This window comes from Burkholderia singularis (assembly GCF_900176645.1).
In the GTDB taxonomy this organism is placed as follows: Bacteria; Pseudomonadota; Gammaproteobacteria; order Burkholderiales; family Burkholderiaceae; genus Burkholderia; species Burkholderia singularis.
Genome location: NZ_FXAN01000044.1, coordinates 1 through 57,671 on the forward strand (window position 1 = coordinate 1; position 57,671 = coordinate 57,671).

The 57,671-nt window shown below is 63.1% G+C and carries 44 protein-coding genes and 2 pseudogenes (1 of these 46 running past the window's edge); 27 read left to right on the forward strand and 19 right to left on the reverse strand.

The features are described from left to right. Positions 1 to 87, reverse strand: a pseudogene (locus BSIN_RS25240) (transposase); the annotation flags it as partial. Positions 88 to 117: 30 nt separating this feature from the next. Next, positions 118 to 312: a DUF3164 family protein gene (locus BSIN_RS26450; protein ID WP_256583702.1), complete on the reverse strand. Its 195-nt coding sequence runs from the start codon at positions 310 to 312 to the stop codon at positions 118 to 120. Positions 313 to 619: 307 nt separating this feature from the next. Here BSIN_RS26450 and uvrA point away from each other — a divergent pair, with 307 nt between their 5' ends. Beyond that, a complete protein-coding gene (uvrA, locus tag BSIN_RS08525) occupies positions 620 to 6,490 on the forward strand; it encodes an excinuclease ABC subunit UvrA (RefSeq protein WP_089340161.1) in 5,871 nt (1,956 codons plus the stop codon). A gap of 220 nt (positions 6,491 to 6,710) precedes the next feature. Here the strand turns inward: uvrA and BSIN_RS08530 are convergent, their stop codons facing one another. From BSIN_RS08530 to BSIN_RS08580, 11 genes are all read right to left on the reverse strand, one after another. After that, entirely contained in the window at positions 6,711 to 7,973 is a 1,263-nt protein-coding gene (locus BSIN_RS08530) for an APC family permease (protein WP_089340162.1), read from the reverse strand. 37 nt (positions 7,974 to 8,010) lie between these two features. Continuing rightward, positions 8,011 to 9,033, reverse strand: a complete 1,023-nt coding sequence (locus BSIN_RS08535) for a zinc-dependent alcohol dehydrogenase (protein WP_089340163.1) — start codon at positions 9,031 to 9,033, stop codon at positions 8,011 to 8,013. Then, the gene (locus BSIN_RS08540) at positions 9,030 to 9,890 is read right to left on the reverse strand and encodes a thioesterase II family protein (protein ID WP_059570158.1); all 861 of its coding nucleotides are present in this window, start codon (positions 9,888 to 9,890) and stop codon (positions 9,030 to 9,032) included. Before BSIN_RS08540 ends, BSIN_RS08535 begins: the two co-directional genes overlap by 4 nt. 39 nt (positions 9,891 to 9,929) lie before the next feature. Further along, the gene (locus BSIN_RS08545; protein ID WP_089340164.1) at positions 9,930 to 10,865 is read right to left on the reverse strand and encodes an SAM-dependent methyltransferase; all 936 of its coding nucleotides are present in this window, start codon (positions 10,863 to 10,865) and stop codon (positions 9,930 to 9,932) included. Position 10,866: 1 nt separating this feature from the next. Then, entirely contained in the window at positions 10,867 to 11,139 is a 273-nt protein-coding gene (locus BSIN_RS08550; RefSeq protein ID WP_059513762.1) for an acyl carrier protein, read from the reverse strand. A gap of 62 nt (positions 11,140 to 11,201) precedes the next feature. Next, on the reverse strand, positions 11,202 to 11,984 hold the full coding sequence (locus BSIN_RS08555; RefSeq protein WP_218192404.1) for an acyl-CoA desaturase: 783 nt from the start codon (positions 11,982 to 11,984) through the stop codon (positions 11,202 to 11,204). A 287-nt stretch (positions 11,985 to 12,271) separates the two neighbouring features. Next, positions 12,272 to 13,240 carry a LysR substrate-binding domain-containing protein gene (locus BSIN_RS08560; protein ID WP_089340166.1) on the reverse strand — a complete coding sequence of 323 codons (969 nt, stop codon included), beginning with the start codon at positions 13,238 to 13,240 and terminating at the stop codon, positions 12,272 to 12,274. 207 nt (positions 13,241 to 13,447) lie between these two features. Next, entirely contained in the window at positions 13,448 to 14,575 is a 1,128-nt protein-coding gene (locus tag BSIN_RS08565) for an aminotransferase class I/II-fold pyridoxal phosphate-dependent enzyme (protein ID WP_089340167.1), read from the reverse strand. Positions 14,576 to 14,620: 45 nt separating this feature from the next. Next, a complete protein-coding gene (locus tag BSIN_RS08570; RefSeq protein ID WP_089340168.1) occupies positions 14,621 to 15,580 on the reverse strand; it encodes a C-terminal binding protein in 960 nt (319 codons plus the stop codon). Positions 15,581 to 15,636: 56 nt separating this feature from the next. Beyond that, positions 15,637 to 16,626: a TauD/TfdA family dioxygenase gene (locus tag BSIN_RS08575; protein WP_159935901.1), complete on the reverse strand. Its 990-nt coding sequence runs from the start codon at positions 16,624 to 16,626 to the stop codon at positions 15,637 to 15,639. 115 nt (positions 16,627 to 16,741) lie between these two features. After that, positions 16,742 to 17,254 (reverse strand): GNAT family N-acetyltransferase, encoded by a 513-nt coding sequence (locus BSIN_RS08580; RefSeq protein ID WP_089340170.1) that lies wholly within the window; start codon positions 17,252 to 17,254, stop codon positions 16,742 to 16,744. Positions 17,255 to 17,535: 281 nt separating this feature from the next. Here BSIN_RS08580 and BSIN_RS08585 point away from each other — a divergent pair, with 281 nt between their 5' ends. The 12 genes from BSIN_RS08585 to BSIN_RS08640 all read left to right on the forward strand — a co-directional run bounded on the left by BSIN_RS08585 (position 17,536) and on the right by BSIN_RS08640 (position 32,689). Beyond that, positions 17,536 to 18,591, forward strand: coding sequence for an acyl-CoA desaturase (locus tag BSIN_RS08585; RefSeq protein ID WP_218192405.1), 1,056 nt, complete (start codon positions 17,536 to 17,538; stop codon positions 18,589 to 18,591). A 6-nt stretch (positions 18,592 to 18,597) separates the two neighbouring features. Next, positions 18,598 to 20,361: a fatty acyl-AMP ligase gene (locus tag BSIN_RS08590; RefSeq protein WP_089340171.1), complete on the forward strand. Its 1,764-nt coding sequence runs from the start codon at positions 18,598 to 18,600 to the stop codon at positions 20,359 to 20,361. Between the two features lie 71 nt (positions 20,362 to 20,432). After that, positions 20,433 to 21,731, forward strand: coding sequence for an MFS transporter (locus BSIN_RS08595; protein WP_143757384.1), 1,299 nt, complete (start codon positions 20,433 to 20,435; stop codon positions 21,729 to 21,731). Positions 21,732 to 21,906: 175 nt separating this feature from the next. Further along, a complete protein-coding gene (argC, locus tag BSIN_RS08600) occupies positions 21,907 to 22,857 on the forward strand; it encodes an N-acetyl-gamma-glutamyl-phosphate reductase (RefSeq protein WP_059513718.1) in 951 nt (316 codons plus the stop codon). A gap of 942 nt (positions 22,858 to 23,799) precedes the next feature. Then, positions 23,800 to 24,345, forward strand: coding sequence for a Csu type fimbrial protein (locus BSIN_RS08605; protein WP_089340173.1), 546 nt, complete (start codon positions 23,800 to 23,802; stop codon positions 24,343 to 24,345). A 62-nt stretch (positions 24,346 to 24,407) separates the two neighbouring features. Beyond that, positions 24,408 to 24,968: a Csu type fimbrial protein gene (locus BSIN_RS08610; protein ID WP_089340174.1), complete on the forward strand. Its 561-nt coding sequence runs from the start codon at positions 24,408 to 24,410 to the stop codon at positions 24,966 to 24,968. 89 nt (positions 24,969 to 25,057) lie between these two features. Further along, complete coding sequence (locus tag BSIN_RS08615; protein WP_069234644.1) at positions 25,058 to 25,582, forward strand: Csu type fimbrial protein; 525 nt, start codon at positions 25,058 to 25,060, stop codon at positions 25,580 to 25,582. Positions 25,583 to 25,598: 16 nt separating this feature from the next. Further along, positions 25,599 to 26,435, forward strand: a complete 837-nt coding sequence (locus BSIN_RS08620; protein WP_089340175.1) for a fimbrial biogenesis chaperone — start codon at positions 25,599 to 25,601, stop codon at positions 26,433 to 26,435. Positions 26,436 to 26,500: 65 nt separating this feature from the next. Next, positions 26,501 to 28,894 (forward strand): fimbria/pilus outer membrane usher protein, encoded by a 2,394-nt coding sequence (locus BSIN_RS08625; protein WP_089340176.1) that lies wholly within the window; start codon positions 26,501 to 26,503, stop codon positions 28,892 to 28,894. Positions 28,895 to 28,907: 13 nt separating this feature from the next. Further along, positions 28,908 to 29,873, forward strand: a complete 966-nt coding sequence (locus BSIN_RS08630) for a Csu type fimbrial protein (RefSeq protein WP_089340177.1) — start codon at positions 28,908 to 28,910, stop codon at positions 29,871 to 29,873. Between the two features lie 86 nt (positions 29,874 to 29,959). Continuing rightward, complete coding sequence (locus tag BSIN_RS08635) at positions 29,960 to 32,056, forward strand: ATP-binding protein (RefSeq protein ID WP_089340178.1); 2,097 nt, start codon at positions 29,960 to 29,962, stop codon at positions 32,054 to 32,056. Continuing rightward, positions 32,057 to 32,689, forward strand: a complete 633-nt coding sequence (locus BSIN_RS08640; RefSeq protein ID WP_089340179.1) for a response regulator — start codon at positions 32,057 to 32,059, stop codon at positions 32,687 to 32,689. It begins immediately after the preceding gene. Between the two features lie 95 nt (positions 32,690 to 32,784). Here BSIN_RS08640 and BSIN_RS08645 read toward each other — a convergent pair whose 3' ends face one another. Continuing rightward, positions 32,785 to 34,362 carry an acid phosphatase gene (locus BSIN_RS08645; protein ID WP_069234641.1) on the reverse strand — a complete coding sequence of 526 codons (1,578 nt, stop codon included), beginning with the start codon at positions 34,360 to 34,362 and terminating at the stop codon, positions 32,785 to 32,787. Between the two features lie 245 nt (positions 34,363 to 34,607). Here BSIN_RS08645 and BSIN_RS08650 point away from each other — a divergent pair, with 245 nt between their 5' ends. The 3 genes from BSIN_RS08650 (at position 34,608) to BSIN_RS08660 (ending at position 37,109) form a co-directional block, all read left to right on the forward strand. After that, on the forward strand, positions 34,608 to 35,996 hold the full coding sequence (locus BSIN_RS08650) for a cytochrome-c peroxidase (RefSeq protein WP_369828161.1): 1,389 nt from the start codon (positions 34,608 to 34,610) through the stop codon (positions 35,994 to 35,996). 245 nt (positions 35,997 to 36,241) lie between these two features. After that, positions 36,242 to 36,628, forward strand: a complete 387-nt coding sequence (locus BSIN_RS08655; protein WP_059514160.1) for a hypothetical protein — start codon at positions 36,242 to 36,244, stop codon at positions 36,626 to 36,628. Between the two features lie 13 nt (positions 36,629 to 36,641). Continuing rightward, entirely contained in the window at positions 36,642 to 37,109 is a 468-nt protein-coding gene (locus tag BSIN_RS08660; protein WP_089340180.1) for an NUDIX hydrolase, read from the forward strand. Between the two features lie 167 nt (positions 37,110 to 37,276). Here the strand turns inward: BSIN_RS08660 and BSIN_RS08665 are convergent, their stop codons facing one another. After that, complete coding sequence (locus tag BSIN_RS08665) at positions 37,277 to 38,986, reverse strand: glutamine--tRNA ligase/YqeY domain fusion protein (protein ID WP_069234638.1); 1,710 nt, start codon at positions 38,984 to 38,986, stop codon at positions 37,277 to 37,279. Positions 38,987 to 39,239: 253 nt separating this feature from the next. On the opposite strand from BSIN_RS08665, the gene BSIN_RS08670 reads away from it, so the two are divergent. After that, complete coding sequence (locus BSIN_RS08670) at positions 39,240 to 39,452, forward strand: YMGG-like glycine zipper-containing protein (RefSeq protein WP_082709859.1); 213 nt, start codon at positions 39,240 to 39,242, stop codon at positions 39,450 to 39,452. Positions 39,453 to 39,870: 418 nt separating this feature from the next. On the opposite strand, the gene BSIN_RS08675 is transcribed toward BSIN_RS08670, so the two are convergent. From BSIN_RS08675 to BSIN_RS08685, 3 genes are all read right to left on the reverse strand, one after another. Beyond that, complete coding sequence (locus BSIN_RS08675) at positions 39,871 to 40,680, reverse strand: hypothetical protein (protein ID WP_059513677.1); 810 nt, start codon at positions 40,678 to 40,680, stop codon at positions 39,871 to 39,873. 94 nt (positions 40,681 to 40,774) lie between these two features. After that, positions 40,775 to 41,995, reverse strand: a complete 1,221-nt coding sequence (locus BSIN_RS08680) for a CaiB/BaiF CoA transferase family protein (RefSeq protein WP_059513675.1) — start codon at positions 41,993 to 41,995, stop codon at positions 40,775 to 40,777. Positions 41,996 to 42,189: 194 nt separating this feature from the next. Further along, positions 42,190 to 43,665 carry a hypothetical protein gene (locus BSIN_RS08685; RefSeq protein ID WP_143757385.1) on the reverse strand — a complete coding sequence of 492 codons (1,476 nt, stop codon included), beginning with the start codon at positions 43,663 to 43,665 and terminating at the stop codon, positions 42,190 to 42,192. A gap of 676 nt (positions 43,666 to 44,341) precedes the next feature. On the opposite strand from BSIN_RS08685, the gene alaS reads away from it, so the two are divergent. Further along, complete coding sequence (alaS, locus tag BSIN_RS08695) at positions 44,342 to 46,966, forward strand: alanine--tRNA ligase (protein ID WP_089340201.1); 2,625 nt, start codon at positions 44,342 to 44,344, stop codon at positions 46,964 to 46,966. Between the two features lie 398 nt (positions 46,967 to 47,364). Here alaS and BSIN_RS08700 read toward each other — a convergent pair whose 3' ends face one another. After that, positions 47,365 to 48,312: a LysR substrate-binding domain-containing protein gene (locus tag BSIN_RS08700; protein ID WP_059513666.1), complete on the reverse strand. Its 948-nt coding sequence runs from the start codon at positions 48,310 to 48,312 to the stop codon at positions 47,365 to 47,367. A gap of 149 nt (positions 48,313 to 48,461) precedes the next feature. Between BSIN_RS08700 and BSIN_RS08705 the strand changes: the two genes are divergently transcribed. The 9 genes and pseudogenes from BSIN_RS08705 to BSIN_RS08745 all read left to right on the forward strand — a co-directional run. Continuing rightward, positions 48,462 to 49,772, forward strand: coding sequence for a YbfB/YjiJ family MFS transporter (locus tag BSIN_RS08705; protein ID WP_089340202.1), 1,311 nt, complete (start codon positions 48,462 to 48,464; stop codon positions 49,770 to 49,772). 337 nt (positions 49,773 to 50,109) lie between these two features. Next, a complete protein-coding gene (locus BSIN_RS08710; protein ID WP_089340183.1) occupies positions 50,110 to 51,921 on the forward strand; it encodes a fatty acyl-AMP ligase in 1,812 nt (603 codons plus the stop codon). Between the two features lie 58 nt (positions 51,922 to 51,979). Further along, positions 51,980 to 52,942 (forward strand): acyl-CoA desaturase, encoded by a 963-nt coding sequence (locus BSIN_RS08715; protein WP_089340184.1) that lies wholly within the window; start codon positions 51,980 to 51,982, stop codon positions 52,940 to 52,942. Positions 52,943 to 52,994: 52 nt separating this feature from the next. Next, positions 52,995 to 53,993: an acyl-CoA desaturase gene (locus tag BSIN_RS08720; RefSeq protein WP_089340185.1), complete on the forward strand. Its 999-nt coding sequence runs from the start codon at positions 52,995 to 52,997 to the stop codon at positions 53,991 to 53,993. A gap of 64 nt (positions 53,994 to 54,057) precedes the next feature. Further along, complete coding sequence (locus BSIN_RS08725; RefSeq protein WP_059513655.1) at positions 54,058 to 54,378, forward strand: acyl carrier protein; 321 nt, start codon at positions 54,058 to 54,060, stop codon at positions 54,376 to 54,378. Between the two features lie 13 nt (positions 54,379 to 54,391). Next, positions 54,392 to 55,510, forward strand: coding sequence for a fatty acid desaturase (locus BSIN_RS08730; protein WP_059513653.1), 1,119 nt, complete (start codon positions 54,392 to 54,394; stop codon positions 55,508 to 55,510). Further along, positions 55,507 to 56,424: an alpha/beta fold hydrolase gene (locus tag BSIN_RS08735; protein ID WP_089340186.1), complete on the forward strand. Its 918-nt coding sequence runs from the start codon at positions 55,507 to 55,509 to the stop codon at positions 56,422 to 56,424. The genes BSIN_RS08730 and BSIN_RS08735 overlap by 4 nt, the downstream gene beginning before the upstream one ends. Beyond that, positions 56,421 to 56,606 carry a rubredoxin gene (locus tag BSIN_RS08740; protein WP_082709858.1) on the forward strand — a complete coding sequence of 62 codons (186 nt, stop codon included), beginning with the start codon at positions 56,421 to 56,423 and terminating at the stop codon, positions 56,604 to 56,606. Before BSIN_RS08735 ends, BSIN_RS08740 begins: the two co-directional genes overlap by 4 nt. A gap of 59 nt (positions 56,607 to 56,665) precedes the next feature. Beyond that, positions 56,666 to 57,671 (forward strand): annotated as a pseudogene (locus BSIN_RS08745) (aromatic ring-hydroxylating dioxygenase subunit alpha) (it continues 8 nt past the right edge of the window).

The following is a 57,671-nucleotide window of genomic DNA, read 5'->3' on the forward strand; positions in this document are numbered from 1 at the left end:
CGGGCGTAGCGCGGTGGCCAGTGCCTTGCGATCCTTGTAGCTGGCGTACTCCAGACTGTTGCGGATCAGATGCACGATGCAGGTCTGAAAAGGGACTTTGCTAGAAGCCCATTGGCCCTATTGAAGGGGGCAGGTCACGTCGAACGTGATCAGCGAAATGTTTTCCTTCGCGCCACCGACCTTGACGCCGTATTGTTCGTGGCTCGTCTCGACGAATGCCGCGATGTCGCCGAATGCACGTGCCTTGAACTCAGACATTTCCGATTGGAGACGCTTCACCGAGCAGATCTTCGATCTGGTTGCTTTCGTCAATCGTCAGTTCGCGTTGTTTGTTCATGGAAGGACTCGAAACGGAATTCCATTCCCGATTGTGTTGCCGTTGTTGGGTATGGGGTGCGCCAGCGGCGCGCGCCGCTGGCGCGGCAACCGGATACGAAATAGCGCCGTACCGGCTCAGTGTCTGAGTGCCGGGATGGAAGGCTGTATGAATGTACAGTATAGTGTGCGTCGAAATTGACCGCGCCGGTGTTCCATTTCGGCGCGCACGCTATTCCTTCAGGCGTCTCGCGGCGTTCCGGCGCGGTGGACGCCGATCAACTCATTCAGACGGGCAGGCAAATTGTCAGCTAATAATCTGATTCGCATTCGTGGAGCGCGTCAGCACAACCTCAAGAATATCGATCTCGACCTGCGCACCGGCGAGATGACGGTTGTCACCGGCCCGTCGGGTTCGGGCAAATCGAGTCTGGTGTTCGATACCTTGTACGCGGAAGGTCAGCGGCGCTATGTCGAGACTTTTAGCGCGTATGCGCGACAGTTTCTCGACCGGATGGATCGGCCGCAGGTGGACCGTGTTGACGGCGTGCCGCCCGCGATTGCGATCGATCAGACCAATCCGGTGCGCAGCTCGCGTTCGACCGTCGGCACGATGACCGAACTCAACGATCACTTGAAGCTCCTTTACGCCCGCGCTGCCGAATTGTTCGACCGCAAGACCGCGCAGCCGGTGCGGCACGATACGCCGCAGACTATCTATGCGGACCTCGTCGCGCGCACGGCGGATCGGGACCCGCGGCTGGTGGTCACGTTTCCGGTCGAATTGCCGGAAACGGTGACTGCCGACGAAGTCGAGCAATGGCTGTCGGCAAGCGGCTATACGCGGGTGCAGGCGCAGCGTGAAGTTGCGTCGCCCACCGGCCCGCGCAAGGTGCTCGACGTGGTGGCCGATCGCTTCCGTCTGCATCAGGTGGACAAGGTGCGTGCCATCGAGGCGATCGAAGCGTCGCTGAAGCGCGGTGGCGGGCGGGTGAACGTCTATGTGCTCGCGCAGCCGTCTGACAATCCGGACGATGCGGTGCCTGTGCCCGAGGTGTGGCGCTTTTCCACCGGCCTCCATCATCCGGACAGCGACTTGCGCTATGCGGACCCGCAGCCGGCACTGTTCTCGTTCAACTCGGCCTACGGCGCGTGCGAAGCGTGCCGCGGCTTTGGCCGCGTGATCGGCGTCGATCTCGGTCTGGTAATTCCCGACGGGCGCAAAACGTTGCGCGGCGGCGCGATCAAGCCGATGCAGACGCCCGCCTGGAAGGAATGCCAGGACGATTTGATGCGCTATGCGGCGAAGGCGAACATCCGGCGCGATACGCCGTGGGCCGAGCTGACGCCTGCCGAGCGCGATTGGGTGATCAACGGGTCACCCGACTGGAGCGGCAAGTGGCAGAGCCAGTGGTATGGCGTCAAGCGCTTCTTCGGCTATCTCGAATCGAAAGCGTACAAGATGCATATCCGCGTGCTGCTGTCGAAATATCGCAGCTACACGCCATGCGAAGTATGCGGCGGCGCGCGCCTGAAGACAGAGTCGCTGCTCTGGCGGCTCGGCACGAAGGAGAACGCCGACGCGGTGCTCGCGGGCGCGAAGCGTTTCATGCCGCGCGGTGTCGACTGGACCCGCGCGCAACTCGAAGCGCTGCCGGGCCTGACGGTGCACGATCTGATGCTGTTGCCGATCGAGCGCATCCGCCGTTTCTTCGATGCCATCACCTTGCCGAGCACGCTGCTCGACGATGCGTTGAAGCTGCTGCTCGCCGAAGTGCGCACACGGCTGAAGTATTTGTGCGATGTGGGGCTGGGTTATTTGACGCTCGATAGGCAGAGCCGCACGCTGTCGGGCGGCGAGGTGCAGCGGATCAATCTGACGACGGCGCTCGGCACCTCGCTCACGAAGACGCTGTTCGTGCTTGACGAGCCGAGCATCGGGCTGCATCCGCGCGATCTGAACCGGATTGTCGAGGCGATGCAGCGCTTGCGCGATGCGGGCAATACGCTCGTCGTCGTTGAACATGACCCGTCGGTGATGCTCGCGGCCGACCGCTTGATCGACATGGGGCCGGGGCCGGGCGAGCGCGGCGGCACGATCGTCTACGACGGTGCGCCCAGCGCGATCCGCTCGGCCCGCACGCTGACGGGCGAGTATCTCGGCGGCCGCAAGCACGTGGCCGATACGTCAAGCTGGTTGCGCCGCGTGGTGGATGCGAACACGCCGCGCATCGTGCTCGAAGGCGCGAGCGAGCATAATCTGCGCGACGTCACGCTCGAGATTCCGTTGCAGCGCTTTGTTTGCGTGACGGGCGTGTCGGGTTCCGGCAAATCGACGCTGTTGCAGGACGTGCTCTATCCGGCGATGGCGCGGCATTTGGGCCGCGCGACCGAGTCGCCGGGCGCGTACCGCCGCTTGACGGGCGCGGAGCAGGTAAGCGATGCCGTGTTTGTCGATCAATCGCCGATCGGCAAGACCACGCGCTCGAACCCGGCAAGCTATGTCGGCGCGTTCGACGAGATTCGCAAGCTGTTCGCGAAGGCGCCGCTCGCGTTGCAGCGCGGCTATGGCGCCGGCACGTTCAGCTTCAACTCGGGCGGCGGCCGCTGCCCGACCTGCGGCGGCAGCGGCTTCGAGCACATCGAAATGCAGTTCCTGAGCGACGTCTATGTGCGTTGCCCGGACTGCGACGGCCGGCGCTACCGGGCCGAGATTCTCGAGGTGCGCATCGAGCGCGGCGGCCGCGCGCTCAGTATTGCCGACGTGCTCGATCTGACCGTCAGCGAGGCTGCGGTGTGCTTTGCCGCCGACGCGGAAGTATTGCGCGTGCTGCAACCGATCGTCGACGTCGGGCTCGAATACGTGAAGCTCGGCCAGCCGGTGCCGACTTTGTCGGGCGGCGAAGCGCAACGGTTGAAGCTCGCGGGCTTTCTCGCGGAATCCGCGAAGGCCGGAAGCGCCCGCGGTGCCGCGGTGAAGCAGGCGCGCGACGCCCGTCTGTTCATGTTCGACGAACCGACCACGGGGCTGCATTTCGACGATATCGCGAAGCTGATGCAGGCGTTCGGCAAGCTGCTTGCGCTGGGTCATTCGCTGATCGTGATCGAACACAATCTCGATGTGATCCGCGCGGCCGACTGGCTGATCGATCTCGGCCCGGAGGGCGGCGATGGCGGCGGCCTCGTGCTGTGCGCGGGCACGCCCGATGAAGTCAAAGCATGCGCTATCTCGCATACCGGCGCGGCGCTGTTGCAGTACGAGCGCGCGATCGGCGCTCAAGCGCAGTCCGCCGACGCGGGCGTGCCGCTGCAGGCTGCGTGGCGTGCGGCGCGTGCGCGGCGCGCGGTCGAAGGCGAGGACGTCGTGCGGATCGTCAACGCGCGCGAGCACAATCTGAAGGCGCTCGACGTCGATATTCCACACGGCAGGTTCAACGTGATCACCGGCGTATCTGGTTCGGGCAAATCGACGCTCGCATTCGACATTCTTTTTCATGAAGGCCAGCGCCGCTACCTCGAATCGTTGAACGCTTACGCGCGTTCGATCGTGCAGCCGGCGGGGCGTCCGGAAGTCGATGCGGTGTACGGCATTGCGCCGACCGTCGCGATCGAGCAGCGGCTGTCGCGCGGCGGCCGCAAGAGTACGGTCGCGACGACGTCCGAGGTGTGGCACTTCCTGCGGCTGTTGTATGTGAAGCTCGGCCTTCAGCACTGCGTTCATGACGGCACGCCGGTGACGTCGCAAAGCGTCGAATCGATCGCCGCGCAATTGTTGCGCGATCATCGCGGCGAGCATGTCGGGTTGCTCGCGCCGCTCGTCGTCAACCGCAAGGGCGTTTATACGGATCTCGCGAAGTGGGCGAAGGCGCGCGGCAACACGCATCTGCGCGTCGACGGCGAGTTCGTGAGCGTCGATTCCTGGCCGAAGCTCGATCGTTTCCGCGAGCATACGATCGAGTTGCCGGTGGCCGACCTCGTCGTGTCGCCGGATCGCGAGGATGAGCTGAGGCAGCGTTTGAACGAGACGCTCGAACTGGGCAAGGGCGTGATGCACTTGCTTGCGCCGCTCGACGGCCTGCAACAGGCGTTGGCTCATGGTCAGTCGAGTGCGCGGATCGGCACGCTCGAAGTGCTGTCGATCAAACGTGCGTGCCCGGTGTGCGGCACGAGCTATCCGGAGCTGGACCCGCGGATGTTCTCGTACAACAGCAAGCATGGCTGGTGTACGACCTGCGTGGGCACGGGCCTCGCACTCACGCGCGAGCAGCGCGCCGCCTATGACGACACGGTGTTTGCCGAGGACGGTCGAGGCCGCGAGCAGACGCTGCCTTCGGACGAGCAGGAACCGGAAGGCGTCGGCGACGAGCCGTGTCCGGATTGCGGCGGCACGCGTTTGAATCCGTTCGCGCGCGCGGTGACCTTCGATGGCCATCCGATCGTCGACGTCGCGCAATGGACCGTGTCGGATACGCGCCGCTGGATCAGCGGCTTGCAACTTACCGGCCGCGATGCGCAGATCGCACGCGATATCGTCAGCGAGATCGGCAGCCGTCTTGCGTTTCTCGAGGAAGTCGGGCTCGGCTATCTCAGCCTCGATCGCGCGGCGCCGAGCCTGTCTGGCGGCGAAGCGCAGCGCATCCGGCTCGCGGCGCAACTCGGCAGCAATCTGCAGGGGGTGTGCTACGTGCTCGACGAGCCGACGATCGGCCTGCATCCTCGCGACAACCAGATTCTGCTGAATGCGTTGCGCAAACTTGGCGACAAGGGCAATACGCTCGTCGTCGTCGAACATGACGAAGACACGATCCGCCGCGCGGATCACATCATCGATATTGGCCCGAGCGCCGGCAAGCGCGGCGGCAGACTGGTCGCGCAGGGCGGGGTGGCGGACTTGTCCGCGCAGCCCGAATCCGTGACGGGGCGCTTTCTCGCACAACCGATCGCGCACCCGCTGCAGCCGCGCCGCAACGTGAATCCGCCGGGTGCGAGGACCGGCGCGGCAGTGCCGCAGAATTGGCTGACGGTGCACGGCGGCAAACTGCATAACCTGCGCGACGTCACGGTCGACATTCCGCTGGCGAGGCTTGTTGCGGTGACGGGCGTGAGCGGGTCGGGCAAGTCGACGCTCGCGCGCGACGTGCTGATGACCAACCTGCTCGATGCGGTGGGCCGATCGGTGCTGTCGTCGCCGGCCACCCGCCGCGCGCGCAACGCCGCGCAGCGCGACACGCCGCGCGCGTCGCAGACGGCGGGGCGCCGCGCGAGCGTGCTGGCGCGCAGCGCGCCGAAGCCGTCGCTCAATGTCACGCATGTGTGGCAGGGCTGCGAGTCGATCAGCGGCTGGGAGGCCATCGACCGTGTGCTCGAAGTCGATCAGACACCGATCGGCAAAACGCCGCGCTCATGCCCGGCGACCTATATCGGCGTCTGGGACGCCATCCGCAGGTTGTTCGCGGATACGCTGGAGGCGCGCGCCCGCGGCTATACGGCGTCGCGCTTCTCGTTCAACACCGGAGAAGGACGGTGCCCGGCATGCGAAGGGCAAGGCGTGCGCACGATCGGCATGAGTTTCCTGCCCGACGTGAAGGTGCCGTGCGATGTGTGTCACGGGCAGCGCTTCGATCCGCAGACGCTGGCGGTCACGTGGCGCGGCAGGAACATCGGCGACGTGCTGACGATGGAGATTGACGAAGCGGTGGAGTTTTTCGCGGCGATTTCGAACATCGCGCATCCGTTGCAACTGATGAAGGACGTCGGCCTGGGCTACCTGACGCTCGGCCAACCTTCGCCGACCTTGTCCGGCGGCGAGGCGCAACGCATCAAGCTCGTCACCGAACTCAGCAAGGTGCGCGACGACATCACGCGGCGCGGCCAGAAGGCACCGCATACGCTTTACGTGCTCGACGAACCGACCGTGGGGCTACACATGGCGGACGTCGCGAAGCTGATTCGCGTGCTGCACCGGCTCGTGGATGCGGGACATAGTGTCGTCGTGATCGAGCATGACCTCGACGTGATCGCGGAAGCGGATTGGGTGATCGACCTCGGCCCGGAGGGCGGCGTCGGGGGCGGTGCAGTCGTGGCGGCGGCGCATCCGGAGGGGCTCGTGAAGGTGAGCGCGAGCCATACGGGGCGCGCGCTCAAGCCTGTGTTGGCGCGTGGCGGCGTGGACTGAGGCGAACGGGTGCGGCGGGAGGAGGCAGACTTCGGCTGAACGACGCGCTTTTGACGAGCACCCCAGTGCAGAGTTGGGCATTGGGGTGTGACGAGAAACTTGCGGGCCAGTGCCTGCATATCGTGCTTGCGTATCGTTGGTTTACCGGCGCGCGTTCAGCTTGTGCCTGCACGGCGAAACGTCCGTCGATTCGCTGACGCGAGACAGTGATCGGCATTGCTCAAACCGACAGGCCCGGACGTTTCGCGCGGTATTGCTGATACAGCATGCCGGCGATGAGCAGCGCGATCGGATACAGCATCCTGTAACTGAAGCCAGCGAGCAGGAAGGCGCACGATGCCGAGCCGAGCACCATCAGCGGCCAGCGGCTGGGGCCCGTCTCTATTTTCCAGAAGCAATAGAGGCATGCGACATAGAGCACGAGAAAATTCTGGTTGGCGATCAACACGAGATCCTCGATCTTGAGGTGGAAGATCGCCGATGCAAGCAGCACGGCCGCGAAGCAGCCGGCGAGCAGCAGGAGCGCATTACGCGGTATGCCGCGGCGGTCCAGTTTGCCGAATATGTCGGGCAGCAGGCCGTTGCGGCCCGCCGAATAGAACAGGCGGCTCGCGCCAAATACCCACGCGTTCGCGTTTGCCAGAATGATGACGAGTGTCGCGATCGAGAAAAGCTGCCGCCATTGAGCAGGCACGAGGTGAGCGATGCCTTGCGTGACATTGACGTTCGAGTCATGAATCGATGCGCCGTTCATCGTTGCGGCAAGCGCGAAGTAGAGCACGACGACGGTCACGAAGCTCAGGAAATAAACCTGCTTGATCGTTTTATTCGGATTCTTGAATTCCTCCAGGCCGAACGACATGTTTTCCCAGCCCAGATAGGCCCAGAAAATCAATACCGTCACTTTCCAGAGCGACGCCGGATGTATCGCGGTGAAATCGGGGGCTGTCCACAGCCGGCCTCCGGTAATCAGATCGGGCAGGCGCAGCGCGGCAAGGATAAGGACGGTCGCGACGATCAGCAGCAGCGATACCTTGTTGATCAGCGTGGTGGTCCGCACGCCGCTCAGATTGAATAGCACGGCGCTCAGCAGGAACAGCGCCGACACGACGAGAAGTCTTTCCGGTTCGATACCGAACGCGGTGAGCGCGTAACTGCCGCCGATCATCGCCAGTGCCGGTACGGAAAGCGGAAACGTGCCGCAAAGCACGGCCGTGACCCCATATTCGGCGCGTTGACCAAGTGCGGCCTCTACATAGCGTGAAATACCGGCGGCGGATGCGAAGCGCGCGCCCAGAACCGCGAAAATCCAGATCAAGGGTACGCACGCCAGTGTGCAGATCAACCATCCCCACGCCGCGGTTTGGGGGGAACTGATTTGAAGCGCAAGGCCGGGCAATCCGAACAGGCCGGAGCCGATTACCATGCCTACCGCGAGCGCGATACCGCTCGAGAGCGAAATTTGTCGGCGCAGTGTCGTCATCGAACAGCCCTCTCGAACGTTTGCGCCGTGGCCGGCGCTAGTTAAGATCTAGCACGATCCGCCCTCTTATTTGCCGTTGAAGAATATCATCAATTGCTTGATTCACCTTATCCAAAGGACGCACCTCGATTTGTGCCGATACAGATCCCGACGAAACGAATTCGAGTGCTTCTTTTAAATCCTGGCGACTGCCGATAATCGAGCCGCGTGTTGTCAATCCTTTCACAACGGTATCGAAGATCGACAGCGCAAAGCTGCCCGGAGGAATTCCCACCAATACGCACGTGCCGCCCCGGCGCAACATGCCGAGGCCCTGTTCGAAGGCTTTCGGCGACACGGCGGTAATGAGCGCGCCATGCACGCCGCCCGTCACGCGCGTCACCCGGCTGACGGGAAATTCGGTTTGCGCATTGACGACGATGTCTGCGCCGAGCTGAGTCGCAAGGCGCAGGCGGTCGTCGTCGATATCCAGCGCCACGACTTGAAGTCCTAATGCTTTCGCGTATTGAACGGCAAGATGTCCGATACCGCCGACACCGGAAATGGCGATCCATTCTCCTGGCTTGACGCCGGTTTCCTTGATTCCTTTATAAGTCGTCACACCGGCACACATGATCGGCGCCAGTTTGTACGGGTCGCCTTGCGGCAGCGGCACGGCGTAATTGCCCGAGACGACGCAGTATTCGGCGAATGTGCCGTTCAGAGAGTAGCCGGTATTTTTCTGCTTCAGGCAGAGCGTCTCGCGTTTGCTGGTGCAGAATTCGCAAATGCCGCAGGCGCTGTTCAGCCAGAAGACGCCGACTCGGTCGCCTTCGCGCAGATGCTTGACGTTTTCTCCGCACGCCGAAACAAAGCCGACGGCTTCGTGTCCTGGAATCAGCGGCAAGCGGGGTTTGAGCGGCCATTCCGCGCGAACGGCATGGATATCGGTGTGGCACACACCGCTTGCGGCCAGCCTGACGAGCACCTGATCCGGGGCGGGCGACGGAATCGGAACGTCGCAGATGGACAGAGGCTGATTGAATTGTTCGGCAACGGCGGCTCTCATCAGATGGCTCATGATGTCATGCTCGCGTTGTCCAATGCGCGAATGGGTCCGGCGGGCGTTGGCATCATGGGCGGCTGGCCGACGCGCAACGGCAGCGAATCCAGGATTTCCGCGATGCGCGCGACGAGCAATGCTTGCACCGGAAGCGAGAAAATATGGCCCCCCGGAAGCAGCGCGCGCTCGAAATGGCCGTCGGCCTGATCGATCCAGGATTCCCAGTCCTCACGATACATTTCGTGGTCCTCTTCGCCGAGGAATGCATAGAGCGGGCATGCAAGCCTGGGTTCGTCACGATAGTCGTAGATGTCCGATAGCTGGAGATCGGCGCGCATTGTCGGCAGAAATCGGTCTCGCCACTTGGGTTTATCCAGCAGGTCGGCCGATGTGCCCCCCATGTTTCGAAGGTGCGCAACCAGGTCGGCGTCGCAGAGCCGGTGAAGGAACGGATGACGAAGCGGCTTGTGCGGCGCGCGGCGTCCGGAGACGAATAGCGCCACCGGCTGCACGTTGCGATGGCGGCGCAGCGCGCGCGTGATCTCGAATGCGACAAGCGCGCCCATGCTGTGCCCATAGATCGCGAGGGGCCGATCAAGCAGGGGGTCGAGCTGCGGCAGCAGATGCGCGATCAACGGTTCGATCTCGGTGAAGGGAGGCGTCGCGTTATTGTCCTCTCGTCCCGGAAGCTGGGCTTTGACGAGATGTATGTCGGGACGCAGATATTGGGGCCAACCGTTAAATGACGATGCGCCGGCGCCCGCATGCGCAAAGCAAAGCAGGCGCACGCGCGCAATGCCCTCGGAGGGCGCGTGCCGTAGCGACGGCGATGATTCGCTCATGGCATCCGTCCCGAAAGAAATGAGCAACGCCATGCCCCGATGCCCGGTTCACGCATGGCGTTGCGGGCAAGCTCAAGCCAGCTTGAGACGGGCAGGCCCCCAGATTTCGCTGCCGGTCACCGTCCACGAATCGGTGATCGGGCGCAGCGTGAAGCGCAGCAGGTTGAGTTTTCCCATCCGAAAGCCGACGGAGCCCAGCTTGAAGAAACGCTCGAAAGTCCGCACCTGCTCTTCGCCAACCATGGCGACTGCCTTGTCGCGGTCCCGGCGCAGATTGGCGGCCCATGCGTCGTAGCTTCTCGCGTAATCGAGCCGATCGTTGCGCACGGTGACGATTTCGAACAGACCGTCGACGGCTTTGACGATTTCGTTCAGATACGGAAGATCGGAGTCCGGATAAATTTCCGTATTCATGAAGTCGCTCGCTTCTTCGCGTTTCATATTGCCGTATGCGATGGTTTGCAGTGACATTCGCCCGTTCGGTGTGAGCCAGCGGCGGCAGCGCTCGAAGAAATCACGGTAGACGCTCAGTTTTTCCGATTCGGTTTCCTCATGTTTGGCGAAGTGCTCGAATGCACCGATCGAGATGATCGAATCGTAGGGCTCGAGCGGTTCGTGAACCGCCCAGTTTTCGACGCGCACGCTTACTTTCGGCAATTCGAGCGAGCGAAGGTAATCGGCTTGCGCATCGCTTAGCGTCAGACCCACGACCCTTTCGATATGCGGCATGTTCGACAAGCGCCGAAGGATCGTGCCCCATCCGCATCCGACTTCGAGCACGGAGCGAGCCTCATGCGCGCCGGAGCTGACGAAGTGCCAATCGATCTTGCGATTCTGGGCCGTGTCGATATCCTCGTCGGGCCGGGAGAAAAGCGCGGCCGAATAGGTAAAAGTCGGGCCCAGCATCAGCCGCCAATAGTCGTTGCCGATGTCGTAATGGTGGCGGATGCCTTCGGGCGAGCCGCCATATTTTTCGCCTTCGCGATCGCGTAAGCTGATTGCATTCATGTCAGGCCACCTGTTTGGAGGAAAGGCGCGATGCCAGATGTTGGGAGAGCGAACGCAGCGTCGGGTATTCGAACAGCAACTCGGGGGCGAGTTCGACGTTCAGCGTCTCTTCCAGCTCCATGATCAGCGACACGGCGGTGGCGGAATCGAGCCCGAATCGATCGACCGCGACAGTCGGATCGATTTTCGATTTCGATAAATTGAGCGTGTTCGAGATGAAGTCGACACACCATGTTTCGATCGACGATGCATCGTTGAGTACGGGCGTTGTCATAGTTGAAGCCTCCGTGTCGATAGGACGGGTGAGGATGCGACTTTCGGATGAAGCGGCGCAGATCAGGTTTGAATCGCTTCGGCGGTTCGCTTTGCCATGCTTTCCGGCGTCGGCAGCTTGACGTCCCATGCGAGGCCGAGCGCCTTGAGCATCGCGATGAACCAGTACGCAATATCGGCGCGATACCAGGCAAGGCCGAACGATGCGGAGAACGGGAACGCATGGTGGTTGTTGTGCCAGCCTTCTCCCCAGGCGAGCAGACCCAGTACCCAGTTGTTGCGGCTGTTGTCGTTCGGATTTTCGCGTAACCGGTAGGGGCGCGCGCCTATGGTGTGCAGCACCGAATTGAGCGCCCACATCGAGTGGCCGACGACGAACATGCGCACGACGCCGCCCCACAGCAGGCCGGTGAGCGCGCCATACCAGCTTTGCGTGACGAGGCCGCCGATAACGGCCGGAATCGCCAGGCCCAACAGGATCCACCAACTGTAGAGCCGGCCGGTCTTGACGATTGCGCGGTCGCGCAGCAAATCGGGCGTGTAATGCGCGACATTCGGATATTCGTGCTTGATCATCCACGTGTAGTGCGCATGAATGAATCCGCGGATGCGCTGCATGACCGATGTGCCGTGCAGGTTCGGCGAATGCATATCGCCGTCGCGATCGGCGCGCTCGTGATGCCGGCGGTGCATCGCTACCCACGAAATCACGGCGCCTTGCCCGGCCATGCAACCGAAGATCGCCAAGGCGACGCGCACCGCGGTCACGGTCTTGTACGAACGGTGCGTGAAGAGCCGGTGATAGCCCGCGGAAATGCCGAGCCCGGTCAAAAGCCACATGACCATGAACAACGCGATATCGACCCAGCTAATCGGCCGATAAAAAGCGAGCACAATGGCCGCTATTGTGCCGAATAATGGAAGAACGTCGAACAAGATGAAATGCCGGCGTTGCAAGCGGTGGAGAAAGGGCGCGTCGATGGCCAGCCGGCGTCCGGGAACAGCATGTGATTCCTTGAAAGTCTCATCGATGACTAATGACATGACGTGCTCCAATCGACCATGAAATTCTCGACAAAAATTTTGGATGCCGAAATTTATCGAATGAGGCGACACATCTCGGTTCGAGCAGATTAGCGCGCGCTTGGGCTCGCAACAATTGAGTTTTGTGAGAGATCGGTTAATTCGAATGCAATGGAGTCGCGATTGAGCGCACGCGCTTCATCGAGCAGCCAGTGGATAAAGGTCTGGACTTGTATCCGATCGCGATCCTTGGGGCGAACCAGTGCATAGAATTTGCAATCGGGAATGAAGGGCCGTTCCGTCAAGCGGATCAGCTTTCCGTTTCTGATATATGGATCGATCAGGACATCGAAGCCGGGCGCGATGCCGAGCCCGTTCGTGGCGGCCTCGTAGACGAGCGAGAGATCGTGCAGAAAGAGTGTCGATTCGCGGGCGTCGTCATCGTGTTCGACAATGCCGAACGCTTCCGCCCAACTGGACCAAATGCCGTCCAGATGCCGGCAGCAAAGCAATTTCCCGGACAAAATGTCGATCGGGCTTCGCGCATGCAGATGCTTGTATGCATATTGCATGCTGCATACTGGGAACATCGCGACATTCATTAACGGCGTGGCTTCGAGCGAACTCCATTGGCCGTCGCCGAGCCGGATCGCAATGTCGAAATTGTCGCTGACAGCATCGAGTTCTTGCGTGGACGTTTCGAATTCCAAGCCGATGTTGCCGTGGCGCTCGGCAAACCGATGCAGCCTCGGAAATAGCCACGAAATCGCAAATGCCGGGCGCACGCTGATCCGGAGGCCGCTCTTGCGAGGGGCGACGCGCACGCCTTCGCAGGCCACGCGTATCGCCTCGATCGCAGGGGTCAGGCGCTGTGCATATTCGCGCCCGGCCTCGGTCAATTCGAGCGAGCGGTGTTCGCGCTGGAATAGCGAAATACCGAGTTCGACTTCGAGCGCTTGAATTCGTCTGCTGACGGCAGGCACGGTGATGTGCAGGACGGAGGCCGTCGTCGTGAAACTGAGCGACTGGGCAGCCACGACAAACGCTTCGATCGATTTGAAAGGGGGAAGGCGAGCCATGGCCGGATTCTCGCAATCTACTTCTTAAACGCATGCCAGTTATGGCGGTTTCCCGAAATTCGTCAGCAAACCTTAAGGATTGCGCCTCGCGACTGAGATCGGGGTTGGCTGTTACAGCGTAGCAAGTTACGGCATCAAAAAAAAGAAAAATGAATTTTGGCAGCGTTAATTGGCCATATTAAACTTTTGCTGAACCAGGACGCTCTTTCAGGAGCTTTGCTTGAGTGCGTGAGCAGCGGGGCGGTTTCGCATACCGTCCAGGATCACGTCCTGAAAATAGCGGCGCGTCTCCAGCGGCGCGGCCGTTACGCGGATCAGTCGATTCAAATGATCAACCGGTGGCCGTCTGACAAAGATGTCGTGGTTTTCGAGCCAGTTCGCGAAGTAAAGCGCATTTTCCGGCGTACCAAAATCGAAGGCGACAAAATTAGCCGATGAAGATAGTGCGGGAACGCCGAGTTGAGCCGCGATCGCATAATAATGTCGATTAGCTTGAATCGTCTCGGATACGACATGGTCGACGAACACCGCATCTCGATATGCAGCGAGCGCGGCTTCCTGCGATGCTTTGGCGACGCCGAAATGCAGCCGAATCGAATCGAGCGCTTGTATCAGTTCCGGGGCGCCGATCAAATAACCGACTCTTGCGCCCGCAAGTCCGTAAGCTTTGGAAAACGTGCGCAGGCGAACCAGATTGGGACGCTCGAGTGCGCGCGGCAGCAATTTTTCAATAGGAGCGAATTCGGCATAGGCTTCGTCGAGCACGAGCACGCAATCGCCGGGCATGTGATCAATCCAGCTCAGCAGTGCGTTCGCGTCGAAAAAGGAGCCAGTCGGATTGTCCGGATTGGCAAGATAAACGAGCTTGGGACGGTGACGCCAGGCGAGCGCTTGGATGCCGTCGAGATCGTTGACGTAATTCGGAAGATACGGTTGCCGGATCAGCCGGACGCCGAAGCCGGCGGCGTGGTAATCGAAGGTGGGATATGCGCCGAGCGAGGTGACGGCGCAGTCACCGGGTTCGATGCAGGCCCTGAATAGCAGTTCGAGCAGACTGTCGATTCCTTCGGCTACCGAAATATGGTCGATGCCGATTTGCCAGCTTTCGGCGATGCCGGTTCGCAGATCGTAGTGCGTGGGGTCGTTGTAGTAGCCGCATTCCGCGAAACTTTTCTCCCACGCCTGCTTGACGGAATCGCTAACACCGAACAGCGATTCGTTCGCACCAAGCCGGGCGCGGTACGGGCGGCCTCGTAGACGCTCGAGCGCCTTTGCACCTAAAAAGGGGGACCGGTTGTCGAGACTCGCGACGATTCGGTTGAGTGGTGGACGCATGATCTGTCTCGTGAAAGGACTTGCGTGAAGGTTGCTCGGCTTATCTCAATTCACAACGGTCCGCACTTCTTCGCCACGGTAAAAGCACTTCGCGGTCAGGGCGGATTTTCGCCGCATTTCCATCAACGATGCATCGGAGTAAAACGCCGAATGCGCACTCAACAGCACCTGCGTGCTGTCGCGTATCGCGGCGGGAACGGCGGGCTCGCCGGATAGCACGTCGAGCCCCGCGCGGAATTCGGCATGGGTCTGTAGATGCTCGATCAACTCTTCCTGGCGGATGACGTCTCCGCGCGACGTATTGATTAGAATGCCGTCGCGCGGCATCAGCGATAGTTGTTTTGCGCCGATCAGGCGGCGTGTCGCCGGGCTGCTTGGCGTATGCACGGAGATGATCTGGGAGCCGGAAAACAGCGTATCGAGATCGTCGACGCGTTCGACGCCGAGCGATTTTTCGACGCCGGGCGAGAGCCACGGATCATAGAAGGTGCAGATCATGCCGAATGCGCGTGCGCGCATCGACAACGCGGTTCCGATCCGGCCGAATCCGACCAGGCCCAGATGCAGCCCGCGCAGGCGCGGTACGGGGCCGATGTCGCGCCAGTCCCAAGCAACGCGGGCGGTCGCATTCGTCGTGCCGAGATTGCGAACGATGTAGAGCAGCATTGCCATCGCGTGATCGGCGACTTCCTCGGTGCCGTAATCGGGAACGTTGGCAACCGGTATATCGACGCTGCGCGCGAATGATACGTCGATATTGTCGTAGCCGACTGCCGCGCGCACGACGCCGCGGCAACGCTTCATACGGCTGAAGCTGCTGGCGCCAAGCGGCACCGGATGCCATGAGATGACGACGTCCGCCTCCTCGAGGCGGCCGTCTATTTCAGCCTCGTCGCGCACGCGGCAGAGTTCGACCGTATGTTCGCTGCCGAATACGTCGCGCTCGATATCCAGCCCTTCGAGATAGGTGGATTGCGGACCGTCGATGACCAATACGTTGCCCATGTCGCACTCCTAGCTTGGCGAAACCGCTTGGCACTACTGGAAAGCAGGGGCGCGGTTCAATGCGTGACGACGGTGTCGCGGATCAGTGCGGCCAGGATTCGGCGCTGACCTCGATAAGCGAGCCGGCCGTGCATCGCCAGAACGTTGTCGAGCAGCAGCAGGTCGGATGCCTGCCATTTCAGCGGCACTTCCATTGCCATCAGCGTTTCCCAGATGTGCTCGGAATCGTCGCGGGCGACGGCCGAACCGTCGCGATGAAAAACGTTGTCGAGCATCTCCGGATGATCGGCCATCGCCGTTCGTATCAGTTCGCAATGGTCGGTGCGGCCGTCGCGCTGCGCCCACTTCAGCGTGCAGTCCGGTGTATGGTAGTGCGCCTGATTGAACCACACGCGCTCGCCTGTCAACGGATGGGTTTTGAACGCGGGCAGCATTTCCTGCCAGAGCTGCAGGCAGCCGTTGGGCAACCAATGGATATCCCAGCCCTTGTCGTCGGCGATTCGCTCGACCTCCGAAGGATCATGTGTTCCGAAGACAGCCGGCCACGCCTTCGGAATGCCGGGGCGCAGGTGCAGCATGTCGGGCGTCGGCAGCGTGCGCCTTACCCGCAGGCCTTGCCGCTCGAACCGTTCCCTGATATCGGGCGATAGCCGCCGCGTGATCTCGCGTGCATCGGCTATCGTCGTTTCTCCGCCTTCGGTTGGAGGGATGTCGCAAAAGAACGCGACGCGATCGGGGGGGGTGGCCGTGTAGGCCATTTCCTGATGCAGTGCGAGCGTGTATTCGCGCGGCAGATCCGTGGCGGTCAGGATATTGCCAAGCACGGTATGCCGGGGCGCGGTTCCGCCGATGTAGTCCATCAGATGGGCAGCGAGCGCACCGAGCGCGCGGCTAAACGGCTCGGCGCCGTTGAGCGCGTCGAATCCGCGCAGCAGCACAGCGCCGTGTGCCGACAGATGCGCATCGATCAACGGACGATGCTCGGCGAGCCACGCAGCGACGCTGTCGATGTCCGCATCGCGTCCCGATGTGATCCGTATCGTCATCGGAAGCATTCCTTCATTGACGAACGTTTCTTCGAACCGAATCAAGTTGCGCCTCCGTTCGATAGAGGTGAGCGTGCCTTCGCCCAGTGATCCGAGCGCCGGGCAACGGGGCGTGTCAGCGTCTGCTGCTTTCGTAGTCCGATTGCAGAATGGACATGACGAGCGCATCCGGATGATGTCCATCTCTAAATGCGTTCCTGCGTTTCATGCCTTCCCGCACGAATCCGACGCTGTCATACAGACGGATGGCCGGTTCGTTGTCGGCATAGACGACCAGCTCGATCTTGTGCAAATCGAGATAGCGAAAGCCTAGCCATAGCGCGGCATTCAGCAGCTTGCGGCCGACACCTTTTCTCACGTGTTGGTCCGCGACGCCGATCGCCAGCATCGCGATATTGCGCCATCTTCCTTTGCCCCATTCCAGGTAGACGTAGCCGATCGCTTGGTCGTTCAGCGCCGCGATGATCCAGTGGCGGGTATCGCTCGGCTCGACGAGGCGTTGCACGTCGTACTCGCTGATATAGGGAAGCACGGTCAAACCGTGGATGAAATTGTTTCCCGACATGAATTCGACGAGGCTGGCGCTGTCATTTCGCCGGAGTCCGCGAAGCTGTATTTCGTCGCGCATAGGAGGCTCATCGAACGGGGAAAGATGCCGGGAGCTTCAGGTTAAGGGCTCGTTTTGAGATGAACAATTGCATTTTGAAATTTGACGATTGATTTTTTTTCAACGTTGATCGAGCCAACAGGCGTGCGCGAAAGACGCTTGCATGTCGAACAACGATGGCGCCGAAAAGATCAATTGTCGAACGGCGCTCGGCTGGATAGCCTTGGTAGGGCCGAGCGGTCGATTGTCGAACCGCGTGATCGAGCTATTCGATTCGATTTCCATCTCAGAAGGAGCCGTTCATGTCGACGCCTGCCAGCGACCTTCATTCTTCGGCCGAGCTTGCCGGCTCGGCCGCCTCTTACCGAAAAAGCGAGCAGGCGTTGGATGAGCCGGCGCCGGTGCGTCGCAAACGGGACCGCACGGCGATCAGCAGTCCATATCTGCATCGGTTGCAACGGCGGCATTTCCTGTTGTTCGATGTGTTGCCGTTCGTCGGAACTTTGTGTGCGTTTGGTCTGCTTTATTATCAACCGCTCACGGCGGTCGATGTCGGCCTGTTTTTTTTGATGTGGGCATTGACAGGTTTTGCGCTGACGGTCGGATTTCACCGCTTGTTTACGCATCGGGCATTCAAGACCAGCGCGCCCGTCAGAGTGATCTTCACGATTCTTGGTTGCATGGCCGCGCGCGGACCGATGATCTCGTGGACGGCGATGCATCGCCGCCACCACGAATTGGCCGATCACGAAGGCGACATGCATTCGCCGAACATGCATGGCACGACGTTGACCGGCCGCTTGCGCGGCTGGTGGCATGCGCATGTCGGCTGGATGATTCGACATGAATATCCGAATGTCGCTCATTACGTTCCCGATCTGCTCGCGGACAAACCTGTCGTTAAAGCCGACCGTATGTACCACTTATGGATTGTGGCAGGTCTTGCCGTACCCGCGTTGCTCGGCGGATGGCTGACGCACAGCTGGATTGGCGCGTTGACCGGATTTCTGTGGGGCGGCGTAGTCCGGATGTTCGTCGTCGAACAGTCGGTGTCGGCGCTGAATTCGCTATTGCATTTGTTCGGTTCGCGTCCGTTCAAGATGCAGGACAACCGCAGTCACAACAATCCGCTGCTCGCGATACTGACTTGGGGTGAAGGCTGGCATAACAATCATCATGCGTTTCCGGCGTCGGCGAGCTTCGGGCTGAAGTGGTACGAGATCGATTTCGGCTATTGGGTGGTGCTCGCGCTGGAGGCTTGCGGGTTCGTATGGGATGTACGGCGTATCGAGCCCGAACGGATCGAGGCACGCAAGGCGGTTTTGAATGCGCGCATGGCCGACGCTCTCGATCGGTGATGCGCGATGGCGGACGAACAACGATATGCATCGCTGGTCGATGTGCTGGCTCAAAAGGCGCGCGATCAGCCGGCCGACCGCGCGTATGTATTCGTCGACGATTCGGGGGCCGAACAACAGGCGCTGACGTTCGCGGAACTCGATGCATTAGCCGGAAAATTGGCGGTGCGGCTCGCGGGGGCCGCACCGTCGGGCGAAAGGGCGCTGCTGGCGTTTCCTCCTGGGCTCGAATTCATCGTCGCTTTTTTTGCGTGCTTGAAGGCGGGATTGATTGCCGTGCCGATCATGCCGCCCAAGCAGACGCGCATGCGCGACGCAACCCGAAGCATCGTGCTCGATTGCGCGCCGGCTCTGTGTCTCAGTACGGAAAAACTTGCCGCTTCGCTCACGCAAGTGCTGACGGATACGGCGGTCAGTCCTCCGGCGGTCATGACAATCGAGCTGGACGAGGTTCGTGCGGCGCAGAGGCCCGAGCCGTGTGCCATTTCATTCTTGCAGCCGATCACACGCGAATCGCTTGCCTTCCTGCAATATACGTCCGGCTCGACTTCGTCTCCCAAGGGCGTTCAGGTATCGCATGGCAATCTGCTGGCAAACCTGCAAATGATTCTCGAGACGTTTCGCAACGATCGTTACTCGACCTACGTAAGTTGGGTGCCGTTGTATCACGACATGGGGCTGATCCTCAACGTGTTGCAGGCCCTCTATGCGGGTGCGCTATGTGTGTTGCTCGCGCCCGTCGCATTCATGCAGCGGCCGCTGGCGTGGATTCGTGCGATCGATCGCTATCGGGCGCAGATCGCGGGCGCGCCCAACTTCGCGTTCGATCTTTGCGTCGAGCGCCTCAAGAAGGACGCGCTCGACGGCATCGATTTGTCATGCTGGCGCGTAGCGTTCAACGGAGCAGAGCCGGTGCGGGCGGATACGCTCGACAACTTTGCCAAAGCGTTCGAGCTATTCGGGTTCCGGCGTGAATCGCTGTATCCGTGTTACGGAATGGCCGAAGCGACGTTACTGATCAGCGGCGGGATGCCGGGGAGCGGTGCGGTCACCCGGCCCGTCAGTGCGGCCGCGCTCAGCGATGGACGCGTTCTGCCGCCGCGGAGCGCTGACGATACGAAGCGTCTGGTCGGATGCGGACGCGTGCTGCGGGCAGAGGAGATCGCGATCGTCGATCCGGTTGCTTTCACGCGCGTTGAGCAGAACCGCACGGGCGAGATATGGGTGAGAGGGCCGCACGTGAGCCGCGGTTACTGGAATCGGCCTGACGCGAACGTGCACACGTTCGATGCGCATATTCACGGCGAAGCGCGCGGAAGATGGTTGCGAACCGGGGACCTCGGTTGCGTCGACAGCGCCGGCGAACTTTACATCACGGGGCGACTGAAGGATCTCGTGATTATTCGCGGAGTGAATCACTATCCTCAGGATATCGAACTGACTGTCGAGCGCAGTCATCCCGCGCTTCGCACACATTGCAACGCGGCGTTTTCGGTCATGCTCGATCAGCAGGAGGTGTTGGTCGTCGTTCAGGAAGTTGAACGGACTTGGCGCAACAATCTCGACTTCGACGAGCTGATCGGCGATATCCGGCAGGCGCTGGTTCAGCAGCACGAACTGTTCGCACACGATATCGCGTTGATTCGTCCCGGCACGATCCCCAAGACCACGAGCGGTAAGATACGACGCGCGCTGACGAAAGAACTATGGTTGAGCGGCGCGCTGGAGCGGGTCAACGGCACGCTGACGAACTCTCAGATTGACGATTAGAATAGGCGCGACCGGCTGGTTGCGCCTGCCATGGCCGCTGCGCCTCGACAGCCCGGATTCGGGAGAAAATCTTGGCCGAGCCTACGATGCCGTGCATTGCGGCGCGCGAGCGCGCACGCTGGCGAATTGCTGCATGGGTGCTGTTCGCCGTCGCGTATGCGATTGCCTTCGGGCAGCGCGTATCGCCGCAGACGCTCGTGGACGTGCTGCGGCGCGATTTCGCGACGGACGGCACCGGCATCGGCCTGCTGGCATCGGGCTATTTCTACGGATATATGGCGATGCAGGTGCCGACCGGCATCCTCGTCGATACCCTTGGCGTGCGGCGAGTGATGCTGATCAGCCTCGCCGTATCGGCTGCAAGCACGCTGCTGTTTTCGCAGGCGCCGACGCTGGGTGTCGCGTTCGCCGCGCGTCTGTGCGTTGCTTGCGGCGACGCGATCGTATTTGCCGCGCTGATCAAGTTCGTCGCGCAGCAGTTTCCCGAGCGGCGTTTTGGTTTCGTATCGGGCGTGTCCCAGGTATCAGGCTATCTCGGCGGCATCGCTGCCACCATGCCGCTCGCCGCCGGCGTCGCTCACTGGGGATGGCGGCCGATCTACACGGCACTTGCCGGCTTGATCGTCGTTGATGCGCTGCTGATCGCACTCGTTGCGCCCGATGCGCGCAGCGCGCGCGGGGGCGTATCCCGCGCCGGTGCGTTGAGCATGGAGATTCGCGATGGCATCCGGATCTCGCTCGCCGAGATGGGCGCGTTTCTGCGCACGCGCGCTGCTTGGGGCAGCGCGACGAGTTTCGTCGGCTATTTCGTCGCGGCGATGAGCCTGTCCGGTGTCTGGGGCATGCTGATCCTGTCCGACGGGTTCGGCATGGCCAAGCGCGATGCGGCATCGGCGATGTCGCTCGTGCTGGTGGCAACGGTAATGGGTTCCGTGGTGGGCGGCTTTCTCGTCGATCGATACGCGCGCCGGCTGCGACGCGCTTTGTCGATCAGCAGCTTGGTGCGGGCGCTGTGTCTGTTGCCGCTGGCCCCGTCGATTGGGCAGGCGGCCGGCATGGCGACCGTGATCGCGGGTCTCGTCGGTTTCGGCTTCGTCGGCGGCGCGACACTGCCGCAGATTTTCATGAGCTTGAAACGCATCTACACGAGCCAGCACATCGGCATCGGCACAGCCATCAACAGTACGTTTGCCGGTGTGGTCGCGGCATCGATCCAGCCGCTCATCGGCGCGATTTTCGATTGGTCGTCGGCGCAAGCGGCCCAGCGCTCGGCGGCGGGATATGATTGGATCGTGCTGACGCTGGTGGCGACGTCGCTGCCTGGAATCGTCGCGCCGTATTGGATGGACAAGCGGCGCGTGGATGTTTAGAGTGAATCGGCTGTCGGCGCGCGCCGAATGTGCTGGCGTGTCAGGCTGGCCGGCTGCTTGAATGGATTTTTCGTCGCGCCAATGTAGGTTTCGAACGGATCCGCCGAATGGTGCGAACGGCGCATGCCGGCGAATCGATCATCGTGCATTCGACATCAGCAAATCGGAGTGACCAATGATGAAGCCGGTCGTATTCATCGATGGCGAGGCGGGCACCACGGGCATTCAGATTCGCGATCGCCTCGCCGGCCGTGACGATATCGCGTTATTGTCACTGCCGGATGCCGAGCGCAAGCGCGTCGAACGGCGTGCCGATGCGCTGAATGCATGCGACGTCGCGATTCTATGTCTGCCGGACGATGCGGCGCGCGAAGCCGTTTCGTTGATTCGTAATCCTGCCGTTCGAGTGATCGACGCAAGCACCGCACACCGGACGCATCCGGACTGGGTGTACGGGTTTGCCGAACTGACGGCCGGACATGCGGGCAGGATCGCCGCAAGCCGGCGCGTCTCCAATCCGGGATGCTACGCGACAGGAGCGATCGCGGTGTTGCGCCCGCTTGTCGAGCGAGGACTGGTAAGTGCCGATTTTCCGGCGTTGATCCATGCAGTATCAGGCTATTCCGGCGCCGGCGTAAAAATGATCGATGCATATGAGAATCCCGTGAACCCCGGTTACATCGACACGCCGGTGAGAGGGTACGGATTTGCATTGAAGCACAAGCACGTGCCCGAGATTCAATTGCACTCGGGATTATCGGCGCGACCGATTTTCCTGCCGATGATCGGCCGCTATCGGCAGGGCATCCTGCTGTCGGTCGGGCTGCATTTTTCCGCGATGGCGGCCGGTATGAGCGGCGAGCGCGTGCATGCGGAGCTGACAAAGCATTACGCGCGTGCGCCGCATGTTGCGCTCGCACCGCTGCATCGCGATGCGAGCTTCGATTCGCTCGAGCCGGAATCGCTGAACGGCACCGACGATCTGCATATTCATATATTCGCGAACGATGCTGCCGGGCAATGCGTGATCGCCGCGGTGTTCGACAACCTCGGGAAAGGCGCATCCGGCGCCGCGGTTCAGAATCTCGACTTGATGCTGACGGGTGCAGTGTATAGCGAGCGGTAGATTCGCGTTGGCGCGAGATTTTATTCGACGCGCCCTTTGCTTGCGGAGACGGGAGGCGGATTGACGCCGTTCTCGCCGCGAGGCCGGCCGTGCAATGCCAAATCCAGCATCGATACGCATGCGCCGTGGGCCGGTAAACGAACTGCCATCAATTGACGCAGCCGTGGCCGTGATGAGCGCTGCGTTGTTCACGCGCGTCGTTCCGGTCGCATAAACGGCGATACTGGTAACGGGCAATAGACACGTTATCCCGCTGGCCGGGAATCAATACGCATCGTCGAGCGCCATGGGCGTGACCGTGGGCGCTATCGTTTTACATACAGATACGACCTTGAGGCGAACCAGCGTCGGCCGGAATGTGCAAGCTATATGAAAGTGATTTGCGATCGTATAGAAAGTTAAATCACCTTGTCGCAACGCCTTATGCTGCCAACGCGCCTCATCGAGACGGGTGCCGGCCAATTGGCGGATTGCTAATAAAAAAGCCGACTGCGATCACGAATGATTTAATCCGAACCCCATAAAAACTCAAAAATTGTAAATTAATGATAAAAATTAAAATCTCGAATTCGATCTTTAAATTTTGTAAATTTAACAAAAACTCGGATTATTCCGATAGTGAATATTACAAGAAACATTCATCATCTATCTCATTATTTGGGGCAAAATGGAGATTTGATTCGAAAGAAATCTATTTCAAGTGCTCAATCTAATTTGTTTATTCAATTAAAATCAGGTCGGTTTAATTCGGTTTTCAATCCTGTTTGTCTTGGCGGCACGTTTCATGTCGTCTGGCCTCGGCTTATTTGTCTGACATGGTGCGTAATTGCGGAAAGTGCCCGTGTGGCACGGGATCGCAGTGCATGCATGAGCCAGCTAGGCGGGGCAGGGAATAAAAAAAAATAAAAATGGAAACCGAGGGCCGATCACGCGGAGAAGGAAATGGGCAAGCGTGTATGGCAGTCGGCGGCGGGGGCCGCATCGATGCTGTGGTTCACGGCTGTTGCGGCCGGTCAATTGACCGGTGCGATGCAAGTCAATTTGCAGGTCAACCGCGGTTGTGAGATCGCCGGCATCGCGGGGCGCACCGATTTCGGCCGCCTTGATTTCGGCGCGCATGGCCCGGTCTGGAACGATTATCTGACCGCCGACGGCAATGCGACATCGAATGGCGCAGTGCGCGTCGTTTGCAGTCCCGATGTGCGGGGCTTCCTGGTATCGCTCGACGCCGGCCGCAACGGCGATCAATCGAGTCGCTATCTCGTTCAGCGCGACGCGGGCGGACGCGTCGTCGGCCGGATTCCGTACAACGTGTACCGCGATGCGGCACGTAGTGTTCCCTATGTCCCGATGCTACCGCAATCGTTTCTTGTCGACGGACGGCAAGACGACGTGACGCTGCCGATCTTCGGCGTCGTCAACGGCATGACCCGCGCGGTGCCGTCCGGCAATTATGAGGATTTGCTCGGAATCACGCTCGATTGGTGATTCGGAGCAGGTAAAGCAGTAGCAGTAACTGTTCATTTTTACTACCCAGAAGGAAAAACCACATGAAAGCTCACTGGAAAGCTTGGGCGGCCGTCGCCTGTCTGTCTGCCTGCGCGGGTGTGCAAGCCCAAACCAGCCGGCTCACCGGTACGGTCAATGCAAAGCTTGTGCTGACGACGGGTTGTGCGGTCGATGCAGGCGGCGGCTCGGTTAGCGGGACGAATTTCGGCACGCTCGATTTCGGCACGCAGCCGAGCGGCTTCACCGGCTCGCTCAACGCGACCGCCACGGGCGGCGGCTCGACGACGGCGCAGGTGACGTGCTCGCCGGACGTCACGTCGATTCAAGTCACGGTCGACGGTGGCCAAAACGCATCGAAGGGCACGGGCATCGGCTCGGGTACGCGTGCACTCGCGAACGGTACGAGCTATGTGCCTTACGAGGTTTATGCGGACGCGGGTCATTCGAAGCAGTACATCGCAGGCACGGCGCAAGCGGTTGCAGTGCCGACGCCGGGCGCGGCGTTCCAACTGCCGGTGTATGGCGTCGCGAACAAGACGAGTACGTCTGCGCTTGCAGCAGGCACTTATACCGATGTGCTGAACGTCACGCTCGGCTGGTAAGCGGCGACTCGTCATCCAGCCAAGCCTTGCGGCTCGCGAGCGAGCCGTAAGGCAATCCCAGTTTTCCCGATTTCGGTGTCCCGATCGTCATGTCGACTCTACAACGCGCGATTCTCCTGTTAGGCATTGCAACACTGCCCGTCGGCGGCAACGCCGATACGCTGCTGCCCAGAACCCAGACCTTCACGGTCAGCGCGCAAATCGTCGCGGGTTGTGGCGTCGCGGGCGGTGGCGCATCGAGCGGGCTGAATTTCGGCACGCTCGACTTCGGCACGTATCCGGCCGTCGCGACCGGTCAGGCGACAGCGTCGGTCGGCAGCGGCGCGGTGCAGATCGAATGCTCACCTGGTTCGACGCTAAAAATGACGATCGACGGAGGTGCGCATGCCAGCACGGGCAATACGCAACGCAATCTTGCGAGCGGCAATGCGCGGATCGCATACCGGTTGTATTCGGATCCGGGCCGCACACAGGCGATTGCGATTGGGCAGGCGGTATCGGTGCCCGTCTCCGGAACGATCACGTTGCCGATTTATGGTGCGCTGACACTTCCGGGCAATGGTGTTCCGGCAGGCACCTATACGGACACCGCACAGGTCACGCTCAGTTATTAATAATTAGGAATACGTGATGAATGTTTCGATATCGCCGGCCGGACCGGCGCGCTTCGGCGGCTTTTTACGTCGTGCGGCGCTTTGCGCGGCGATGGCGATGGTGTTCACCGCCGGTCACGCTTACGCGGCCGCGTCCGTGATGATCTGGCCGATCGATCCCGTGATCGATAGCGATCAGAACGCGGCAGCGCTCTGGCTCGAGAACCGCGATCGGCAGCCGGTGACGCTGCAGGTGCGTGTGCTCGGCTGGCGCGAGGAGAACGGCGAAGACCTCTACGACGAAAACCAGACACGTATCGCGGGTAGCCCGCCGATGGCGACCGTGCCGCCGGGCAAACGGCAGTTGATTCGTCTGACGCGCACCGCCGAGGTTGCGCCCGGCACGGAAGAGGCTTATCGCGTACTGATCGACGAGATTCCACAACCCGAGGATACGCAAGCCGCATCGAGCGGCTCGTCGCTCGGCGTCAAATTCCAGATGCATTACTCGGTGCCGCTCTTCGTTTACGGCAACGGCTTGTGGGCAAAGGAGAACCCGGAGAAGCGCCGCGATCCCGCAACGGCCGGCCGTCCGAGCTTGAGCTGGCACGTTGCGCAGGATGGCGGCAAGCGCTGGCTCGTCATGTCTAACCGTGGCCCAGTGCATGCACGGCTCACACATGTGACGTTCGAATCGAACGGCGTGCGCTCCGATTTTGCGCGTGGCCTGCTTGGATACGTGCTACCCGGCGCTCAGATGCGTTGGGTGATTCCGGAAGGCATGAAACTCAATTCGGAATCCAAACTGGCCGCCACCGTCAACGGTGTGGCCGATCTTGCGATCGATGTGGATAGCGCGGCGGCAGGCCGGTGATTTGCATTACGACACAAGCGACGACGTCGATACGGGGATATGCGTTGAAGCGTACTTACACACGAATGACCGGAAGACAAAGGCCGCCGCGCTTGCGCTCGGCAGCATGGGCGGTCGGCCTGGCGTTTGCGGCGGCAACCGGCGCGCGCGCGGATGAGCCGGTGACGCTCGCGGATAATTTCAGCCGCGCATTGCCACCCGCATCGGGGGCGGCGAAGCAGGGCACGCTGTACCTGGAGCTCGTCGTCAATGAACTGTCGACGGGCCGGATCGTTCCAGTTCGCTATCGGGATGGCGCGTATTTCGTGCGCGCGGGCGATCTTGCGCAGGCTTCGGTGCGCACGAACGCCGATCCGGATACGCTGGTCGATCTCGCGAAACTCGACGGCGTGGAAGTCGAATACGAAAGCGCCGAACAGCGCTTAAAACTCACCGTTCCGGCGGATTGGCTTCCGTCGCAAACGATTGGTTCGCGGCGGCTCTATGATCGCACGCCCGCGGCGGTAAATTTCGGCATTCTATTCAATTACGATATTTACACGAGTTCGCCGACCCTCGGCACGAGCTATACGTCAGCCTGGACCGAAGCGCGCATGTTCGACAAGTGGGGCACGGTGACGACCACAGGCGTTTATCGGCGCGATTACGGCGGCAACGGCGGCATCGCGAGCAACCGCTATCTGCGTTACGACACCACCTGGCGCTATTCGGACCAGGACCGGATGCTGACCTATACGGCGGGCGACTTGGTCACGGGAGCCCTATCGTGGAGCAGCGCGGTGCGATTGGGCGGCGTATCGATCGAGCGCAACTTCAGGGTGCGGCCCGACATCGTGACGTACCCGCTGCCGCAGTTCTCCGGACAGGCCGCGGTACCCACCGCCGTCGATCTTTTCATCAACGGCAGCAAAACGACGTCGGGACAGGTCAATCCCGGGCCGTTTACGCTGAACAATGTGCCGTTCATCAACGGGGCAGGCGAGGCGACTGTCGTGACCACCGATGCGCTCGGCCGTCAGGTTGCGACGACGATACCGTTCTACGTGGCGAATACGCTGCTGCAAAAAGGATTGTCGGATTATTCGCTATCGGTCGGCGCAATGCGGCGCGATTACGGTATTCGTTCGTTCTCTTATGGAAAGTTCGCCGTGTCCGGTACCGCACGCTACGGCTTGACCGACTATCTGACGATCGAAGGGCATGCCGAAGGCGGCGAGCGTCTCGCGCTCGGCGGCGTGGGCTTCGATCTCGGTGTTGGCATGTTCGGCGTGTTCAATTTCGCGGCAACGCAAAGCAGTTTCGCGGGCGCGTCTGGCCAACAGTACGCCTTCGGCTACAGCTATTCGTCGCAGCGTGCGAGCTTGTCGTTGCAACGAATCCAGCGCACCGGAAATTACGGCGATCTGTCAGTTTACGATTTGCCTTCCGATGTTCGCTATCGGCTCGTGCGCAGCAGCACGCAGGCGACCGGCGCGTTGAATCTCGGCGCGATCGGCGGCACGCTCGGCGCCGGATATTTCGATGTGCGCGGGATGGACGGCTCGCGCACGCGGATCGCGAATCTGTCGTATACACGGCCGATTTTCAATCGCGCGACGATTTACGCATCGCTCAACAAGACGATCGGCGAGCGCAGCGTCGCGGCGCAAGTGCAGCTCATTTTGCCGTTCGGCGACAAGGGCGTCGTGACCGGTTCGGTGGCGCGCGACGAGCGCAACAATTGGAGCGAGCGCGTGCAATACAGCCGCAGCGTGCCAAGTGACGGTGGTTTCGGCTGGAATCTTGCCTATGGAGGCGGCAATTCGCATTATCAGCAAGCGGACGCGACCTGGCGCAACCGTTACTTCGAGGTGCAGGGCGGTGCTTACGGATACGGCGGCGGACAATCGTATACGCGCTGGGGCGAGGTGCAGGGCTCGCTGGTTGTGATGGACGGGGCAGTCATGCCCGCGAACCGGGTCGACGACGCGTTCGTGCTGATCAGCACGCAAGGCCGCAAGGGCGTGCCGGTGCGCTACGAGAATCAGCTCGTCGGGGCGACGGACGGCAGCGGTCACCTGCTTGTGCCTTGGGCGCCTTCGTACTATGCCGGCAAGTACGAAATCGATCCATTGGGATTGCCAAGTAATATGCGGGTGCCTGTCGTCGAGCGTCGCGTTGCCGTGCGCGAACGTGCCGGCGCACTGGTGTCTTTCCCGGTCGAGAAAATCGTATCGGCGCGCATCGCGCTCGTGGATGGCAGCGGCAAGCCGCTCAAGGTCGGCGCACGCGTGCTGCACGAGGAGAGCGGCCAGACCGCGCTCGTCGGCTGGGGTGGCGAAACTTATTTCGAGGGCTTGTCGGCCGTCAATCATCTGCGCGTGACGCTGCCGGGCGGCGGTCAATGCCGGGCAATGTTCGACACAGACGTGAATGCAGCGCAGATGAACCGCGTCGGTCCGCTCGGTTGCAGTGAATAACGATCAGTTACCGATGAATATGTTTAATAAATTTCTCCGTCACCTCGCAATCTCGATCGTTGCGCTCACCATGCTCGGACCCTTGCGGGCGATCGCGGCAGACTGCTCGCTCGTCGCCGCGACTCCGGCATCGTTCGGCTCGGTTACGTCGTTCAACGTCGCGAGTCAGCCGCAATCGACGTCGACTACGAACGTCGGCATGACTTGCCCCGGTGCTTTCCTCGGGCTGATTTCGCTCGGCAACAGAATCAGCGGGACGGTGATGTCGGCGAACGGGCTGAAGCTGGTCAGTTCGACCGGCGATTCGATTCCCTATTCGCTGTATCAAGACTCTTCATACAGTAAGCAGATTACGTTGGGCACGACCTACGACTGGTATAGCACTCAATGGATCAGCATCGGTGGAAGCGCGTCGTCGTCTTCGGCGCTGCCGCTTTATTTCCGAACCGCGCCGGGCAGCAACGTCGCCGCGGGGACGTATACGGACACGCTGACGATCAACTGGGACTGGCACGTATGCACAGGCATTGCAATCTTGATTTGCCTCGGATGGAGTAATGGCAGCGGCTCGACCGTCGTACCCGTGACGCTGACCGTGACGAACGACTGCGTGATCGTCGCGCCGAACGTGAACTTCGGCTCCGCGCCATCGGTCGGGAGTTTCCAAGCCGTCACGGGCAATCTGTCGCTGACCTGCACGAAGGGCATGGTCTATACGGTCGGTTTGAGCCCGGGGGCGAATCCGGCCGCGAACGGACGCCGGCAAATGGCCAATGGCACGAACCGATTGCAATACGACATCTATAGTTCGGGCGGCAGTACTGTATGGGGACAAGCGACGAATCGTGTCGGCAGCGGTACGGCAGCTAACGGCCAGGCCGCGCAGCAGTTTCCCTACACCGCGAAAATCTATACAGATCAATCGACTCCTGCTGTCGGGACGTATACCGATAGCGTGATCATCGACGTGCGTTATTAGCTTTGGGTACACCGAAGCGGTGATGAATGAATGTTCAGTGACCGACGAGATGCGTATTCCGGCCAGGTTCCAGGTGAGATAACAACATGAGAAGCGACGGCTTTTGCAGGCGCAAATTCTGCCGACGCATCCTGATGGGCGTCGTGACCGCGCTGCTCGCGGTGTGGACGTCATCGCAGGCTTCGGATCCGATCATGGTGTCCTCGGCGAGCGTGAAAACGCCCTGCGAGAAAACGTTGCTTCACCCTTGGCTATGGTGGAGCAGCAATGTATTGATCGTACTGTTGTGCTTTGGCTGGACACAGCACAATTTGCGGCGTTTGCGGGCTTCGTTGAATGCGAGCCGCGGCGCGCTCGCGGTGGCGAGCCACGAACTGCGCGGCCCCGTCGACAGCATGCTCGCGCTCGTCGACGTACTGACGGCTCGGCCGCCGGCAGCCGAGCAGCAGCGCCTGCTGGGGCTGATGCAGGAGTCCGGGCAATCGCTTGTGCGGGTGTTGAACGATTTGCTCGATCACGCGAATCTCGAGGCGGGGCAGTTTGCGATCGAACCGGTCCATATCGATCTGCGCGAGCTGACTGACAGCGTGACCGCGCTGCTGGCGGCGCGGGCGCGCCGCAAGGGCTTGCGTATCGGCTTGCATATCGACGAGGACGTGCCGGCCGTCGTGTTGACGGACGGCAATCGGTTGCGGCAGATTCTCGTCAATCTCATCGGCAATGCCATCCGGTATACGGAGCGTGGCAGCGTGTCGGTGCGCTTGAGCGTGACGGACGATTGCGGTGATGCTCTCACCATCGTCGCGGCCGTGGTTGATACGGGCATCGGGATCGCCGCCGAAGACCTGCCGAAACTTTTCACGCCGTTCGTGCGCGGCACGAGGGCGCGCGATGCGCAGCCGGCCGGATCTGATGCCGAGCAGGGGTCCGGGCTCGGACTCACGGTCGCACGCAAGCTCGCGCGGCTGCTCGGCGGAGAGGTCACGCTGACGAGCGAGGTGGGGCGCGGCACGGTCGCGACGATGAGCATCCGTTGCGGGGTCGTTGCGCGCGGCTATCAGCCCGATGCGTTGACGGGGCGCATCTTGGCGATCGATGTCGCCGATGCCGGGCTCGCGGCGGCCCTGAGCGCATATGCGCGCGCGGCCGGCATGCGGCTCGCGGGGTGTGGCACCCGAGGCGTCGATGCGGTGCTATGCGACGACGCCCGCGTGGCCGCTTGGCCGCCGTCCATTGGCCGGATCGGCGTGATGATGTCGGCGGCCCCAGAGGAGGAGGCCGAAGGCAGCGCGCCGGTGCGTCTCGATTGCAATCCGCCCGGCTGGCGCGCGTTCGTCGCGAGCTTGCGCGCGGTGCTCGACGCGCGCGACGTGGTGCGCATACATGCTGCGCCTGCGCGGCCCGCGGCGCTTTCGTATCGGGTGCTGGTCGTCGACGATCAAGCGATGAACCGTCTCGCGATGCGCTACCGGCTCGACGCATTGGGCCATCATGCGCATTTGTGCAACGGTGGCGACGAAGCGCTGCGCACGCTCGAGAAGCAGGCGTTCGACATCGTGCTGACCGACTGCCGGATGCCGGGCCTCGACGGCCTGGCGCTTGCCGAATCGATCCGCGCGCATCCGGATCCGCGGGTGCGTGCGACACCGGTGGTCGGCATGACGGCGCTGGCATCGCAAAGCGATGCCGCGCGTTGCGTGGATGCCGGCATGGTGAGCTGCATTGGCAAGCCGGTGACGCTCGAGCGGCTCGAGCGCGCGCTTGTCGAGGCGATCGAACCGGCTCCCGTATTGCGCTTCGATCCGGCGCTGATCGAGCGCAACACCTTGCTGAAGGTATTCGGTGCATCGCGTGCCGATCTTCCCGCGTTCGAAGCAATTGCGCGCGCATGCCACGATTCGCTCGAGCGCGATCGCGACACGCTGATGCGCCATCTTGGAGATGGTCTGTCCGAGCAAACGTTGCGCGCGTGGTGCCACGCGGCGCGTGGTACGTTCAGTCTGTTTGGTCAGGCGCATGTCGACGAACTGCTGGACGTATTTCATCAACTGCTCGCAGCCGACGATGCACGCGCGGTGCGCAGCGAGGCGCGGGAAGTGCTGGCGATGGTGGGTTATCTGCTGAGCTGTGTCGAGTATCCTGCACAGTGGCGCGATGACGATGATTCAAAAGGAGAAAATTGAATGAGCGTTCAAGTGTTGATCGCGGACGACCATCCGCTCGTGCTGCTCGGTATTCGCCATGCATTGGCGGAGGGGCTCGACGTGTCGATCGTAGGCGAGGCGCACGATCCGGCCGAATTGTTTGCGTTGCTCGAGTGCACGCAGTGCGATGTCGTCGTCACCGATTTCGCGATGCCCGACAAGCCGGTCGCCGACGGGCTAGACATGCTGAACGCGATTCGCGAGCGCCATCCGTCGGTTCGTGTCGTCGTGCTGACGATGCTCGACAATCCGCGCTTGATACAGACGATGCGGCAGGCAGGCGCGCTCGCGGTGCTGAGCAAGCGCGGCGATCTGGACGAGCTGCCGCGCGCGGTCGCCGTCGCGAGCGAGGGGCGGCCGTATATCGGCCCGCAGGCGGCCGCTACGGCGGGTATCGCGTTGCGCGAAGCGGATGCCATGCGGCCGTTGAGTCCGCGCGAGGTCGAGGTGGTGCGCCTGTGCGCGGCGGGCATGACGATGACCGCTATCGCACACCGCTGCGGCCGCAGCATCAAAACCGTCAGTACACACAAGCACAATGCGATGGGCAAGCTCGGCCTGCGCTCCGACGCCGATCTGTTCATGTATGCGTCGGAGAACGGGCTGGTGTAGCGGCGTGCCGGTTTGCGCGCGGCGCCCGCGTTGCCACGCATGAAAAAAGGGCGGCCGAAGCCGCCCGGTTCAGCGATACAGCCCTGCCGAATCGCTCAATTGCCCGTCGACAGCGTCAGCGCGTTCGTCAGATCGCCCATCGCCTTGCCGCCGTTTGCGACGAGCGCGGCGTCGCGCTGTTGCAGGCCCGGCAGCGTCGGCAGCGAGAAGCGCCGCGTGATGAAGCGCAGGATCGATGCGGTGTCGTATTGCGTATGATCGACGAAGCCCTGCTTCGCGAACGGTGAAACGATGATCGCCGGAATTCGCGTGCCCGGGCCCCAACGGTCGCCCTTCGGCGGGCCGACGTGATCCCAGAAGCCGCCGTTCTCGTCATACGTGACGATGACGACCATATTGTTCCACTGCGGGCTCTTTTGCAGATGCGAGATGACATCGGCGATGTGCTGGTCGCCCGATGCGACGTCCGTGTAGCCCGGGTGCTCGTTCAGATTGCCCTGCGGCTTGTAGAACGTCACTTGCGGCAGTTTGCCCGAATCGATCGCCTGGAGGAAGGCCGCGCCGTTCTGGCCGCCGTCGAGCAGGTGCTGCGCGCGGCTCGCGGTGCCGGGAGCCTGGTTCGCATAGTAGTTGAACGGCTGGTGGTGCGGCTGGAAGTTCGGCGCCGACAGGTTCGGGCCGTAGATCACGTTCGACTGGCCGCTTTGCGCGGCTTGCAGTGCCTGGTTCCAGGCGCCGCCGTACCAGGCCCACGAAATGCCGGCGTTGGTCAGCAGATCGCCGATGTTCTGCTGCGTCTGCGGCGGCAGCGTCGACGGGTTCGACGGATCGGCGAGATTCGGATCGCCGCCCTTCGCGGCCGCGTTGCCGCTCGGCTGGTACGGCGGCTGCATCGTGTTGACCGCATAGAAGTCAGGCGTGAGGCCGCCCGATTTCACGAACTTCGGCGGGCCCGACAGCGCGGAGGCAGGCGAGTTCGCGGCGGTGGTGAGCGTCACGCCGTCCGGGTTGACGACGGAGATCTGGCTGGCGGCCGGGCTCTTGTCGGCGTTCGGGTAGTACGGCGCGCACGCGCAGATCAGATATTGGTGGTTCAGGAACGAGCCGCCGAACGCGCCCATGAAGAAGTTGTCGGCGAGCGTGTACTGCTGCGCGAGCTTCCAGAGCGGCAGCTTCGACGGGTCCGGCGTGTAATGGCCCATGACGAGGCCGCCCGCATCGGACCACGCGGCGAACTTGTCGTTCTTGCCGCCGTCGATCTGCATCTGGTTTTCGTAGAAGCGGTGGACGAGGTCGCGCGTCGTCACGCTCATCGGCGTGTTGAAGCCGTTGGGATCGTCGATCGCGAACGGCTGGTTCGGCAGGTTGGCCGTCATCGCTTCCGTGATCGTGGGCGTCACGCCCGTCGCGGTCAGACCGCCCCAGACCTTCGGCAACGTGGCGAGCTTCGTGCCGTCGCGGTCGAGCTGCGTGGCGGCCGACGCATTCTGCAGGCCGTTGGCGCCCGGGAAATTGCCGTACAGGTTGTCGAAGCTGCGGTTTTCCGCGTAAATCACGACGACATTCTTAACCGCCGACAGGCCGGGCGACGTGACGTCGTCTCCACCGCACGCGCTCAGCCCGAGGGCAACCGCGAGCGCGATCGGGGTCACGCGAATCCAGTGCTTGTTCATCTGCTTTCTCTCTTGTCGCGAGGTGAGGGTATTGATGTGGGGCGGGCTGGCGCGATGAGTCCATCGCAGTGTGTGCATCGCAGCGTCCGGCATGAACGCCGATCGACAGCCGGCGGCCAGAATTGTGTAAGGCGCATTTGACAACCACATGTTGCGTCGCTTTCTTTATGCTTTCATTTAATGTCATCGAAGCGTCATTTTCATGACATACGCTCGCGCCTTTGTCACTTGCTACTGCCGAACCGATGATGCGCTATCCGCTGCGATCTGTTTTACCGAGCCGTCGGTTGTTCGCCGCGCTTCGCACGGTGGCCGCAGCCGGGGTGATCGCGGCGGGCGCCGCGGGGTGCGATGCGAACGGCCCCGCGGCGACGGGCCCGGCCGCGGCGGCGAGCGGGGCGTTAGCCGCCTCGGCCGCCTCGGATGCGCCGGCGGTGCGCTCCGATGCGCCCGTCGTCGTCGACGGCCAGCCGCAGACACGCGCGCAGGTGTACGAAGGCGTGAAGCAGATGACGGAGCTTGGCCGGCAGATCTTCTTCGATCCGTCGCTGTCGGGCTCCGGCAAGCTGGCTTGCGCGTCGTGCCATAGCCCGCAGCACGGCTTCAGCGCGCCGAACGCGCTCGCCGCGCAATTCGGCGGCGACGATATGCGCCAGCAAGGTTTTCGTTCGGTGCCGACGCTGAAGTATCTGCAAGCGGTGCCCAAGTTCAGCGAGCATTACCACGAGTCGGACGACGAAGGCGACGAGAGCGTCGACGCCGGCCCGACCGGCGGCCTGACCTGGGACGGCCGCGCCGACAGCGGCGCACAACAGGCGCGTGCGCCGCTCACGTCGCCGTTCGAGATGAACAGCACGCCCGCGAAGGTCGCGCGGGCGGTGCGTGCGGCACCCTACGCGCAGGCGTTTCGCACCGCATTCGGCGCGCAGGTATTCAACGACGACGCCGCCACGTTCGCGGCGGTACTCAAGGCGCTCGAGACATTCGAGCAGAAGCCCGAGGTGTTCTATCCGTACACGAGCAAGTACGATGCATATCTCGCAGGCCATGCGACGCTGACCGATGCCGAGTTGCGCGGCCTCAAGGTGTTCAACGACGAGACGAAGGGCAACTGCGCGAGCTGCCATGTCAGCAAGCGCGGGCTTGACGGCACGCCGCCGCAGTTCAGCGATTTCGGCCTGATCGCGTTGGGCGTGCCGCGCAACCGCGAGCTTGCGGTGAATCGCAATCCGAAGTTCTATGATCTCGGCGCGTGCGGGCCGGAGCGTCAGGATTTGAAGGGCCGTGACGAGTTTTGCGGCCTGTTTCGCACGCCGACGCTGCGCAACGTCGTCCTGAAGAAATCGTTCTTCCACAACGGTATCTATCATTCGCTCGAAGACGTGCTGCGCTTCTATTCGGAGCGCGACACGAATCCGGAGAAGTTCTATCCGGTAAAGCACGGCGTCGTTCAGAAATTCGACGATCTGCCCAAGCGCTACTGGAAGAATCTGAACGACGAAGCGCCGTTCGACCGCAAACGCGGCGATGCGCCGGTGCTGACCGACGCGGAAATCCAGGACGTGATCGCGTTCCTCGGTACGTTGACCGACGGCTACGATCCGCATGCGCCAGCCGCGCACGGCGGCCACTGATTCGATGCGACGGGGCGCGAATGCAGCGGCGCCCGGCGCAGCGCTCGGATAGGCGGCGCGTGCGGCCGATCGCCACGCGCGCTGCTGGCGCGCGCCGAATGGCGCGGCGTTGCGCGCCGTCGATAAACGTCACTTCCTGTCAGATCGGTTTCAAATGCGTGTGGTTGCAGTTATCCTTGAGCGCTTGTCCGGCGCGCGGCCGTGCTCGCACGCCGGCACTCGATCGCTTCCCTAAGGAGAACACCATGACGATGCGAGCCTCTGTCTCGATTTTCGCGCGCGCACTGGCGAGCGCCGTATGCGCAACGGCCGCGTTTGGCGCACACGCGCAGAACAACCTGAACTTCTTGACCGACACGCCGATCAGCTATTTCAGCAAGGCCGACACCGCATCGTTGGGCAAGGCCGTGCAGAAAGTCCGGGACGAAGGCAAGGACGGCGAGACCGTCGATTGGCAGAACGACGGCAGAGGCACGAAGCTCGCGGCGAAGCTCACGCCGAGCACGACCGAGCAGGGCGCACGCACGTGCCGTGAGATCACGACGGTCATCGAGGCGAAGGGGCAATCGATGACGCTCAAGCCGCTGTTCTGCAAGAGCGCGGCGGGCAAGTGGCTGCTGCAAAAGCGTTGACGCGCCGATCGCGATGAAGCCGCTTGCCCGGCCGCGCACCGTATCGTGCGGGGTCGTGCTGCTCGATTCGGCCGGCCGTGTGCTGCTCGCGCACGCGACCGACACGACGCACTGGGATATCCCGAAAGGGCAGAGCGAGCCCGGCGAGACCGAGCAGCAGGCGGCGCTGCGCGAGCTTGTCGAGGAGACGGGCATCGTGCTCGCGCCTGGGCGGCTGACGGATCTCGGTCGCTTCGTCTATCGGCCCGACAAGGATTTGCATCTGTTCGCCGCGCGCGCGGCCGTGCACGAAACGGATCTGTCGCGCTGCGTCTGCACGTCGATGTTCCCGAGCCGTCGCGACGGCTCGATGATTCCCGAGATGGACGCCTTCCGCTGGACTGAGCCCGGCGAGGTGAGCGCGTATGCCAGCCGCAGCCTTGCACGGCTGTTTCGCACGACGCTGTCGCTCGAACAGTTGCATGGGCGGCTGCCGCGCTGAAGCAGGCATGCGCAGCACACTGTGCTATCGGCACGCCGTTGCCGCAGTCGTTTGCGAATCGTTCGTCCGGTGGCGCTATGCGGCGCGGGCGAACCTGCGCCGCAAACGGCAACGCCCGGCTGCCGAGCCGGGCGTTGCTTATCGCATGCAATGCGAATCGGCTGCCGTCAGGCCGGCTTGCCCCAGCTGTCGCGCAAGCCGACGATCCGGTTGAACACCGGCTGGCCCGGCTTCGAGTCGTGGCGATCGGCGACGAAGTAGCCGTGGCGCTCGAACTGATAGCGCGCCTCCGGCGCCGCCTCGCGCGCACCCGGCTCCAGATATGCGCGCACGATCTTCTTCGAATTCGGATTCAGCGCGTCGAGGAAGTTGCGTCCGCCCGCGTCCGGGTGCGGTTCGTTGAACAGACGGTCGTAGATCCGCACTTCAGCCGCGTAAGCATGCTCGGCGCTGACCCAATGGATGTTGCCCTTGACCTTGTAGTTGTTCGCGCCTTCGGTGCCTGACTTGCTGTCCGGGAAGTAGTTGCAGTGAACGGCGATCACGTTGCCGTGCTCGTCCTTGTCGAAGCCCGTGCATTCGACGACGTAGCCGTAGCGCAATCGTACCTTGTTGCCTGGGAACAGCCGGAAATAGCCCTTCGGAGGATGCTCGGCGAAATCCTCGCGCTCGATCCACAGCTCGCGCGAGAGGGGGAATGTGCGCTGCCCGCGCTCCGGATGATGCGGATGCACGGGCGCCGTGCAGGCTTCGGTCTGGCCTTGCGGGTAATTGTCGATGACGAGCTTGAGCGGATCAAGCACGGCCACCGTGCGCGGCGCCTTGTCGTCGAGATCGTCGCGCAGCGCACCTTCGAACACGCTCATGTCGATCCACGAATCCACCTTCGTCACGCCGATGCGCTCGCAAAACAACTGGATGCTCTGCGGCGTGAAGCCGCGGCGCCGCACGCCGACAATCGTCGGCATACGCGGATCGTCCCAGCCGTCGACGTGGCCTTCGGTCACGAGTTGGAGCAGCTTGCGCTTGCTCGTGACCGCATAGGTGAGATTGAGCCGCGAAAATTCGATTTGCTGCGGCAGCGGGCGCGTAAACACGCCGGCTTGCGCGAGTTCGTTCAACACCCAGTCGTACAGCGGCCGATGATCTTCGAATTCGAGCGTGCACAGCGAATGGGTGATGTGCTCGAGCGCGTCCGAGATGCAGTGCGTGTAGTCGTACATCGGGTACACGCACCACTTGTCGCCCGTGCGGTAGTGATGCGCATAGCGGATCCGGTAGAGCACCGGATCGCGCAGGTTCATGTTCGGCGAGCCCATGTCGATCTTCGCGCGCAGCACGTGGGCGCCTTCTTCGAATTCGCCCGCCTTCATCCGGCGGAACAGGTCGAGGTTTTCTTCCGGCGTGCGCTCGCGAAACGGCGACGGCTTGCCCGCCTCGGTCAGCGAGCCGCGGTTCGCGCGCATTTCGTCGGCGCTTTGGCTATCGACATAGGCGCGGCCGCGCTGGATCAGCAGTTCGGCGAATTCGTACAGTTTGTCGTAGTAGTCGCTCGCGAAATATTGATGATCGACGCCGTCCTTGCTCCAGTCGAAACCGAGCCAGCGCACCGCGTCGATGATCGAGTTCACGTACTCGAAGTTTTCCTTTTCCGGATTCGTGTCGTCGAAGCGCAGATGGCACACGCCGCCGTAATCGCGCGCGACGCCGAAATTCAGACAGATGCTCTTCGCGTGGCCGATATGAAGATAGCCGTTCGGCTCGGGCGGAAAGCGCGTCTCGACCCGGCCGCCCCATTTGTTCGTGCGGTTGTCGTCGTCGATGATGTTGCGGATGAAATTGGCTGGCGCGGCGGCGTCGTTGTGTTCGGTGCTCATGCGAAACGGGACAGAAAAAGGAAGGGCGCGCGTGGCATGGCGCCGGAATTTGTCAATTCTACCTGACGGAGGTCGCGGCGGCGCAGCGCGCAAGGTGAGCGCGCCGCGCCGCCGGCGTATCGAGGCTGTTCGGGGCTGTAACAGGAGGTAAATCGCTTTGCCGGGCGGATTCGGCTTTTTTAAGATGCGCTCACTCGGAATCATCCCGCCGCGCGGTGCCACGCGCGGCAGTGCTAGCAGAGATCCACGCATCATGAAAACCAACAAGACCCGTCTGTTCGTGCGCGCCACTGTGATCGCCGTTGCGATTGCCAGCCTGAGCGCCTGTGCAATGAATCGCACGCAACGTAATGCCGGCATCGGCGCGGCCGCGGGCGGCGCACTCGGCTATCTGATCACGGGCGGCCCGCTCGGCACGGTCGCGGGTGCGGCCGCGGGCGGTCTCGTCGGCGCGGGCGTGCGCTGAGCGGGCGTCGCGGCGCGCCTTATCGACCTCTGACGATTGCCGGCTCCCGTGGCGGTGCGCCGGCTTTCCGGCGGGCCGACGCGCCCCTCGGATGGCGCGCGGCGTGCCGGTGACAGCAGGCGGCGTCGATGCGCCCGGTGGCACGATGCAACGCAGCGGTGTTGCCGTGGGCATATCGGCAACGGCTCGTCATTGCCATATCGGCTGGCCGTCGATAGGGCGGATGAATCTCCCGAGCCCGAGCATGCCGGAGCGCCGTTCCCGGCGTATCCCAGCGTATCCCGCGCGGCGCTGAGGCGCTGCCCGTCGAGCAGACGTATTCGCTTTCGGATCGACACATCCGAATCACGCCCTTCGAGCGCCGCCCCCGGATCGGCGCTTCAACCGGCTTTTCGGCCGGCCGTTCACGTTCGATCAATCAGCCGTTCGGATAGGCCGCCGCGAGCAGGTTCGCGCGCAGCGCGCCGAACTGCGCGTACATGTCGTGCACGAGATACAGATCGCGGCGACGGGTCCAAGCCTGGCCGGACTGGGGATCGTACAACGTCGGCAGCGCGACTTCGGCCGCCGCGGCCGCGTTCATTCCGCGTGCGCGCGACGTCTGGATGCAGCGCTTCGCATGGTCGCGGTGGCCGACCACTGCGACGCTGCCCATCGCGGCGGCATTGCCTTCGAGCGCGACGATCGCGGCCGCCACGCCGTCGGTGCTCAGATACGAGACGGTGCCATCGGCCGCGATCACCGGCTCGATCGAATGCACGTCGGTCATTTGGTATTTCGACGCAAGAAAGCGGGCGATTTCCCACTGCGCATAGACCTTGACCGGCTTCAATTGGCGAATTCTGTAGACGGCGTCCGCGAGCGCTTCGTTGACGGGGCCGGGGTCGGGCAGCGCGTTCTGGCTGCCGCCGTTGGCCGGCGTGTTGCCGCTCGCCGCGTTCGGACGATTGCCGAAGCTGTACGCGACGATCCGGTTGATCTGCGCGGCGGGGACCGTCGGCAGATCCCACGTGAAACCGATGTCCATCAAATACGGCTCGACGGTCGCCGCGCTTGCCGCGTCGTTCAGCTGTGCGGTCAGCTTGCCGAGCATTTGCCGCTTGAGTTCGGCGTCGCTGGGCGCGGCTTGCGCGATGCTGTCGTTGCACGCGCTGAGGATCGTGCTGGCGAGCGGCAGCGCGGCGGCGGCGGATGATGAAGAAAGCAGGAAGGTGCGGCGCGACGGCATCGAAATACCTCGAATCGGCTGTGGAAAGGGCCCCTTTTTACCGTCGGGTTATGACGGCAGAATGTTCGCGATGCCCCGGCGCGCGCCGCAAGCGTCAGACGATCCCCTTGTCGCGCAGCGCGGCGATTGCCGCGTCGCCATAGCCGAGCAGCTCGCGCAACACCGTGTCGGTATGTTCGCCGAGCAGAGGCGGCGCGGTGCGCGCATCGGGCGGCGTCGCGCTCATGCGGATCGGATTGCGCACGAGCCTGGCCGTCGCGCCGCTCGGGTGCGGCAGCTCGATCTGCATGCCGCGCGCGCGGATCTGCTCGTCGTCGAACACTTCGGCCAGATCGTTGATCGGCCCGCACGGCACGCCGGCCGCTTCGAGCGCGTCGAGCCACGCGCGCTTGCTGCGCGTCTTGGTCATCTCGGCGAGGATTGGCACGAGCGTGTCGCGGTGCTGCACGCGCGCGGGATTCGTCGCGAAACGAGGATCGTCGGCAAGCTCGGCGCGGCCGCCCGCGTCGACGAACTTGCGGAATTGGCCGTCGTTGCCAACCGCGACGATGATCCAGCCGTCGCTCGTCTCGAACGTCTGGTACGGCACGATGTTCGGATGCGCGTTGCCCCAGCGCACGGGCGGCTTGCCGCTCGTGAGGAAGTTCGTGTTCATGTTCGCGAGCAGCGCGACCTGCACGTCGAGGAGCGCCATGTCGATATGTTGGCCGGCGCCGGTGCGCTCGCGGTGCGCGAGCGCGGCAAGAACCGCGATCGCCGCGTACAGGCCGGTTGCGAGATCGGCGATCGCCACGCCGGCTTTCTGCGGGCCGCCGCCCGGCAGCGCGTCGCGCTCGCCGGTGATGCTCATGAAGCCGCCGATGCCTTGGATGATGAAGTCGTAGCCCGCGCGGTGCGCATACGGCCCGGTCTGGCCGAAGCCCGTCACCGAGCAGTAGATCAGATCGGGCTTCACCGCTTGCAGCGATGCGTAGTCGAGCCCGTACTTCGCGAGTTGACCGACCTTGTAGTTCTCGAGCACGACGTCGCATTGCGCGGCCAGCTCGCGGACGATCCGCTGGCCTTCGGGCGTTGCGATATCGACTGTCACCGAGCGTTTGTTGCGGTTCGCGGCGAGATAGTACGCAGCTTCGCCGGTCTCGGCGCCATCGGGCGTTTTCAGGTACGGCGGGCCCCAATGCCGGGTGTCGTCGCCGAGCCCGGGGCGCTCGACCTTGATCACGTCGGCGCCGAAATCGGCGAGCGTCTGGGCGCACCACGGACCCGCAAGCACGCGGCTCAAGTCCAGCACGCGGATATGGCTCAAGGCTCCCATCGTCGGTTCGTCTCCTTTGATTGGCTGGCGGGGCGCGCTCGATAGCGGCGTCCGCCCGATTGGCGGGATCGTCGCATCTTAAAGCGATTCGCGGCCGGCTGCCGCAGCAATCTGCCAACGGCGCCGGAAACCGCGCGTGCGCGCCCGGCCTGCGGGTAGCCGCAGGCCGGTTCGACATCAAGCCGGACGCCGGCCTACGCGTGGCGGCCGCTAAATCGGTCCACGATTTTTTGGAACAGCGCCAGCAGCTCTTGTGCATTTTTTTGGGTCGAGCTTTCGTGCTGGAAGTTGACGCGAATGGTCGCGATTTCTGTGTTCTGCACTGTCTCGTATGCGACGTTCGTTGCGTCGTCTGCTGCCCGGGCCGTCACGTCGAACTTGATGCGCCCGCTATTGACGAGCGGCGTGACCTGGTTGATCAAATCGGGTTGCAGGTTGTTGATCTGAATGGAAAGCAGCGCCTTGTCGAGGTTGTGGCGCTCCATCTTTCCGCCAAGCGCATAGCTGCCCGCGATGGCGCTCTTGGGCAGCGGATAAATCGCTCCGGGCCGTTCGGGCGATCGATCGTCGGTCGAGCGCCGCAGTTCCTGGTTCAATTCGCCGCTGTGGCTATCCGGCCGCGGATGTTTGGTGGGCGGCTCGCCGTGGCCGTTGCTTTCCGGCTGCGGGCGTTTTTGCGCACCGGAGGCTTTCAGCAGCGATGCCAGAACCTCGTCGAGCCGACGGTCTTGGGTCACCTGCAAATCCTTCGCATAGATCAGCAGATTTTCGCGAGCCCGCTGCAGCAGCGCCGGGTTGTCGTGGAGCTGCCGCAGCCGGTCCTCGGCCAATTGCAACCTGCCTTCGAGCTGCGTGAGCTGGAGCGTCAGCGCCCGGCGTTCCTCGGCCGGCGGTTCCGGATGGAGGTGCGGGTCCGGCGCGGGGTTCTCCAGGTCTTGCCGCGCGCGCGTCACATCTCCCAGCGTCCGCCGGATTGCCCGCCAGGCAGCGGGAATGTCGCGCTGAATCTGGGGGGCCGAGCGCAGTGCCAATTGGGCGCGGGCGATGTCCGTCTGCGCTTGCATCGCCGCGTCCCGGATTTGCGTCAACGTCCGCTGGGCTTGCTCCACCTCGGCTTGATCGATTTGCTGATCATGGGCGCGCGCCCCGACCTGCATGCGGACGATTTGCTCGCCGAGTTGACGGAAATTGTTTTGCACGCCCTGGGCTCGAGTGATGGTTTGGGCGACTTGATCGACCGTGTCCAGGATCGGCGCGACCTGGCCGTCGATGGCCTGGGTGCCCTGATGGATGGCGATTTGCGCCTGGCGCACCAAGGGATTGCGTATGGTCTGACGAAAGCCTTGCCAGATATAGCTCGAGCCGTCCCGTTTGGGGCGTGGTACGTCAGCCGTCCGGGCGGATTCATGTGCCGGCGGCGCCGATGCGTGTGACGCTGCCGCAGTGGCGGTGTCATGGGCGGCGCCCGCGGCATGGGCGGTTTTTCCCGTGAACGGCGCTGCCGACACGTTTTGCTTCAGACGTCCCGCCACATCGTGCATCACACCCCGCACCGCGCGATCGGATGCGCTGCGACTCGCTTGATCGTCAGAGGCGGGCGGACGGCCCGGTTGATACGTGAGCGGGACGATACGGTCTGGGCGGCTGTTCGAGTCCGTTGCCGTGAACATTGATTAGGAACCTCCAAGAAGCATTCGTTTCGTATTTCCCTTTTGCCGAGGGCAAACCCGGCTCAGGGAGCAAAGCGGGCAATGCTAGTTCGTCGCAGCGACGAAGCCGTGCTGTTTTCTGAAATGGACGCCATTCACCCGAAAGCGCGAATGCCGGAGACAGGCGCGTGCCGATTGCTCGGATATCGACACGTAGCGGCCGAGGGGGCGGTTAACGGAGCAACGCGATAGATGGTCCGAATGCCGGGCCCGCCGGTTGGCTCCGGCGGGTGCGTTTGCCCGCAACAGCATGCCGCGGGCATCGCCTCGGCGCAGCGCCGCTTGACGTCGGCAGCCCCGCCGCGCGAGCGCCGCCGCGCCGCTTCTTTGTGGAGCCAGGCGTGCGGCGGCGAACGCATCGGCCTGCCGAAAGCCGCGCACGCGCGTCATGGACAAGGCAAACGCGGTCGCAACGGACCTGCGGCGTCGCGCCGGAAAAGCGGCCGCAGACGCCGTGCGCGGCTCGCGGGTGCCACGCGGCGCGGTCGGCCGTTTCCACTCGAGCCTGCGTGAAACGCCCGCCGGCCGCGACAAGGGCGCGATCCCGTATAATCGAATGTTTCAGAAGCCCGCCGTCCGTCCGCTTGCCGGCGCGCCGGCGCTCAATACGTTTTGGCCTGACCGTTCCCCGCACGCTATGAAAGCCGCCGAAATCCGCGAGAAATTCCTCAAGTTCTTCGAATCGAAGGGCCACACGATCGTTCGCTCGTCGAGCCTCGTGCCCGGTAACGACCCCACGCTGCTGTTCACCAATTCGGGGATGGTCCAGTTCAAGGACGTGTTTCTCGGCGCCGAAACGCGCCCGTACACCCGCGCGACCACGTCGCAGCGCAGCGTGCGCGCGGGCGGCAAGCACAACGATCTCGAGAACGTCGGTTATACCGCGCGGCACCATACGTTCTTCGAGATGCTCGGCAACTTCTCGTTCGGCGACTACTTCAAGCGCGACGCGATCCAGTACGCATGGGAGCTGCTCACCTCGGTGTTCAAGCTGCCGGCCGACAAGCTGTGGGTCACCGTCTATCACGAGGACGACGAGGCATACGACATCTGGGCGAAGGAAGTCGGCGTGCCCGCCGAGCGGATCATCCGCATCGGCGACAACAAGGGCGCGCGCTACGCGTCGGACAACTTCTGGCAGATGGGCGACACGGGCCCGTGCGGCCCGTGCTCTGAGATCTTCTACGACCACGGCCCGGACGTCTGGGGCGGCCCGCCGGGCTCCGCCGAGGAAGACGGCGACCGCTACATCGAGATCTGGAATCTCGTGTTCATGCAGTTCAACCGCGACGCGCAGGGCAACATGACGCGTCTGCCGAAGCCGTGCGTCGATACCGGGATGGGCCTCGAGCGTTTCGCGGCCGTGTTGCAGCACGTGCACAGCAACTACGAGATCGACCTGTTCCAGAAGCTGATCGCCGCGGCCGCGCGCGAAACGGGCGTCGCCGATCTCGGCAACAATTCGCTGAAGGTGATCGCCGATCACATCCGCGCGTGCTCGTTCCTGATCGTCGACGGCGTGATTCCGGGCAATGAAGGCCGCGGCTACGTGCTGCGCCGGATCGTGCGCCGGGCGATCCGTCATGGCTACAAGCTCGGGCGCAAGGCGCCGTTTTTCCATCAGCTCGTCGCGGATCTCGTCGCCGAGATGGGCGATGCGTATCCGGAGTTGAAGGAGGCCGGGCCGCGTGTGACCAGCGTGTTGCGCCAGGAGGAGGAACGTTTCTTCGAGACGATCGAGCACGGCATGTCGATCCTCGAAGCCGCGCTGGGCGAACTCGAAGCGAAGGGCGGCAAGGTGCTCGACGGCGAACTGGCGTTCAAGCTGCACGACACCTACGGCTTTCCGCTCGATCTGACGGCCGACGTGTGCCGCGAGCGCGGCGTCACGGTCGACGAGCCGGCTTTCGACGACGCGATGGCGCGTCAGCGCGAGCAGGCGCGCGCGGCGGGCAAGTTCAAGGCGGCGCAGGGCCTCGAGTACAGCGGCGCGAAGACGACGTTTCACGGCTACGACGAAATCGCGTTCGACGACGCCAAGGTCACCGCGCTCTTTGTCGACGGCACGGCCGTCAACGAAGCGACGGCGGGCCAGCAGGCAGTCGTCGTGCTCGACCATACGCCGTTCTACGCCGAATCGGGCGGCCAGGTCGGCGATCAGGGCACGCTCGCGAATGCGAGCGTGCGCTTCGCGGTGGCCGATACGCTGAAGATTCAGGCCGACGTGATCGGTCACCACGGTACGCTCGTGCAAGGCACGCTCAAGGTGGGCGACGCGGTTCGCGCGGAGATCGACGCGCAACGCCGCGCGCGCACGGCCCGCAATCACTCGGCGACCCACCTGATGCACAAGGCGCTGCGCGACGTGCTCGGCGCGCACGTGCAGCAGAAGGGTTCGCTCGTCGATGCGGACAAGACCCGCTTCGATTTCGCCCACAACGCGCCGCTGACCGACGACGAGATCCGCCGCGTCGAGGCGCTCGTCAACGAGCAGGTGCTGGCGAACGCACCGGGCATCGTGCGCGTGATGCCTTACGACGAAGCGGTGAAGGGCGGCGCGATGGCGCTCTTCGGCGAGAAGTACGGCGACGAGGTGCGTGTGCTCGATCTCGGTTTTTCGCGCGAGCTGTGCGGCGGCACGCACGTGCAGCGCTCGGGCGATATCGGTCTTTTCAAGATCGTCGCGGAAGGCGGCGTCGCGGCAGGGATTCGCCGTGTCGAGGCGATCACGGGCGACAACGCGCTGCACTATGTGCAGGCGCTCGACGCGCGCGTGAATGCCGCGGCCGCCGCGCTGAAGGCGCAGCCTTCCGAACTGGTGCAGCGCATCGGCCAGGTGCAGGACCAGGTGAAATCGCTCGAGCGGGAACTGGCCGCGCTGAAATCGAAGCTCGCGTCGAATCAAGGCGACGAGCTTGCGCAGCAGGCGGTCGAAGTGCGCGGCGTGCGCGTGCTCGCGGCGACGCTCGACGGCGCCGATGTGAAGACGCTGCGTGAGACGGTCGACAAGCTCAAGGACAAGTTGAAGAGCGCGGCGATCGTGCTCGCGGCAGTCGACGGCGGCAAGGTCAGCCTGATTGCCGGCGTGACCGACGGCACGAACAACAAAGTCAAGGCGGGCGAACTCGTCAACTTCGTCGCGCAGCAAGTCGGCGGCAAGGGCGGCGGCCGGCCCGACATGGCGCAAGCGGGCGGCACCGAGCCTGCGAACCTGCCGGCCGCGCTGGCAGGCGTGAAAGCCTGGGTTGAAGCGAAGCTGTAGGCGCCGCGGGATCGGGCGCCATGCGCCCGTCGTGCAGAAAAAGCCGCGAATCGAATCGCGGCTTTTTCTTTTGAGGGACGGGCCTTTTTGGGGGGGCGATAACGAGCGGCTATTGCGATGCGTATCGCGCGGCGGCGCGAGCCCGCGTTGGTTTGCATGGGCGGCGCCTGTGCCGATGACGATCGGCAGGCCGCCGGACCGGCTCGGGTGGCGACGATCGTATGGCTGGAGTGCCGATAACCGCGTCAAGTGGCCCGCATGAGCGGTTTGCCGATGCCTCAGTCGCTTATCGACAGGCCATTCGGCAAGCCATCCAGCGGGCTATTGCGTTATGCGCGGCATGCGTGCGGCGCACGCTGCGCTGGTTCGCATTCCGCCGGCGAGCGAGCGCTCCGGACTCAGGCCGGCAACGCAACGGGCGCTGCCCGCCGGCCTTGGGCGCGGCGCGGTTTGACCTCGGCAAGCGCCGCCGCATCGGCAGCCGCTTCTCCCAATGCATCGCGCAATGCGCCGAGCGCCGCCGACAAGTGGCCCTGACGCCAGATCAACTGCGTGACGATCGGTGCGAGATCTGCGAGCGGATGCACGCCGAGGCTGTCCGGCTCGCGCTGCACCGCCAGCACCGAGCGCGGCGCGACCGCGACGCCCGCGCCCGCCGCAACGCATGCGACGATCGCATGATAAGAGCCGAGTTCGAGCACCCGTGCGGGCTTTACGCCGCATGCTGCGTACCAGCGCTCGATATAGCCCCGGTACGCGCAGCCGCGCTCGAAAGCGACGAGTGTCGGCAACAGGATGTCGTGCGGCGTACGCACGCGCGGATGCCCGCGCGGCGTCAGCAATACCAGTTCCTCAGTGAACGCGGACGCCGTGTCGAACGGCTCTCCCAGCACCGCCGATTCGACGGGCGTTGCGACGAGCGCCGCATCCAGCTCGAATTCGCGGACTTGTTGGATGAGATGGCCGGTCGTGCCGGTAACGAGTTCGAGCGTGACGTCGGGCCATTGCTGGTGATAGCGCGCGAGCAGCGCGGGCAGGCGGGTGGCCGCCATGCTTTCCATCGCGCCGAAGCGCAGCCGGCCGCGCGGCTTGTCCTCCCGAATCGCGTGACGCGCTTCGTCGGCAAGCGCGAGCAGACGCTCCGCGTAAGGCAGCAGCGTTTGGCCTGCCGGCGTCAGCACCAGCCGGCGGCCGTCGCGCACGAACAGCGCCGCGCCGAGCTGCTCTTCGAGCTGCTTGATCCGGGTGGTGACGTTCGACTGCACGCGATTGAGCTTCGCTGCGGCCCGCGTCACGCCGTTTTCGCGCACGACGGCACGAAAGATCGCGAGGGCGGCCAGATCCACAATTCTCTCCTGGAAATGAATCGAATCTCAATTATTCATTTTTAGAGAACGTTCCGTCAAGTTAGCATCGGACCGATTCGCATGTTGTTGCGATGCCGCCGGCTGCCGCCGCCGTATCGCACGTGGACCCAAGGCCGATTCCGATGCGTATGTTCTCTTCTGTCCGCGATACCGGTTCCGTTGGCTCGGCGGGCATTTCGCCGCCTGCCGCGCCAGACGCCAGCGCCGCGCGCCGTGCGGCGCTGGCATGCGCGGTCGCGCTTGCCGTCGCGCTTGGCATCGGGCGCTTTGCGTTCACGCCGCTACTGCCTTTGATGCTCGCAGGCGGCGGCTTGGATATTCGGCACGGCGGATGGCTCGCGTCCGCGAACTATGCGGGCTATTTCGTCGGCGCGATCACTTGCGCGCGTATCCGCGCTGCGCCTGAGATGATGGTGCGCGGCGGGCTCGCCGCGACGGTCGCGCTGTTGCTGACGATGAGCGTGGCCAGTCCATTCTGGATCTGGGCGCTCGCGCGCTTTGCCGCGGGAGCGGTGAGTGCGTGGACATTCGTGTTCGCCTCGCAGTGGGGATTGACGCGCATCGCGCAATGCGGCGCGCCGGCGTGGGGTGGGGTGATCTATACCGGGCCGGGCGCCGGGATCGTGGCCACGGGATTGGCTGCGGCGGCGCTGGCCGGGCAGCGTGCCGCGCTCGGATGGAGCGCGTTCGCGATGGTGGCGGCGTTGTTGTCAGCCGCGGTGTGGCGCACGTTCGCGCCGTGCGCGGGCGCGAGCGGCGGCGCACGCGATGCGCACGCCAGCATGAACGCGAAGGCAAATAAGATGCATACACATAGAGAAAGAGCCGATGCGGGGCATCCCGTCCTCGTCCCTCACGAGGCGCGGGCGCGGGCCGTGCGGCGCGATGCGCGTTGGCTGGTGCTGCTCTACGGTTTGCCGGGTTTCGGCTATATCATCACGGCGACGTTCCTGCCGGTGATCGCGCGCGCAGCATTGCCCGCGCATTCGCCGTGGCCGGATCTGTTCTGGCCGATGTTCGGCGCGGCGGTGATTGCCGGTGCGCTGCTCGGCGCGAAGCTGCCGCCGCACTGGAACAACCGACTGCTGCTTGCTGCCTGCTGCGGGGTGCAGGCCGTGGGCGTGATGCTCGGCATCGTGTGGCCCACGGCCGCGGGATTTGCGCTCGGCAGCATACTCGTCGGGTTGCCTTTTACCGCGATCACGTTGTTCGCGATGCGCGAGGCGCGCCGATTGTATGGCGAGCGTGCGGTCGGGCTGATGGGATATGCGACCGCTTCGTATGGCCTGGGCCAGATCGCGGGGCCGCTCGTGGCCGCGCCGCTCGCCGCGCACGCGGGATCGTTCTCGCCTGCGTTATGGCTCGCAGCGGCGGTGTTGGTTGCCGCCGCCGCCGGGTTTGCGGCAACTGTCTATCGTGGGGCAAGCGGCAAGCGCTGATCGATGTTGGTGAGGCGCGCACCATCGCCGTGCCGCGAATGCATCTCGATCGTAATTGGACTTTGATCGTCTGCCGGCTAATTTAGGTTGCCCAAAAATAATATGGTTGATTTATGTGGATGCTTATTGAATGGATTTTTGTTACCTAAAAAGAGCAAATTATTTTTGGTGAAAATCCATTGAATGGGTTATTCTGTCAACCGAAAGCGAGAGGCGACTTGTAGAAGAGTTCATCAGTCGACTTTATTTTGAATTTTTAACGCTCGCGTATATAAAAGCGTATGCACCGGGAAAACCAGAACCGGGATCTGGCATACAACATCAACCGAGGGCTTCCATGGCGATCGATGTCATCCCCACGCCACGCGACGGTGACCGGCGTGCGTCGTTGCTCGATATTCTCCGCGAGCGCGCCGCGCAGGCGCCTGATCACACGGCTTTTATCTTTTTGCGCGATGGTGAAGGCGACGTAATTACCTGGAGTTATCAAACTTTTTATGACGCGGCAATTCGCGTGCGCGATGCCGTTTTGCAGTACCCGCTTAATAATCGGCGCGTCTTGCTGGTGCTCGAGCCGGGGTTGAATTATGTGGCGGCTTTATTCGGCATTCTGTTTGCGGGTGCAACCGCCGTGCCGTCGTTTCCGCCGGCCGGATCGCGGGCCATCGCCCGTTTCGCGTCGATTTGCCGCGATGCGCGCCCGGATATCGTCATCGCCGGCACCGGCGTGCTCGGGCTGCTGAAGCAGCATCTCAATCAGTTCTATGCGCAGGCCGGCGTGCAGGCCGTGCCGGCGCTGCTCGGGATCGATCAAAAATTTTTTGATGAAGAAAATGTATATGCATATAAGAAGCAGATAACGGAGCTGCCGCCCGTCGACGCCGATCTTCCGGCGCTGCTGCAATACACGTCGGGATCGACGGGCGAGCCCAAGGGCGTGATCGTCACGCACGACAATCTCGTCAGCAATTGCGCGGTGATTGCCGAGCGCCTCGGCGACGATCCGGATCGCGTCGGCTGCACGTGGCTGCCGCCGTATCACGACATGGGCTTGATGGGAGCGCTGCTGCTTGCGGTCTATAGCGGTTTTCCGCTCGTCATTTTGTCGCCGCAGCATTTCGTGCAGCGGCCGTACCGGTGGCTCAAGGCGATCAACGACTATCGCGTGACGACAAGCGTCGCGCCGAATTTCGCCTTCGATTTGTGTGTCGACAACATCAGCGAAGCCGAGGCGGCCTCGCTCGATCTCAGCTCGCTGCAGCACGTGTTTTGCGGCGCGGAGCCGGTCCGCTACGCGACGCTCGAACGCTTCTTCGAGCGATACGAGCCGCGCGGTTTCGATCGTCACGCGATCGTGCCGTGCTACGGGATGGCAGAGGCGACGCTCTACGTGTCCGGCAAGCGCGGACGCGAGCCGATCACGCTGCTCGACGTCGACAAGGAAGCGCTCGCCGCCGGCATCTGCTTGCCGTACACGGGCGCCACGGACGCACCGCTCGGCCAGGCGAGGCTCGTCGGCTGCGGGCCCGTCGCGGCGGGCCATGAACTGCGCATCGTCGATCCACAAACGCGGCAGCCGTTGCCGGAGCGCGCGATCGGCGAGATCTGGGTCGCGGGTCCGAACGTCGCGGCCGGGTATCTGAATCGCGACGACAGCGACGACATATTTGCCGCGACGCTCGCCGTCGACGCACCGCAACCCGGGCGCGAATCGACCCGCTATCTGCGCACGGGCGACCTGGGGTTCGTCGAGCGCGGCGAGCTGTTCGTCACCGGGCGGCTGAAGGACGTCGTGATCGTCGCCGGGCGCAACCTCTATCCGAACGACATCGAGGGGTCCGTTCAGCAGGCGCACGACGCGATCCGCACGAACGGCGTGGTCGCATTCTCGGTCGACGGCGAGACGAGCGAATCGCTGATCATCGTCGCGGAGATCAAGCGCACGAAACAGCTCAACGACGCGCAACTGGGCGAAGTGCGCGAGGCGATCACGCGGGCGGTGACGCGCGATCACGGCGTCGCGCCAGCGTTCGTGCATCTGGGACCGATGGGCGCGATTCCGCTGACGACGAGCGGCAAGGTGCGTCGGCAAGCATGTAAGCAGGCGTTCCAAAAGGGCAGTTTGCGCGTGTTCACCGCAAGCGCGTAGCGCATGCGCGACGCTCTTTCGCCTGCTTCATTTCCGCTCTTTTTCTTCGGAGTCTGTCATGGCTGAAGCGGATCTTTTGTCTTCTCAAAGCGCGTCAGGCACGTCGGGCGGCGCGCACGCCGACGCCGACAGGCGCGCGCGCCGGCTCGCCTATCTGACGGTATGCGTGCCGGCGGCAGGCTTCGTGCTCGCGATCGCCTATACATGGACGTTCGGCGTGCGCGCGGCCGATTTCGTGTTGTTGGCCGTCATGTATTTCGCGACCGCGTTGGGCGTCGAGACGGGCATGCACCGCTATTTTTCCCATCGCGCGTTCAAGGGGCATCCGATCGTCACCGTGCTGCTCGGCGTGCTCGGCAGCATGGCCGCGCAAGGGCCGATCCTGTTCTGGGCGGCAACGCACCGGATGCATCATGCGTTCACCGATCAGGACGGCGACCCGCATTCGCCGCGGCCCAAGGCGAACCGCGACGGCCGCGCGAGCCGCCTCTACGGGCTCTGGCACGGCCATGTCGGCTGGCTGTTTACGGTGCGCCGCGACAACTGGAACGCGTTCGCGACGGATCTGCTCAGGGACCGGCTGATCGTCAATCTGAACTTGCGTTACGGCTGGTGGGTGGCGCTCGGTCTCGCGCTGCCGGCTGCGGCAGGCGCGTTGTTCGCACCGTCGGGCCATGTGTGGATCGGCGTGCTGGGCGGATTTCTGTGGGGCGGCCTCGCGCGGATTTTCCTGTTGGATCAATCGACATGGGCGGTCAATTCGCTGTGCCATACGATCGGCACGCGCCCTTACCAGACACGCGATCACAGCCGCAATCTCGGCGTGCTCGCGCTCTTCTCGGTGGGCGGCGCATGGCACAACAACCATCACGCCCATCCGGCGCTTGCCAACAACGACCACGAATTCTGGCAACTGGATCCGTCCGCATGGTTCATTCGTTTGCTCGATTCCGTCGGCCTGGTCACGGATGTGCGATACGCATCGAAACAGGCGGCCGCCGACGCGTCTTCATCCCGGTAGCTTCGATGATTTCCCTTCGATGACTTCCTTTTGACCGTATTTGGAGACCCTCATGACTTCGTCGATTCAGGTAGCACCCGGCGTCGATGCCGGCGGCGGATTGTCCGCCGCCGGCGGGCAGATTCCCGGCGTCTCGCCGTTGATCGGCGCCGGCGCGCGCATCAAGCGGCTGACCGCGCTCGCGGTGATGCTCGTGCCGTTCGCGGGCTTCGTCCTCGCGTTGCGGCAGCTCGCGCTCGGCGATTTCGCCGCAACCGATCTGGTGTTGTTCGCCGCATTCTATTTTCTTCACATGGGCGGGATCACGATGGGTTTTCATCGTTATCTGTCGCACAAGACATTTCGAACCGGCCGCTGGTTCGAAGGGCTGATGCTGATTTGCGGATCGATGGCCGCGCAGGGGCCGATCATGTTCTGGGTGACGACGCATCGCCGCCATCACCTGTACAGCGATCAGCAGGGCGATCCGCATTCGCCGAACCTGCTCGGTAACGGGTTCCTCGCGAAGGCGCGCGGGCTCTGGTATGCGCACATGCCGTGGATGCTGGCGCCGGACGTGTCCGGATGGACGTTCTTCGCGCCGGACGTATTGCGCGACAGGCGGCTCTTTTTCTACCACCGCACGTATATGTGGTGGGTCGTGCTCGGCCTTGCGCTGCCGGCCGCGATCGGCGGGCTCGTCGGCGGCAGCCTGCACGCGGCATGGAACGGTTTGCTGTTCGGCGGCTTCGCCCGGATTTTTCTCGCGAATCAGGCGGCCTGGTGCGTCGGTTCGGTCTGCCACATGTTCGGCGGCCGTCCGTTCAAGACCGACGACCAGAGCGCGAACAACTGGCCGGTTGCGATCTTCACGTTCGGCGAAGGGCTGCAGAACAATCACCATGCGTTTCCCGCGTCGTATCGCCACTCGGTCAAGTGGTACGAGCCGGATCTGAGCGCGTGGGTGTTGTGGACGCTCGGCAAGTTCGGCGTGGTTCATGGATTGCGCAAGCCCGAGCCCGCCGCGATCGAGCGGCTCGCGAAGAAACCCGAGGCATTCGTGCGCCGATGAGTGCGCCGATGACGGCATTCAAGTTCGTTTCACTCGTTCATTTCTCACTTACAGGAGTCGATTCATGGCACAGGCAGGCATTTTGAGCGGCCTCTTCGGCCGGAACAAGGCAGCGGCCGCCGACATCGGCACGCTGTCCGAGGCATCGATCCGCAACTGGCTGGTCGAGCGGCTCGCGAAGCAGTTGAAGGTCGATCGCGCGTCGATCGATACGTCCAAGCGCTTCGATGCGTATGGTCTCGACTCGATCGTCGCGGTGCAGGTGTCGGGCGATCTGGAGAAGGTCGTCGAGCAGCGGCTGTCGCCGGCGCTGCTGTTCGAACACGGCAGCATCGACGACCTCGCACGTTATCTCGCGACCGAATTGGGCCTTGAGCAGGCGTGAACGGGAGAACCACATGGCCACGACTTATTCCATTCCAAGCGCGCCGCCGCCGAGCTTCGACGAATTCCTGAAGAAATCGAAGGCGCTCGAAGGCGTGCGCCTTGCCGACGCGATTCCCAAATCGCTGTACGAGCCGCGCGTCGCGCGCGGGTTGCTCGGATTCCTCGTCAGCTACGCGGTGTATGCCGGCGCGATCGTCGGTGTGGCGTATGCGCCGCACTGGCTGTTCTATATCCCGCTGTGGCTCCTCGCGGGGCTGGGCGGGTGGGGGCTGCATTGCATCGCGCACGATTGCGGCCACGGCTCGTTCTCGCGATCGCGCACGCTCAACCTGATTGTCGGGCACGTCGCGTTGCTGCCGCTGCTGTATCCGTTTCATGCATGGCGGCATACGCACAACCTGCATCACGCAAACACGAACCGGCTTGAACTCGACACCGATTGGCGGCCGATTCCCGCGCCGCTGTACGACCGGATGTCGTTGCTCAAACGGCTCGAATATGCGGGTACGCGCAAGTGGCTCTTCTGGATGGGCACGATCAGCTACTGGAAGGAATCCGGCTTCCGGCCGGGTTTCTATCCGAAGCGCGAGATGCGGCGCGACGTGAAGCGCTCGCTTGCGTTCGTGCTGATCGCCTCGGCGATCTACTTTCCGGTGCTGATCGCGCTGACCGGCGTGTCGGGGGCGTTGCTGTATTTCGTCGCGCCCTGGTTCGCGATCCATGCGTGGTTCAGCGCGACGACGCTGATGCACCACACGTCGGACGACGTGCCGTTCCTGCCTACCGAGCACTGGACGCCGAACGCCAGCCGGCTGCTCGTCACGACGGATTTCCGCTATCCGAAGTGGCTGCACTTCCTCACGCACAATATTTCGGTGCACACCGCGCACCACGTCGCGCCGATCGTGCCGTTCTACAACCTGCCGAAGGCGCAGGCAGCGCTGAAGGCGGCGTTTCCGGGGATGATCCGCGAAAAGGATTTTTCTTTCGGCGAGTTGTGGCATGTGATCCGCTATTGCCACTTCTATGACCCCGAGTCGGGCTATTACCGGAGCCTGTCGCGCGAGCCGGTGCCAGTGTCGCCGGCGCCGGGCGCGACGACCGCGGCGGCTGCGGGAGCACAGCAATGACGGCGGCCGATACCGCCGACATTTCGCCGATCGCGCGCGTATCGGCCAAGGCGCCGTCGTTCGGTGAGCGCATCACGCAGTACGGCTACCGCGCGCTCTACCGGTTGGCGCCCAGGGCCGCGGGCCGGCGCGCGGCCGACGCGTTCGGCTTCACGCGCGGCTATGGGCTGCCGGTCAGCGATCGCGTGCCGCTTGGCGCGCGGGCGATGCAGATCGCCGGCAATCCCGACATCGATCGCGCCTATCGCTGGCCCGGCGGTGCGGCGCGCGCGCTGCTCGTGCACGGCTGGGGTACCGATAGCAGCAGCATGCTGGGCTTCGTCAAGCCGATGCAGACGCTCGGGCTGTCGGTCGTCGCGTTCGATGCGCCCGCGCACGGCATTTCGCCGGGCAAGCATACGACGATGACGCGTTTCACGCGCGCGACGGGCGCGGTGCTCGATGCAGTCGGCGGTGCGGACGTCGTCATTGCGCATTCGCTCGGCTCGATCGCGGCGATCTCGGCACTCGCGGAGCGCGGCGTGCGGCCGCGCTGTGTCGTGTTGATCGCGCCCACCGCCGCGCTGACCGGCGTGCTCGAACGCTGGGCGCGGAACGACATGGCGCTGCCGCGGCCGATCGTCGATCGCATCTACGCCGAGCTGCTCGTGCGCAACGGCGTGCCCGTCAGCCATTGGGATATTCCGGCGCGCGGCGGGGCGCTCGATTCGCCGGTGCTCATCGTCCACGATCCTGACGACCCGGTCGTGCCGTATTGCGAGGCGCAGCGGGTATCGGAAGGTCTGGCGCACGCGACGCTGGAGCCGATGCCGGGCTGCGGGCACGGCCGCATCCTGTCGGATGCGAAAGTGCGCGAGCGGATTTTTGCATTCGTGAAACAGCATATGTCGAATCTGGAGGAGCGAATCGCATGAGCACGCCTACTGTGGAAATGCGAACGTTGATGTGTCTCGTATGCGGCTGGATTTATTCGGAAGAGGCGGGCTCGCCTGAGGACGGCATCGCGCCCGGCACACGCTGGGAGGCGATTCCGGACAATTGGCGCTGTCCCGAATGCGGCGTTGGAAAAGAGGATTTCGAAATGATATCGATCTGAACGGCACTCGCTGCGGCCAACGGGCGAGCAGTGTCGATTCATGTTGCCAGGAGGTAGCGATGTTCATCAGGAATGCTTGGTATGTGGCGGCACTCTCGGCTGAAATCACGCACGCGCTTTTCGCACGGACGATGCTTGGCGATCCGGTCGTGCTGTTTCGGCGCAGCGACGGCGAAGTGACGGCGCTCGACGACCGTTGCGCGCATCGGCAGGTGCCATTGTCGATGGGCCGGCTGAAGGGTGACGAAATCGAATGCGGTTATCACGGGCTGCGTTTCGACGGCACGGGGCAATGCGTGTATATCCCGAGTCAGGCGACGATCCCGACGCGCGCGTGCGTGAAGCGTTATCCGGCGCGCGAGCGTCACGGGTTCGTCTGGCTGTGGATGGGCGATCCGGCGCTGCTCGACGAAGCGGCGATTCCCGATCATTCGATCTGCGCGTCGCCGGAGTTCGCCGGGCAGGTGCAATACATTCACATCGGCACCGACTATCGGCTCGGCGTTGACAATCTGCTCGATCTGTCGCATATCGCGTTCGTCCATTAGTCGACCATCGGCTCGGATGCGATCGCGACGACGCCGCCCGTGTTCACGAGCAACGATCACGAAGTGCGCGTCTCGCGCACCACGCACGGCGAGCGCAATTCGCCGCTGCTGCACAAGCTGATGAAGCTCGAGTTCATCGACCGTACCCAGGAGATGGTGTTCTGGCCGGTCGGCAACGTGCGCATCGAGACCATCGCACGGCCGCCCGGCGGCGCGCAAGGCCCGGCATTCCGGCTATACACGACGACGATTTTCACACCCGAAACGGAGAAGAGCTGCCATGCGTTTCTCGGCCTGCATCGGGATTTCCTGATCGATAACGCTGAATTGACCGAGATGGCGGGCAAGCAGATCTATTCGACGATTCAGGAAGACAAAGTGGTGACCGAGGCGCAGCAGAACAATTGGCGCGAAGACGCGCCCATCGTGCATCTGGTCGTCGATCAGCCATCGTTCGTCGCGCGCGCGATGCTTGATCGGCTCGTCGCGGCCGAGCAGTCGGTCGACGTCGCGCAGG

Excerpts from the sequence above, each read along its gene's own strand:
- BSIN_RS08735 (WP_089340186.1), top strand. The coding sequence starts at position 55,507 with ATGACGGCGGCCGATACCGCCGACATTTCGCCGATCGCGCGCGTATCG.
- BSIN_RS08710 (WP_089340183.1), top strand. The coding sequence starts at position 50,110 with ATGGCGATCGATGTCATCCCCACGCCACGCGACGGTGACCGGCGTGCG.
- BSIN_RS08655 (WP_059514160.1), top strand. The coding sequence starts at position 36,242 with ATGACGATGCGAGCCTCTGTCTCGATTTTCGCGCGCGCACTGGCGAGC.
- BSIN_RS08535 (WP_089340163.1), bottom strand. The coding sequence starts at position 9,033 with ATGAGCCATCTGATGAGAGCCGCCGTTGCCGAACAATTCAATCAGCCT.
- BSIN_RS08575 (WP_159935901.1), bottom strand. The coding sequence starts at position 16,626 with ATGACGATACGGATCACATCGGGACGCGATGCGGACATCGACAGCGTC.
- BSIN_RS08590 (WP_089340171.1), top strand. The coding sequence starts at position 18,598 with ATGGCGGACGAACAACGATATGCATCGCTGGTCGATGTGCTGGCTCAA.
- BSIN_RS08610 (WP_089340174.1), top strand. The coding sequence starts at position 24,408 with ATGAAAGCTCACTGGAAAGCTTGGGCGGCCGTCGCCTGTCTGTCTGCC.
- BSIN_RS08645 (WP_069234641.1), bottom strand. The coding sequence starts at position 34,362 with ATGAACAAGCACTGGATTCGCGTGACCCCGATCGCGCTCGCGGTTGCC.
- BSIN_RS08640 (WP_089340179.1), top strand. The coding sequence starts at position 32,057 with ATGAGCGTTCAAGTGTTGATCGCGGACGACCATCCGCTCGTGCTGCTC.
- BSIN_RS08570 (WP_089340168.1), bottom strand. The coding sequence starts at position 15,580 with ATGGGCAACGTATTGGTCATCGACGGTCCGCAATCCACCTATCTCGAA.
- alaS (WP_089340201.1), top strand. The coding sequence starts at position 44,342 with ATGAAAGCCGCCGAAATCCGCGAGAAATTCCTCAAGTTCTTCGAATCG.
- BSIN_RS08620 (WP_089340175.1), top strand. The coding sequence starts at position 25,599 with ATGAATGTTTCGATATCGCCGGCCGGACCGGCGCGCTTCGGCGGCTTT.
- BSIN_RS08635 (WP_089340178.1), top strand. The coding sequence starts at position 29,960 with ATGAGAAGCGACGGCTTTTGCAGGCGCAAATTCTGCCGACGCATCCTG.
- BSIN_RS08565 (WP_089340167.1), bottom strand. The coding sequence starts at position 14,575 with ATGCGTCCACCACTCAACCGAATCGTCGCGAGTCTCGACAACCGGTCC.
- BSIN_RS08550 (WP_059513762.1), bottom strand. The coding sequence starts at position 11,139 with ATGACAACGCCCGTACTCAACGATGCATCGTCGATCGAAACATGGTGT.
- BSIN_RS08545 (WP_089340164.1), bottom strand. The coding sequence starts at position 10,865 with ATGAATGCAATCAGCTTACGCGATCGCGAAGGCGAAAAATATGGCGGC.
- argC (WP_059513718.1), top strand. The coding sequence starts at position 21,907 with ATGATGAAGCCGGTCGTATTCATCGATGGCGAGGCGGGCACCACGGGC.
- BSIN_RS08715 (WP_089340184.1), top strand. The coding sequence starts at position 51,980 with ATGGCTGAAGCGGATCTTTTGTCTTCTCAAAGCGCGTCAGGCACGTCG.
- BSIN_RS08540 (WP_059570158.1), bottom strand. The coding sequence starts at position 9,890 with ATGGCGTTGCTCATTTCTTTCGGGACGGATGCCATGAGCGAATCATCG.
- BSIN_RS08705 (WP_089340202.1), top strand. The coding sequence starts at position 48,462 with ATGTTCTCTTCTGTCCGCGATACCGGTTCCGTTGGCTCGGCGGGCATT.
- BSIN_RS08605 (WP_089340173.1), top strand. The coding sequence starts at position 23,800 with ATGGGCAAGCGTGTATGGCAGTCGGCGGCGGGGGCCGCATCGATGCTG.
- BSIN_RS08725 (WP_059513655.1), top strand. The coding sequence starts at position 54,058 with ATGGCACAGGCAGGCATTTTGAGCGGCCTCTTCGGCCGGAACAAGGCA.
- BSIN_RS08530 (WP_089340162.1), bottom strand. The coding sequence starts at position 7,973 with ATGACGACACTGCGCCGACAAATTTCGCTCTCGAGCGGTATCGCGCTC.
- BSIN_RS08560 (WP_089340166.1), bottom strand. The coding sequence starts at position 13,240 with ATGGCTCGCCTTCCCCCTTTCAAATCGATCGAAGCGTTTGTCGTGGCT.
- BSIN_RS08615 (WP_069234644.1), top strand. The coding sequence starts at position 25,058 with ATGTCGACTCTACAACGCGCGATTCTCCTGTTAGGCATTGCAACACTG.
- BSIN_RS08730 (WP_059513653.1), top strand. The coding sequence starts at position 54,392 with ATGGCCACGACTTATTCCATTCCAAGCGCGCCGCCGCCGAGCTTCGAC.
- BSIN_RS08680 (WP_059513675.1), bottom strand. The coding sequence starts at position 41,995 with ATGGGAGCCTTGAGCCATATCCGCGTGCTGGACTTGAGCCGCGTGCTT.
- BSIN_RS08580 (WP_089340170.1), bottom strand. The coding sequence starts at position 17,254 with ATGCGCGACGAAATACAGCTTCGCGGACTCCGGCGAAATGACAGCGCC.
- BSIN_RS08585 (WP_218192405.1), top strand. The coding sequence starts at position 17,536 with ATGTCGACGCCTGCCAGCGACCTTCATTCTTCGGCCGAGCTTGCCGGC.
- BSIN_RS08555 (WP_218192404.1), bottom strand. The coding sequence starts at position 11,984 with ATGGTCATGTGGCTTTTGACCGGGCTCGGCATTTCCGCGGGCTATCAC.
- BSIN_RS08630 (WP_089340177.1), top strand. The coding sequence starts at position 28,908 with ATGAATATGTTTAATAAATTTCTCCGTCACCTCGCAATCTCGATCGTT.
- BSIN_RS08685 (WP_143757385.1), bottom strand. The coding sequence starts at position 43,665 with ATGTTCACGGCAACGGACTCGAACAGCCGCCCAGACCGTATCGTCCCG.
- BSIN_RS08665 (WP_069234638.1), bottom strand. The coding sequence starts at position 38,986 with ATGAGCACCGAACACAACGACGCCGCCGCGCCAGCCAATTTCATCCGC.
- BSIN_RS08625 (WP_089340176.1), top strand. The coding sequence starts at position 26,501 with ATGACCGGAAGACAAAGGCCGCCGCGCTTGCGCTCGGCAGCATGGGCG.
- BSIN_RS08660 (WP_089340180.1), top strand. The coding sequence starts at position 36,642 with ATGAAGCCGCTTGCCCGGCCGCGCACCGTATCGTGCGGGGTCGTGCTG.
- BSIN_RS08650 (WP_369828161.1), top strand. The coding sequence starts at position 34,608 with ATGATGCGCTATCCGCTGCGATCTGTTTTACCGAGCCGTCGGTTGTTC.
- BSIN_RS08670 (WP_082709859.1), top strand. The coding sequence starts at position 39,240 with ATGAAAACCAACAAGACCCGTCTGTTCGTGCGCGCCACTGTGATCGCC.
- BSIN_RS08720 (WP_089340185.1), top strand. The coding sequence starts at position 52,995 with ATGACTTCGTCGATTCAGGTAGCACCCGGCGTCGATGCCGGCGGCGGA.
- BSIN_RS08675 (WP_059513677.1), bottom strand. The coding sequence starts at position 40,680 with ATGCCGTCGCGCCGCACCTTCCTGCTTTCTTCATCATCCGCCGCCGCC.
- BSIN_RS08740 (WP_082709858.1), top strand. The coding sequence starts at position 56,421 with ATGAGCACGCCTACTGTGGAAATGCGAACGTTGATGTGTCTCGTATGC.